This window comes from Streptomyces sp. NBC_00654 (assembly GCF_026341775.1).
Lineage (GTDB): Bacteria > Actinomycetota > Actinomycetes > Streptomycetales > Streptomycetaceae > Streptomyces.
Genome location: NZ_JAPEOB010000006.1, coordinates 1 through 56,492, shown reverse-complemented (window position 1 = coordinate 56,492; position 56,492 = coordinate 1). Strand labels below are relative to the sequence as shown.

The following is a 56,492-nucleotide window of genomic DNA, read 5'->3' as shown; positions in this document are numbered from 1 at the left end:
TTGGTGGCGTGGGTGCGGATGTAGGTGGCGAGGACGTTGGCGATGGTGGGCTGGTCGCGGTGGGAGTCCTGCATGATCCGTTGCAAGGCGTAGATGCCGCCCAGCCGCACGTCCATCTTGTCCTCACCGAGATTCCCTACCGCCGCCGTGTACCGGTCGGTGATCTGCCCCTCCTTCGCCAGCGCCCGGTCATCCCGCGCCTGGGTGGTCGCCTGGCGGGCCTGCTCATTGGCCTGCCTGGTCTGAACGTTCGAGTACCAGAGACCCACCACCGCCACGACAGCGGCGACCACGACAGTGAACAACTCGATCCGGCGCGCCCAGTCCAGGGCCTCCGGACGTTCCCCGGGAGCCGGAGCCGGAGCCGGAGCCGGAGCCGGAGCCGGAGCCGGAGCCGGGGCCGGGTCAGGGGCAGGGTCAGCGGGAGTGGGAGGGGGAGTGTCTGGTGGCCGGGTGGAGCCTGCTCCCAGGCCTACGGAGGTACGGGCAGTGAGACGGGTGGTACGGCGTAACCGCGGGCGCGGGCAGGCGTGGAAGGCATACCTGTATTCGATCCCAACACCCCACTCCGGCGCAGCAATTCGGGTCAATGAAGCCGAGGCCCCAGTGCGGCACACCAGTGGTGCGGCGGGTTTCCGGGAGCGGCGGCACTCCAGGGGTGCCGACCCGCTCCGGACTCGCCTTCCTGGCTGGATTGCTCACCTGAGGGGGGTGTCTGCCTCGTACGGTGAGGTGGTGGACGACACGATGACCGAGGTCGAGTTGTACGGCGGGCCGCTCGATGGGTGGGTGGTGCCGGTGGACACCGGTGATCCGGATCCCTGGACCGCGATCATCAGCGACTACGGAGAGCACCCCGGTGGCCGGTCCCTGTACGCACCCGATACGACGGGCCGGTGGCGCTGGGTCCGGGACCTTGGGCCGGAGGAGATCTGACGGAACGGCTGCCCGACCCGGAGCCGGGCGATACCGCACGCCTCGATCAGCTGGCGGCCCACTGGCGGGACGCACCGCCGGACATCCGTCAGGATGTTCTCACCGAGGCCGCAGCGGTCCAGGACGCCCCGGAGTCCGGCCGCGTCGCCCACCTGCTGGAAACACTCGGCCGCCTGAACCACCCGGACACCCCGGACGGCACCCCGTGATGTCGGCGGCGCCGACACAGCACGCGACCCCGGGCGATGGCGCCCGGGGTCTCGCGGTGCACTGTGACGTGTTCCGCCGGTTCAACGACCGACCATGGCCGGTGTCACGCCCATTCCACCCCGAGCCCGGCGAGGGCCTGGCTGCCGCCGATCTGTGGATCTGCGTAGAGAGCGGGTTTCTGAACTGGGGCTTCGTAGTATGACTGCCCGTGTTCGGGGTGGGGGTGCTCATCCGATCTGCGCAGCACGGGAACGACCGAGCTCGGTGGCCTTGGCTTTCCTGGTTGCTGCGGCAGGGTGCGCAGGTGGGTTGGGCGATGTGCAGTCTCACTTGTCCTCGGTATGTGGCCTGGTTGTGGGGCCTGCGGGGCTGGGCTGGTGTGGCTCCGGTCGTCGTTCCTGCAGGGGCAACAGCCACTCCCGTGCAGTGTTGCGGGATGGCAGGTAGCCAGTCCCGTTCGCGTACCGGTCCGCTCTGCGTCAAGGTCGGCGAGCTGGCTGGTCGGGGCCGGATTCGCGCTGCTCATGCGGCCCGGGCGGGAGGGGCCGTGTGCCGAGGTCCGATGGCCCGCCCCGGATCGGGCCATCGTCTGCTGGCGGTTTTGTGTTCTCGTGTTCGGACGGTGGGGGACGATGTCTCTGTGAACAACGGGGACATCTCCTTACGCCTGGCAGCCAGGCGCGACCGTCGTATTGCTCAGCTCGGTGACGCGGCCGCGAGGTGGGGCAGGGCGGTGCCGGAAGATCCGGGGATCGCCGAGCTGGCCGATCTCCTCGGAGCGGCCGCCGCTGATGCTCCCGCCCGGGCCGACGAGCCCGGGCACACAGCCAAGACTTTCCTGACGGGTGCGGTGGAGGACTTGAAGGCGGCTGCCCGGCTCGGCGGCCTGCTTCCCGCAGTGACCCTGTGGCACTTGCACCGCGCCATAGAACAGGAACGCGCCGCGCGCCTAGCCGGCGACTCAACGAACTGACCGCTACACCCCCCCGGGAGATACCACCGAAGGGCAGGATCCGACAAGGTCGCACGGGCCCACTTCGTCCTTTCACCCGAAGAACCCGCGCGGCCCTTGTCACGTCACGCCCCGAAGCGTGGGCGGGCCGACCGGGTCAGGAAAGCTCGTCCGCGAGCAGATCCATCAGCAGCCCGTCCTGCCAGGCCCCCGTCCGGTGGTCACCCGTACGCTCGCATGATGCCCACGGACTTGAACCCGACCTTCCCGTAGCAGCGGATCGCCGCGGTATTGGCTGCGGCGGGATCGATGGTCAGTCGGTGATGACCGCGTTCCTGCACCAGCCACCTGGCCAGCGTACGCACCGTGTCGGCACCGAGCCCCTTCCCGTGGTACATCGCCGTCATGAAGATATCGATGCTGGCGTGACGGAACTTGGGATCGAACTCTTCGTCGAACTGGACGGCACCGATGACCGCACCCTCGAAAACGACGGCCAGCATGCCCTCGTAGGAGTCCGGAGGCGACCACCACGCCGCGACTTCCGGCTCTCGTACGACCCTTGCGAGGATCTCGGAATCGCCATCGGTCGCTGGACGCAGCACGATCCTGTCCCCATGCAGTCTCATGCCCCCAAACTTCCCGGACGATGACGGCACCTTCAACCCAGGTGACCTCCCGCTGCGTGACGAGCCGATCCGCTCAATCGCCGGCCACGTCGTTAACCGACTGGTACCCGGACGTGCGCTGCGCGCATGCCGGGGCGGAATCATGCACACATGTCCGTCCAACCGACTGGGACGGCAGGTCAACGGCTGCGCCGGCAACGACGGGCCGTGGCTGGTGTTATGCCCACTCCATCCCGAGCTGTGCGAGGGCCTCACGCTGCTCCTGGGTGAGGCGTTCGCGTCGGCTCTTGGCGTTGCTGAGGAACACACCGAGTTTCACGACGTGCTCCTGGCCGTCGACCTCGGCCGGCTCTTCGTGTTTCCTCGGGACAGGACGCTCGTGCCCTTCGCGCTGAAGGTACTGCGCAAGGGCCGCAACCCCCCGCCGGAACGGCGCCGACAACCCACCCGCCCCCTTCGCCACGCGTGCTGTCACCGGGGCGGGTTCCGGCTCGTCGGGTGTCACACCGAGCCCGCCGAGCCGCTCCTGCTGCTCACCGCTCAGCTGCGCCCAGGTGTGCGCCTTCCGCTGCTGCGCCAGCCATTTCCCCAGATCGTCACCCTCGAACAGGACACCGGCCTGGATGTCGGGGAGGGTCCCGCCGGTCTCGGTGTCGGCGAGGTCGGCGAGGACCCGGTAGTGGCGTTGCCAGTCCAGCGGCCACGAACAGTTCCAGTCCTCGTCGATGGCGGCCAGCTGCTCGCCGCGTGTCCCGGCGCGCCCCGGGTCCTTGCCCAGGCCGTCCTTCCGGCGCAGGTTGGCCATGAGCTGCCCGATGGCTACCAGGTCGTCGTCCGCCTCGCCCCACACGGCGTCCTGCCGCGGCGCCAGATGCCCGTGGGCCCGGTGGAAGGATCGGAGCGCGGCGAGCTTCGTCTCCCATGCTTCGTCGCCGGGTTCCCAGACCATGCCCTCCTGGTCGAGGAGTTCCTTGCGGTGGGCGTCGAGCTCACCGGCCCGCTGCGCCCGCCGCTGCTGGTGCACCCACCGCCCCAGTGGAAACCGGGTGACGCCGACTTCGGTCTCGGTGTCGTAGGGCACGGCGTAGAGTCCGGTGATCTCATGCTCACCACGCCAGCGCCTTACTGATCGTTTCAGAATGAGATCGGTGTGTTGGCTTGGCAGTTGGGTGTTGTGTCGGCAGGATCTGCCGGGTGTCTGCTGATCTCGTGCCCGATGACCTGTGGGAACGCATAGCCCCGCTGCTGCCTCCTCGTCCGCCTCGGCGGCACCGGTATCCCGGGCGGCTGCCGGCCGATGACCGTGCTGCTCTGCGGGGCATCGTTTACGTGCTGCGCAAAAGTGTGAGCTGGCGGGACGTCCCTGCGGAGCAGGTGGGCTGCAGTGGGGTGACGGCCTGGCGGCGTCTGCGGGACTGGACCGAAGCCGGAGTCTGGCCCCGCCTCCACGAAGTCCTGCTGGCAGAACTGCGTAAAGAGGGCCTGCTGGAGATGGACGACGCTGCGATCGACGGCTCGCACGTCAGGGCCCTCAAGGGGGGGCTCACACCGGACCTTCGCCGGTCGACCGCGCACGCCCCGGCAGCAAACACCACATCATCGTCGACCGGCACGGAACCCCGCTCGCCGTTGCTCTGACCAGCGGCAACCGCCACGACGTCACCCAGCTCATGCCACTTCTGGACGCCATACCGCACATCCGCGGCCTGCGCGGCCGGCCCCGCCACCGGCCCCGGCGACTGTTCGCCGACCGTGGCTACGACTACGACAAGTACCGCCGCCTCGTCCGGGCTCGTGGGATCACACCGAAGATCGCCCGTCGCGGCACACCGCACGGCTCCGGCCTGGGCAGGACCCGCTGGGTCGTCGAGCGGACCTTCGCCTGGCTGCACCAGTTCAAACGCCTTCGGATCCGCTACGAGATACGCGCCGACCTCCATCTCGGTCTGCTCCAACTCGCCTGCAGCATCATCTGCTTGAGACGACTCCGAACCGCATTCTGAAACGATCAGTTAGGCCAGAAGTACACGCTTGCGTAACAGCGTGAAGACGGCGCGGCCGAACATCTGGCGCTTGAGCATCTTGATCCGGTTGACGTGCCCTTCGACGACGTCGGAGTTCCAGGGCAGGGTGAGGCCGGTCGCGACGGCATCACGGTCGCGGTCGATGCCTGCAGCCAGGGTGTGGTTGGGTGGCAAATCGTCTTGCCGGACAGCGTCGAGCCATTCGGGTAGACGTTCGCCTTTGCGCTCGGTGATCATCCGGGCGAAGGAGCGGACGTGCCCGGTGAGGGCGTCCAGCTCCGGGCACTGAGCCAGCACCGCCTTGAGCCGGAGTCGTTCGCTCTGTGCGAGGGTATCTGGGTGCCGCAGAATCCACCCGGAGACCGTCCGCGGGGTCGGCGGCCGGGCGGACACTGGTCCAGGCGATAGGCGCTTCTCCCGCAGGTAGGCGTGAACGCGCTGGTAGCTGCCTTTGTAACCGAGCGGTCTCCGGTGCTCACGGCGGTGGCTTTCCCGTGGTTGGTGACGGGTGGGTGCCGGGTCGACGGGTGTCGGCGTGGACGCGTGCCCGGATGTCGGGCTGTCCGGGAGTCCGCTGCCCGGTGGTGACGCCGGATGTCGCCCACTGTTTTTGCAGGGCGGTCATCACCGTGGTCAACTTGGTTTCGTCGGGGGCGGTGATGTCCAGGACCACCAGGCCGACTCACTCAGATGTTGCTAGTGGATCGGGTGCATGCCGTCACCGACGCCCCTGCCTGCTGGGGCAGTTCGGGGAAACGCGCGGTCCCACCCGGACGAGGGAAGGCGGAGAGCTGTTGCCTGCCCTGTCCACATGAGTCACACCCCGGCAGTTCATCGCCGTTGCCGGCCGCCGGGTGACCCGGTGCGGAAGGAGGCGGGGGAGTGTCAGTGCCGGACGCCAGGCACGACACGACGGTGGCTCTGATGGAGCGTGCGCGGGCCCGCCATCAGGGCGCCGATCCTCCCACCTGTCGGGTGGGAAGAGGCTCACTCCCACCGCTCGACGTTTCCCCAGATCAAGCCGCGAAGTACTGCTGGAGTACTGGGAACGTGTGTGCCGGGGAGTCAGAGGGTTGGCGCGCGTCGCTCATACGCCGTCACCCTACGGCCACGGACATGCTCGTCCGCGACCACTGTGAAGTACGTCGCCAGCACGGAGGACTTCAGTCTGTCCCGCTTGGCTGTGACCGGTCGTGCCACCTGAGACGCGTCTGATATCAGCAGGATCCTTTGCTGTGCGAGCATTGCGGTACGGATCCTCTCCGGTTCTGCTTCCACGCCTTTGAGCGTTCCGGACTTCCCTGGGCTCTGTGTCAGAGCGATGTCGCGCAGTCCCGCGAAGGCGTTGGGGGAGACGGACTTGGTGTCCCGCCGCGCCGAGGGGATGAAGAGCACTGCATTTCCGGGCTCTTTCATGCTTCGTACTTCTGATGCCGCCGCCAGGACGTCGTCCACCCGGCTTGCCGGAGAGCGTTTGGCCAGTGACTGCGGTAGCAGCGCGATCATCGCGAGGGCGACCACCGCAGGGAGGATCCACGTCGATGCCCTTGGGAACCTGGGGCTGGCTGCCTGTATTGCCGATCCGATGGATGAACCGATCAGCAGTGCGAGCCCCAGCAGGCTGAAGAGTATGTACCGGTCCAGGAAGAGTGGCTGGATCAGGGAAAGGCCTACGAGCCCGAGCTGTGGCAGAGCCAGCAGCGGCAGTCCGACGGCTGCTATGGACAGTTGGCGTGCCCGGGGCCGGTCCAGTGCGGCTCCGACGCCGCCGATCAGGAGAAGGATCGCCGGTCCGATCAGCATGTGCCAGGTCAACGGCGGGATCCATGAGACTTGTACGGACTGGCCGTGACTGAAGAGGACCAGTGGCAGTACGCACGTCGTGGCGGCTGCGGACGCGGTTCCCCAGCGTATGGACACCCGGTGTGTGGCTCGTGTCCAGAGCAGCGTGATCAGGTGCGCCGGCAGGATCATCAGCGAGAGCCAGTTCAGCAGCCCGCATGCCAGGACAGTGCCGCCGTAGGCGAACCAGTGCGGCAGCCGGGCGCGGCCTTGGAGCGCGGTCACGAGCAGCAGGGTCGAAACCCCAGCTCCGGCCGCGACCAGTGCGTATGGCCGGCCCTCCTGGAGATAGAACTGCACGGCCGGAAGAAGGCCGAACGCCAGCCCCCCCGCCAAGCCCACCCATATCCCTGCCAGTCGTTTGCCGATGACTGCCACACAAACCGCCGCCACTCCTGTGGCCAGCACCGAAGGCAGCCGCAGGGTAGTGGTGCTGGGTCCGAAATATTCGAATAAACCATGCATGAACAGGTAATAGCACCCATGCACGACGTCGACGTTCCCCAGCATGTTCCATATCTCGGGCGTGGAGCGTTGGGCCACCTGCCAGGTTGCCGCCTCGTCCCGCCACACACTGTCCTGTCGGGACAGCCCCCACATGCCGAGAGCAAGAGTCCACGACATCGGGAGCAGCCAGACGAGAACACGGTCACGCAGGGGGGCGGTTGGTGGCTTCATCAACGTGTTCAGAACCTCGGGTAGCGGTGCGACAAGTGGAATGTGCGGTTCCGGACGTGAAGGAGGGGCTGTGGAGGAGTTGTTGGGTGGCTCGGAGTGCGACGGAGGCACTGTCACGTTGACTGGCCGGGTGGGATGATCTTCTGGTTGGTCGTGCCGGGGAGGGATTTGTTCGTGTCGTCCGCGTCGCCGTCGTGCAAGGGCCACCGGTACCCGGTGGAGGTGATCTCCCACTGCGTGTGGCTGTACTTCCGCTTCCCGTTGTCCTTCCGCGAGGTCGAGGAGCTGATGCTCGAGCGCGGCGTCATCGTCTCCTGCGAGACCATCCGCCGCTGGTCCGCCAGGTTCGGTCAGGCCTGCGCGGACGGACTGCGCCGCCGTCGGCCACGGCCCGGGGACAAGTGACACCTGGACGAGGTCTTCGTGAAGATCGACGGAGAGTAGAAGTACCTGTGGCGGGCCGTCGACCAGGACGGCAACGTGCTCGGCATCCTCCTGCGGAGCCGCCGGGACAAGGCCGCGGCAGGACGCTTCTTCCGCCGCCTGATGAAGAAGACCCGTACGGTGCCGCGGGTGGTCGTCACCGACAAGCTCCGTTCCTGCGGAGCGGCGCACCGCGAGGTCATGCCCTCGGCGGAACACCGTTCCCACAAGGGCCTGAACAACCGGGCGGAGAACAGTCATCAGCCCACGCGGCAGCGCGAACGTGCCATGAAGGGATTCCGCTCCGTCGGCGGCCAGCGGTTCCTGTCCGCGTTCACGCCCACGATGCCCCCCAGCGACCCGATCGCGGGCAGCGCGCACCGAGGGTGCCGCGAAGTGACAACTTGGGCGGTCTACCGCCTACTCACCGACAGGACCAGGTTTTCCTGCGCCAGGGGGTGGCCGTAGCCGCGGCCGCTCCGACAGCCAAAGCGATCGTTGCGACTGCCCAGCTGAAGAGGTCCGTGGTTGAGTTGGACGTCCAGTCCCACCATTCCTGTGGGTACCAGATCAAGAGGAACGCCGATGCCAAGGGGAGGACCCAGCTGAGCTGATTGCCGAGCAGCCGCACCGATAGAAGCGCCAGACCGAACCAGATCAGGAGGGATCGAACGAAGACGGCTCCAGCCTCCACGCCGACTGCTAGGGCCTCAACACCGAAGGAGAAGATGCAAACCGTCAGGGTCAGAACCATGCAGTACTTGCCGCGGTAACGATGCATCGCTGAAGTACCCATTTCCTCGTGTGTCGACATCGCACCACCGAGCGCCGCCGCGAGAAAGACAGCCGACAGCACGGGGAGTTCACGGCGGAAGGGCACACCGGTGGTGACTCCTCCGCTGCCGATGGAGGGTAGCGAGATTTGAACACCGCCGAAGAAGGCTGACAGGAGGGCAACAGCGCCGGTACCGGCCAGGATGGCCACGGCCCGGTGGACTCGTGCATAGCGGAAAAGGTCAGCGCGAGTCATCAGGCTTGCACCAGGAGGGGTCTTGGAGAATGTGGCCGCGTTCCTGGTAGAGCCATTTGCGCTGTTCGGCCTCAGGCGCCTGCGAAATTTGGGCGGCTACGCGCTGGGCGGAGGCAACACCCTGCATGTGAAGTCCTCCGTCCGCGACAGCCGGGTCTTGACCCATGGAACGGTATTCAAGCCAGAGGTGGATGTTATCTATGGCCTGCCAGGCTCGCTTCTCCTTGTGAGGGAGCATGCATCGTCCTAGCGCCTCGGTGAGTACCTGGTCGGCCATGGCGATCGCCGCAGTGCGCACGTGTCCTTCGGCGATATCGAACCCGCGGTCACCCATGTCGCTCCGCTGCAGTCCGAACTCGTGAAACGTATCCGGCGCCTTCAGCCAGGGCTGGGGATGATCCAAGCGCTGGGCCATGCGAATCAATTCTGGCAGGTACTTGCGGTGCTCGGGCCACACGCACACACGTGGGCTGTTCTCCTCGGCGCGCTCGCACACCGGTTCTGTCGCCGTTGCGGGGCGATCAACGCGCATCTCGCCAGCGGCAGGGATGGCAGCTAGCGCAATCAAGGAAAGGACAGCTGACCCGGCGGCGACACGGCGGATGTGCAGGGGCGTCCTGTGCCGTGACATCTCGCGCTTGGCCTTCCTGCGCAGCGGCGGAGCCGTTACTGCCACGGCTGCGAGAGTGAGTGCGAACAGCAGCCGCAGGGCGACAGGAAGGGGCCGAAGGTGCTGGTCTGGAGGCCCTGCCAGGACGTTAAGCTTGAAAGGCAGCGCCAACATGCTGACGAAGCAGCCCAGCGCACACATAGCTGGGGTGAATGCGGCGGAAGGCCACCACCGGCCGGCTAGATGGCCCACAGACGCGAAGATCACCAGAGTGGAGGCGCCGAGCAGGAGGTAGGACGGCCACAAGAAGCCAGGGCCTGCCTCGCCGAAGGAGATTGCCGCGGCCGTCAAGCATCCAATCGCGTACGCGAGGAATCCGAGGGTGAGGGTCGCGGCCAGCCGTGCAGACTCGATTCGCCAGCCTGGTCGGGCTGCGGCGAGTACGGCCTCGGGCATTCCTGCGCGGGAGGAGCGCCCCGCCTGCCAGGCTGAGACACCAGCGAGAGCGGGTCCGAGGAAGAGCGTGACGACCTGGGCCGCGACGCTCGCCTCAGGCCACACACCAATCCAGTAGCGGGTGCGACCGAAGAGAACCACCAGGTCGACGACGATCATCACGGGCAGCGCCGTCAGGAGTGGTGAGCGGCGCAGTTCGATGCGATACGCGTTCACGCTGCGTCCCCCTCGTCCGACCACTGGCCGCCGAGTACCGTCATGTAGCCGCGTTCCAGGGGGTTGTCGCCGGGAGCCATGGGCGTGGCCAGCTCTGCTAGCTGCTGGGGTGCGCTGCTGTGGCGCACCTGGCCGTCGTGCAGGACAAGGACTGTGTCGCAGGCGGCGCCCACGTCTTCGACCAAGTGGGTACTGAGGACTACGGCTGTTCCCGCGCGGGCGAGGTAGCGGATGAGCTCGCGGAAGTCGAGGCGTTGCGCTGGGTCGAGACCGACGGTCGGCTCGTCCAGCAGGAGCAGGTCGGGCGAGCCAACGATGGCCGCGGCGATCCCAGCCCTGCGGAGCATGCCGCCGGACAGAGACTTCATACGGTCCTGGGCCCGATCAGCTAGGCCAACAGCCCCCAACGCCTCTCTGGTCATCGAGTCGGCCTTCTTGGAAGGCACCTCCCGCAACCATGCGCAGTAGCGGACGAAATCAGTTATCGAGAACGCCGGGTAATAGCCGAAATCCTGCGGGAGGTAGCCGATGTTACGGCGAGCTCGCCGCGCCTGCCGTTCGTTACTGATGGATTCACCGAACAGCTCTAGCTGCCCGCTCAACGGCGGTGCAATCGTAGCCAGGGTACGGAAGAGGGTGGTCTTGCCCGCCCCATTGGGGCCCAACAGGCCCGTGACGCCGGTCTGGATGGAAAGATCGAGATCCTCGATAATTCTTCGACCACCGTACCCCTGCGTGAGGGACGTCAATTGAGCGATAGGTCCTGTCGGCATTGGTGAATTCTCCGAAAAGATGGTGGGCCCGCCGTAATGGTGGGCCCACCATCGAGGCATTCTTGGAACTACACGTATACGTCTGTATTGTTGATCTTGAACGTGCATTCATGGGTGTCGAACTTGCCCGAGAAACCACTCTTCAGCCACTCGATGTTCGTCGTGTCGATCTCGTTATTGCAGTTGTACTTCGTCTTGTATGGGTGCATTGTCATAGTCGCGCTCGAGCAGTGGCCGTGGCCAGAAGTCGTGTACCAGTACCCACGGCACCCGTAATCCCAGCTGGACTCATTGGAGGCGCTCGACAGTGGCGCAGCCAGACCGATAGCCGCAACTGCCATGGCTCCTACCATGACCCCTTTGGTAATCCTTGAGCCAGCTATACGTGATGTCAGTGAATTCATAATGCCCCCCCTGGGAATAGAAATATCACCACATGATCCCCCCACGTGCAAGTCGAGACGTTACCATATGGCGATGTCGACCGGGCCTGTATTGCCTCCACCTATCGCGTCCTTCTTGAAAGAGAATGCCTGGCAATAGGAGGCTTAGACGCCTAACTGTCCGATATGTTCCGAGGATTTTCGGCCATAAATTCCCGCACAGGAAGAAGAACGCGCCCTTTTGGTTGCCGACCATCATGTCTATCTCAATGAACCGTAACGGTGGCAAGCTTGGGCTGCCCCGGCTGCTCAGCTCCCGCCCCGGGTACTCCATATTGATCCGAAACGCTTTGGGTTCTGGCTTGTTGACGGCGTGTGAGCGATTTGGTGGGGGATGCGCGGACGGGCCTTGACCCCGGAGCTTGAACACATCTATGCGGCTCGGGTCAGGGTAGTTGATAGTGGGTGGAAGGTGGTCTCGTAGGCGATCGGGGAGCGTTGTCCGAGGCGGGAATGCCGGCGTCGGGTGTTGTATCGGGTCAGCCATCGGAAGGCGTCGAGCCGGGCCTCACGCTCGCTTGGCCAGCCCCTTTGCCCCTTCAGCGTCTCTCTTTGAAGGTCGCGTTGAACGACTCCGCCAGTGCGTTGTCCGCGCTGGACCCGACCGCGCTCATGCTCTGACGGACCCCTGCTGACCTGCAGGCTTCGGCGAATTCTCGGCTCGTGTATTGCGAGCCGTGGTCGGTGTGCATCACCGCCCCGGCCAGGCTCCCGCGGGTCCGCTCGGCGGCGGCCAGGGCGTCGGTAACGAGTTCGGTCCGCATGTGATCGGCGACTGCCCACCCCGCCAGGCGTCTCGAGCAGAGGTCGATGACGGTCGCGAGATAGCAGAACTTCCCGCCACCGATCCTCAGGTAGGTGATGTCGCCGACGTACTTCGTGTTCGGGGCCGTGGCGGTGAAGTCACGCCCGATCAGGTCCGGCGCCTTCGGCGCGGCCGGGTCCGCGACGGTGGTGCGCTGCCGGCGCCGCAGCCGGACGCCCTCGAGCCCGATCGTCCGCATGATCCTCGCAACCCGCTTGTGGTTGACCGCCTGGCCGCCGTCGTCGCGGAGCTCAGCGGTGATTCTCGGGGCGCCGTAGGTGCCGTCGGAGTCCTCGTGGACCTTGCGTATCCGGGCGGCGAGCTGGGCGTCAGCGGCCTGCCGGGCCACCCTGGCAGGGGCGGTCCGGCGCCAGTAGTAGAAGCTCGAGCGGGAGATCCCGAGAATGTCACAGAGCCGCTTGACGCCGAACCGGCGCTGATGATCTTCAACGAACTGGCAGCGGGTCACCAGCGCGTCTCCGTCGCGAAATACCGGGCCGCCTTGCGGAGGATGTCGCGTTCTTCCTCCAGCTCGCGGATCCTCTTGCGCGCGGCGGCCAGCTCCGCCTGAACCAGCTCGCCGCCAGGCTGCGGCGCAGCCGCAGGCGCGGAGTGGGCACCGGCACGGCGTCCGTCGGCGGCCCGGATCCAGTTCCGCAGCGTCTCGGTGTTCACCCCGAGATCGGTGGCAACCGACTTGATCGTCGCTCCCGGACGCGACCGGTAGAGCGCCACCGCGTCCGCCTTGAACTCGGTGGGATAGTGCTTCATCCCCACAGGGACTCCGTTCTCCTGGACCATCAAGATCCAAGTCTCTCCGGTGTCCAAACTCCGGGGTCAGGGCCCCTGGAACGTGTAGCCCAGGACCTCCACACCGAGGCGACCTCCGAGAACCCCGAGCCGGGCCGCCTGCGCCAGTTCGCTACGCAGGTTAAGGACAAGCTCCTTGAGGCTGGCACCACCATCGCGGCCACGATGGGCGTACAGATGGCCGACCAGGCCCTTGCCGCGCTGACGCAGTAGCTCTTTCAGTAACACCACGGGCCCCGGCGATCAGCCAAGACGCCCCGGGGGCGTTGTCACGTTGTCGGGGGTATAGGTGTCTGGCGGTGTGTCAGGGCGTGGTCGAGGCGGTTGTTGGCTGTCGGTCAGGCCGTGGCGGGCGGGCCGGCGTCGTCGGTGATCTGGTCCCAGTTCGTGAGGCGGACGGTCATCTCGAGGCGGTGGTCGGGTGCGGTTCGGTGGTAGCGGCCGGGTCGGAAGTGGGGCGGGATGCCGCTGAACGCGGCCAGGAATCCTTGGGCGCCACCGACGCTGCGGAGGCCCTTCGTCGCGCGCTCGCGCTGCCTGGTGGGCTGGTGCGAGTTCTCCGCCCGGTTGTTCAGTCCTTTGTGGGAGCGGTGCTCGACCGAGGGCATCGCCTCGCGGTGGGCGGCGCTGCAGGAGCGGGTGCTTGTCGGTGACGACCAGCCGCGGCACCGTGCCGGTCTCTTTGAGGAGTCTGCGGAAGAAACGCCTGGCCGCGGCCTTGTCGCGGCGGTTCTGGATCAGGATGTCGAGCACGTTGCCGCCGACGTCGACGGCCCGCCACAGGTACTTCACCTCGCCGTTGACCTTGATGAGGACCTCGTCCAGGTGCCACTTGTCCCCCGGCCGGGGCTGCCGGCGGCGCAGTACGTTGGCGTAGGCCTGCCCGAACTTGGCGCACCAGCGGCGGACCGTCTCGTAGGAGACGAACACACCGCGCTCGAGCATCAGCTCCTCGACCTCGCGGAAGCTGAGCGGGAACCGGAAGTACAGCCACACACAGTGGGAGATGATCTCCACCGGGTACCGGTGCCCCTTGTGCGACGGCAACGTACCGCCCACGGACACCCCCCTCCACCATGACCAACTCGAAGATCATCCCACCCGGTCAGCCAACGTGACAGCGCCGCCTGGGCCGCTTGCTGCCCCACACCACCCAGCAGCCGAGTTCCTCGTAGTAGCGGACTGTGGGAACGGCTGAGACGGCGGAAGTACTGTTGGCGGTCGTCACGTTCTGTCCATCTCTGGGATGTTGGCGGGCCGGTAGCTGGTGGGGAGGTCGCGTTGCTGTCGCATCGGGCCGAAGGCCAGGACGAGCCAGCAGGGGGCCAGGAGTCCGGTCATGATCCACATGGCGGTACGCGGCCCGAGGGCGTCGCCGAGGAGGCCGCCGAGCAGCGAGCCGAGGGGGATGGTGCTGTGGTTGAGGACCATGGTGGTGGCCACGACTCGTCCCAGTAGCCGGGGCGGGCAGAACGTCTGGCGGAAGCTGCCGAGGACGACGTTGCACGCGGTGACGCCGACGCCGACCACGAACGCCCCGGCCGCGTAGAAGGCCAGACCGGCCCCCTCGGAGGCCAGGGGCATCAGCAGCGCGAAGGGGCTGGTGAGGAGCTGCATCAGCAGCATGCCGCGGCCCGTGCCGAAGCGGCGTCCCACCGCTTCGGCGAGGACCGCTCCGATGATGCCACCGAGGCTGCCCGACATCAGCAGCAGTCCGACCGTGGCGGAGTTGACGCCCACCGTGCGCACCAGGAACACCACCTGGACCGCCTGGTAGCCCATCAGGGCCAGGTTGACGAAGGCGCCGTAGACGACCATGGGCCGTAGGTAGCGGTCGCGGAGGACGAACCGCAGGCCTTCGCGGATCCGGGTCCGCAGGCTTTCCGCCGGGGCGTCTGGCGCCGGGGGCTGCTCCTTCGCGCGGATCGAGGTGAGGCAGAGCGTGGAGACCAGGAAGGTGGCCGCGTCCAGGAGCAGTCCGGCGACCGCGCCGATGAACTGGGTGATCAGGCCGGCGAGGCCGGGGCCCGCCACGTTGGTCGCCGACTCGCTCGCCTGGAGCTTGGAGTTGCCTTCGAGCAGCTTCTCTCCGGCCAGGACGGTGGGCAGGTAGGCATGGTTCGCGGTATTGAAGAACACGGCGCTGGTGCCCAGAGCCAGCGCGACGATCAGCAGGTGGGCGAAGGTCAGGGCGTCCAGCCAAGCGGCGAGCGGAACGCTCACGCAGAGCGCCGCGGACACCATGTTGCAGACGATCATCAAGGGGCGTCGGCGCATGCGGTCCACCCAGGCGCCGGCCGGCAAGCCGATCAGCAGCCAGGGCAGCCAGACCGCCGCCGCCAGGACACCCACCGCCGTGGCCCCCGTTTCCAGCACGGTCACCGCGATCAGCGGCAAGGTCACGGAGGTCACGCTGTTCCCGAGGGTCCTGGCGGTCTCGCCGAACCACAGCAGCCGGTAGTCCCGTTGTCGCAGCACCGAGCCACGCAATGTTGTGTTCATGAAATGTCCTCGCTACGGACGGATCACCACGGCCGGAAAGGCGGGGGTCTCGTTGATCCGGTCGATCAGGGGAATGTCGCGGATGTCGCCATGCCCGAGCACCCACATCAGGAAGCGCTCCACGCCCATACCGAACCCGGCAGTGCGCATGGGGAACTCCTCGCGCAAACGCACGTACCAGGCGTACTCCCGCTCGTTGACGTCGTGCATGACCGTGGACTTCCGAAAGGCACCCCCGATACAAGGACGGGCCGATTCCGCCGCAGTACCTCAGAACCCGGTCATGGACTTGTCGAGCGCACCGCCCACCGCGCCGTAGACGCTGCAGCGAACGGAGTGTCCGGCCCTGCGGCGGAGCCTGAACCCCACGATGAACGACACGGCGAAGAGCCCACCGAGGACCACCGCCACGACTGGGCCGTAGACGAAGTACACGAAGCACGCGACGCCGGACCAGACCAGGAGTGGCAGGAGAGAACCACGCAACACCTTCCAGAACGTGACCTGTTCCGGAGCTGCCGGCAGGGCACGTGCACGCCACACCTCTATGTGGTTCCTGGTCACACAGTTCTCACGTCGCATGAAGCCATCACACCACTGGCGCTCACTGGTCCTTAACCTTTCGGTGTTTGTGCTGGCTGGGTTCTTGCGCGGGTGGGTTTCACTGTCATGAGCCGGTATACGGGGACCGATGCGGGCGAAGCACAGCACCGGGCGTCCGAAGCGGAGGCGAAGAAGAACCGCCGCCTGTTCGGACGCCGCCGTTAGAGGGCCCGCTCTGACTCCGCAGGGGCCGGGACAGAGTGCACGTTGCCATCCGGCCCGGTTGCGTACGGCGGCCGTCTCCGTCATAGGCACCTACGGCGTGTACAGCACGCCGGGCAATCTGCGGGTCGGTGACATGTACAGCGTCCAGGCCCTGATGGCTGCCGATGAAGTGGAGTGGCGGAGGGCGAGGATCGCTTACGACCTTGGGTGAAATTGGGGTCGGGGCGTGTTGGCCTGGTGGTTCGGCTGGTGGGTGATCAGCAGACGGTGTTGCGGGCGAGGACGAGTTCGGTGTTCGTCCGGCGGCGGGTCGGGCGTCGTGCGGAGCGGTCGGAGACCAGCGAGGCGATCGCGAGGTGGGTCTCGGCGTAGGTCTCGCGTCGGCCGGTGTACCGCTGGAGGGGGCGCCACTGCTTGTACTCGGCGTTGGTGTGCTCCACGCAGATCCGCGCCGGGGACTGGCGGCGGCGCATCTCGCGCCAGGCCCGCTTGTCCCCGTCGCAGGCGTCCTCGGCCGGCTTCTTCGGAGGGGCGCTGACCTGGCTGGGGAACTCCTTGGCCAGGCCCTGGTATCCCGAGTCGACCTCGGCCTTCACCCCCGGGTGCCGGCGGAGCTGGTCCGCGATGCCCTCGGTGCGCAGGGCGGTCTGGTCGTGCATCCGGCCCGGGCGGACGACACCGGAGAACAGCGTGCGGCCCTGCTGGTCGCTGAAGGTGGTGGTCTTGATCGTGTTCTGCTTCTTCTTGCCGGACACGAAGGCCTTGCGCCCCGGCCGTCCGGCGCGGGGGCGTCGGACCTGAACCTCGGTGCCGTCGATCCGCAGGTCCACGCCTTCAAGATCGGCGTAGGCGAACGCATCTTCCAAGGTCCGCAGCCTGACGCCGGGGCGGTCGGGCACGGCGAAGCCGCGGGCAGCGAGCAGGGGCCTGACCTGGCGGATCGCGGCGGAGACCGTGGAGCGGTCCACCCGGTACAGCTCGGCCAGAGCGGCGTGAGGCAGGCCGAGCCGCAGGTGGACGAGGGTGACCAGCAGCCGGTCGACGAACTCCAGCTTCGGCTTGCGCCCGGCCCCCTCCGCCCGGCGCTGTTTGTAGCCCCGCTGCCGGTCGAGCGCCGACTCACGCCGGGCCCACCAACGCGGCGACAACTCTTCGAGCAACTCGCCGAGATGTGCGCGAGAGACCCCGGACAGGGCAGGATGGGAGCAGGCCGCACGGGCCCAGGTAAGCGTCACAACTCACCCAACCCGTGCGGCCCTTCTCATGTCACGGCCCCACCAACACCGGGGCTATTCATCCCCAGGCCGTAAGCGACCTCGCAGCCCGCGTCGCGGGCGACGGTCAGCGGCAGGGCACCGATGGACGCGGGCTGGTCCACGATCACCAGCACAGTGCCGAACTTGGCTTTGAGCTTGTCGAAGACGGCCCGCAGCTTGGGTTCGCTGTTGGGCATCGGCTTGTCGAAGACCTTCTTCCCGGCTGGGGTGAGCCCGTGACCGTGATGGGCGGTCTTGCCGACGTCCATCCCGAGGAAGACGCCCACGCCTTCGGTGTCGAACATCGCACCCTCTCCAGGTCGTTGACCGTGCCGGCCTCGGCAGTGAGCCTTTTCCAACCTCATGTTGAGGCGTGGTGGAGGACGAGGACTGCCTTCACGATGTCGGTGATCCGGTTGGTGCTGCAGCGGAGCTTCCGTAGGAGGTGCCAACCTTTCAGCACGGCCATGGCCTGCTCGCCGACGCAGCGGATCTTGGCGTGACTGCTGTTGTGCCGTCGCTTCCAGCGCTTGAGCCGTCGGCCCCGGAAGGGGACTCGAATGTGCCGGCCGGCGCCTTGGTAGGCCTTGTCCGCCCAGCACTTCAGTCCTGCGGCCGCGAGCGCGTCGACGATGCCATGGCTTCGGGCCGCGGTCAGGTCGTGAGTGGCTCCAGGCAGAGCCGGGGAAGCCCAGAGCAGTCGGCCGAATGGGTCGGTGAGGACCTGGACGTTCATGCCGTGCCGCTTGTGTTTTCCCGAGTGGTAGGGGGTGTCGGCGGCGATCCGGTCGATCGGCAGCAGAGTGCCGTCCAGGATCACGAACGCTTTCGTCCGGGCCGTCTCCATCGCCTGGGCCAGGGTCGGAGCGCGAACGGCCAGGACTTCGATGGCCCCGTGTATGTACCGGTGGACGGTAGCGATGCCGATTCCGAAGCCGGCGGCAAGCTGGGCGTAGGTGTCGCCGCACCGCAGGTGGGCCAGGGCGAGCAGGGCCTGGCGGCCGGCGGGCAGGCGTCGCCACCGGGTACCGATCTCCCGTCGCCGGACTGCAAGCTGCTCGGCCAGGTGCTGCAAGGTACTGCTGGAAAGATCGATCGACGACGGGTAGGCAAGCACGCGAAGCTCCTGGCGGACACGGGTGATCTTGGTCGAGAACCCGTCTACCAGGAGCTTCGTCGTTCCGTACAGCCCGCACCAACCAACACCACAGCCCCACGGTCAGGTTGAAAAGGACTCAGTGCTCCGACGAGCTCCGGCAGCCCTCTCTGCTGCCGGGCGACCCGGTGGACAAGGACGAGCCGGCCGCCAAGTGCGGTGAGTTCTTCGAGACCGGGGACGGAAAGCAGTGGCTGGACGGCCAGTTCGAGCAGGTCGGCGGGGAGCTGGAGGAGCTGCTTGACCGCATCGGCTACTTCGCCCCCGACGCGAAGCGCGTCCTGGTCGGCTACCCCCGGCTCGTGCCCGAGGACACCACCAAGTGCCTGACCGCGGCGCCCGGTCAGACGCAGCTGCCGTTCGCCGACATCCCCCAGGACGCCCTGCCGGTCCTGGACCAGATCCAGAAGCGACTGAACGACGCCATGAAGAAGGCCGCCGCCGACGCCGAAGGCGGCGCCGACTTCGTCGACCTCTACGCCAGCACCGGCGCCAACACGGCGTTCGACGGCGCCGACCGCGGCATCGGCGGCCTGCTGGAGAACTCCAAGCTCGAACTCCTCAACACCAAGATCCCCTGGTACGGACACCCCAACGAGAAGGGCCGCGACATCCAGGCCAGGCAGATGGCCGACAAGATCGAAGAAGTCTTTAGACGTCATCTCATTTGGTGAGTCTGCGGTAGCAGATGAGGGTGCAGGCGATGCTCGTGAACGCGAGGAAGTGGGCGGCCTTGCGTTCGTAGCGGCGGTGCAGTCGGCGGCAGCCGGCGAGCCAGGCCATGGTGCGTTCGATGGTCCAGCGGTGTCGGCCGAGTCGCTGCGAGGTCTCGATTCCCTTGCGGGCGATGCGGTGCCGGATGCCCCGCTGGGACAACCACTCCCGCAGGTGGCGATAGTCGTATCCCTTGTCGGCGTGGAGCTTGGCGGGCCTGCGTCGACGGGGGCCGCGGCGGGAACGGATAGGCGGTATGCCCTTCACGAGCGGGATCAGGGCCTGGCTGTCGTGGACGTTGGCTCCGGAGATTCCGACAGACAGGGGCAGACCGGTCCGCTCGGTGATCAGGTGGATCTTCGACCCGTACTTGCCCCGGTCGACAGGATTCGGACCCGTCAGGTCCCCCTTTTCAGGGCCCGCATGTTCACCGAGTCGATCGCGCAACGAGACCAGTCCAGCTCGCCGCGGGCACCGAGCTCGTCGAGGACCACACGGTGGAGCTTGGCCCACACCCGGGCCTTCGACCACTCCGAGAAGCGCCGATGGGCGGTCGCTCCCGACGGGCCGAACGACGCGGAAGGCAACTGCTGCCACGTGCAGCCTGACGTGGCCACGAACACGATTGCGGCCAGCACTTCCCGGTCGCCGTGCCGACGCCGACCGCCACCCTGAGGCCGCGACGGTGCCTCCGGCACCACCCGCTGGAACAACTCCCACAACTCGTCCGGCACCAGACGCTCAACGATCCCCACCATGACCAACAGACTACCGAATCAGCCAAATGAGATGACCTCTTAACCGCTGACCGGCCACACAACCGCTTTCCGCGCATGAACGCATGAACGAAGCCCCAGGACCCGCCATCGGCCTGGGGCTTCACAGCACACCGGATTCCAGGAAGGTCGGCAAGGAGTGGGTGAAGCTGGACGGCAGCCTGTTCACGCCGAAGGGCGAGCGGCCCGAGGGCCCGGCCTGGTACGCGACGCCCACCATCGCGTACGCGGTGGAGCTCGGCTACGAGGTGCGCCCGGCCGAGGCGTGGGTGCGGCGCGAGCACGGCCGCTACCTGGACGGCTGGTACACGCGGCTGCGCGACGCCTACCTCGCCACGATGGCCGACCTCGGCGTTGACGCCGACCTGCCGCCGGCCGACTTCCTGGCGGCGATGGACGGCTACAAGGGCCGCGACCCGGAGAGGGCGATCGTCGTGGGCGCGGTCAAGGCTACGGTGAAGGGCGGGCTGGGGAAGCTGCGCGAGCGGCTCCGCGGCGAGGGCTGGACGTCCGGGGAGCGGTGGCGGGCCTGGAGCGCCCGACATGGCGGCCCGACATCCGCGCGGCGGTCATCTCCCGCACCCGCATCAACCTCCACAGGAAGATGATCAAGCACGCGGCGTTCACCGGGCAGTACCCCATCGCGATCCTGTCCGACTGCGTCGTCTACGCCGCGAACGGGTCCTCGCCGCTGGACTTCCTGCCCTGCCGGGAGGGCAAGCCGCTGCCCGGTGGGTTCAGGCTCGGCATCAACCCCGGCCTGGTCAAGCACGAGGGCACCCAGTCCGTCCTGTGGGGCGAGGAGGTCCGGGAGCGGTTCGACGCCCCGGAGCTCAACCTCGCCCGGTCCATCAAGGACGGCACCGTCACCGACATCGACAACGGCGAGTAGGGGAGAGAGCAGGCGATGAGCATGTTCGGGGACGGCCTGGACAAGGCGGTGCAGAAGGCGTTCACCCGCCCGGCACCCAAGAACGCGGGCCCGCAGGTGCGGTACATGGTCAAGCAGCTCGGCGGCACGAAGGCGGTCGCCGAACTGCTCGGCTTGTCCCAGCGGCAGGTGGAGCGGTACGTGGCGGGCACGGCCAAGAGGCCGCGCGCCGACCTCGCCGCCCGCCTGGAGCGCGAGGTGACCAAGCGGTGGCAGCCGCAGATCCGGGCCAAGGCCCGCGAGAAGGCGGCGACGACCGGCGGCATCGTCATCGACGCCCGTGCCCGCATGGGCTACACCGCCCCGATCGGGTCGACGGACCAGGACCGCATCCGGCACCTGACCATCGCCCTGCCCCCGGTCTACGCCGCACGCCTCTTCGACGCCCAGGCGGCCGGCGGCAGCGACACCGAACTCCAGGAGATCGCGGCCGAAGCCCTCAAGGAGGTCTACTTCCAGGACGGCGGCCGCCGCGCCGGAAGCCTGGAAGAGGTGCGCTTCACCGACGTGGAACACCTGGAGTTCGATCTGTAGATCACCCAGCAGTAAGGGCCCGAACCGCCTCATAGGTTCGGGCCCTTACTGCTGCTCCTGGCTTTGCCGAGCCGGTGGGACAGGAGATGTGCGACTGAGCGTTTCAGCTGGCCAGTGAGCGTTGTGCTTGGCCAGTTGAGCGTGTCGGCTTGTGTGCCAGGGTGGCGGTAGAGAACTCGCGGGTGCGTACTCACATCCGGACCTGAGAACGTTGGGGAGTCGTGACGGTGGCAATGCGGGCATTTCCGCTGGTGGGCGGGCCGGTGGAGTTACGAGGTGCGCTGGACTTGGAGCGGACGCGGGCGGGGGTGATGCCTCGCCGGTTGCCCGCGTGGACCAAGGAGCAGTACCAGGACCCGTCGGTCTACGGAGTGACGGTGATGCCTTCAGGGGTACGGCTGGTGTTCCGTACCGATGCGCGTGAGCTTGAGTTCGAGGTACTCACCTCCACAGGACAGCTCGACACCGACCCCCGACCTCGCCCGACCGGGATGCTGGAACTGCTGGTGGACGGTGCCCCTGCCGGGCGCCGACAAGCACCGATGGGCAATGTGGTGCGGATGGCGGGCCCCGGGACCGCGCAGCGACTGGTCCCAGGGGAGCCGGGGACCGTGCGGTTCGCCGGGCTGCCGATGGGCATGAAGAACGTCGAGCTGTGGCTGCCCCAGCAGACCCCCACGGAACTGGTGGCACTGCGTGCTGATGGCGAGGTGCTGGCACCGTTGCCGGACGGTCGGCGCCGCTGGGTGCACCACGGCAGTTCCATCAGCCACTGCCTCGAAGCCGACGGCCCGACCGGTACCTGGCCGGTGGTGGCGGCTTCGCTCGGGGGAGTGGAGGTGATCAACCTCAGCCAGGCTGGCAACGCCATGCTGGACCCCTATGTCGCCCGGACGATCCGCGACATGCCCGCCGACCTGATCAGCCTCAAGGTGGGCGTCAACATCGTGGGCCTGGCCACATTCCGGCTGCGGACGTTCGGCCCGGCGGTGCACGGATTCCTGGACACGATCCGGGACGGCCACCCGGACACCCCGCTGCTGCTGATGTCCCCGGTGAGCTGTCCGGCACTCGACACGACCCCCGGCCCGACCGCGATGGGTCCTGACGGGAAGATCACAGCCCTGGGCGACCCGGCCGATGTGGCCCGCGGGGCGTTGTCGCTGACGGTGGTCCGTGACGAACTGGCCCGAATCGTGGCGGACCGGCGAGCACGCGATCCCCACCTGCACTATCTCGACGGACGCGAACTGCTCGGCCCGCACGAGGTGGATGACCTTGCCGACGGCCTGCACCCCACCGCCGCCGCCTACCGCCGGATGGGTAAACGCTTCGCCGCGCACGCCTTCGCCGACGACGGGCCGTTTCGCTGAGTAACCGGGGCTCCGCACCTGCATCAAGTGGGTGAGCCGGGACAAGATAGTCGGAACCAACGTGGTGTGGTGACCTGGAGGGTTTGACCTTGCGGGACACGTTTGTTGGAACCATCGGGTCACGCTTCCTGCAACCTGCGGTGGATTGCCATTCATGTTGGCACCAGTTCCGAGCAATCCCGGGATCGCGGCGTCCGTGACCGCTCTCCTGCGGATCTCGGGCCCTGACCCCGGAGTTTGGACACCGGAGAGACTTGGATCTTGATGGTCCAGGAGAACGGAGTCCCTGTGGGGATGAAGCACTATCCCACCGAGTTCAAGGCGGACGCGGTGGCGCTCTACCGGTCGCGTCCGGGAGCGACGATCAAGTCGGTTGCCACCGATCTCGGGGTGAACACCGAGACGCTGCGGAACTGGATCCGGGCCGCCGACGGACGCCGTGCCGGTGCCCACTCCGCGCCTGCGGCTGCGCCGCAGCCTGGCGGCGAGCTGGTTCAGGCGGAGCTGGCCGCCGCGCGCAAGAGGATCCGCGAGCTGGAGGAAGAACGCGACATCCTCCGCAAGGCGGCCCGGTATTTCGCGACGGAGACGCGCTGGTGACCCGCTGCCAGTTCGTTGAAGATCATCAGCGCCGGTTCGGCGTCAAGCGGCTCTGTGACATTCTCGGGATCTCCCGCTCGAGCTTCTACTACTGGCGCCGGACCGCCCCTGCCAGGGTGGCCCGGCAGGCCGCTGACGCCCAGCTCGCCGCCCGGATACGCAAGGTCCACGAGGACTCCGACGGCACCTACGGCGCCCCGAGAATCACCGCTGAGCTCCGCGACGACGGCGGCCAGGTGGTCAACCACAAGCGGGTTGCGAGGATCATGCGGACGATCGGGCTCGAGGGCGTCCGGCTGCGGCGCCGGCAGCGCACCACCGTCGCGGACCCGGCCGCGCCGAAGGCGCCGGACCTGATCGGGCGTGACTTCACCGCCACGGCCCCGAACACGAAGTACGTCGGCGACATCACCTACCTGAGGATCGGTGGCGGGAAGTTCTGCTATCTCGCGACCGTCATCGACCTCTGCTCGAGACGCCTGGCGGGGTGGGCAGTCGCCGATCACATGCGGACCGAACTCGTTACCGACGCCCTGGCCGCCGCCGAGCGGACCCGCGGGAGCCTGGCCGGGGCGGTGATGCACACCGACCACGGCTCGCAATACACGAGCCGAGAATTCGCCGAAGCCTGCAGGTCAGCAGGGGTCCGTCAGAGCATGAGCGCGGTCGGGTCCAGCGCGGACAACGCACTGGCGGAGTCGTTCAACGCGACCTTCAAAAGAGAGACGCTGAAGGGGCAAAGGGGCTGGCCAAGCGAGCGTGAGGCCCGGCTCGACGCCTTCCGATGGCTGACCCGATACAACACCCGACGCCGGCATTCCCGCCTCGGACAACGCTCCCCGATCGCCTACGAGACCACCTTCCACCCACTATCAACTACCCTGACCCGAGCCGCATAGATGTGTTCAAGCTCCGGGGTCAAGGCCCGATGAAGCTTCCCCTTGATCGTGGACACCTGGAGACTGGGATCTTGAGGTTCCAGAGGAAGTAGCACCAGGTGGGAAGCAAATACACGAAGCGGTACACCGAGGAGTTCAAGCGGGACGCGATCGCGCTCGTCGACTCCTCGGGCAAGACGGTCACCGCCGTCGCCCGGGAGCTGGGCATCAGCTCCGAGTCCCTGCGCGGCTGGTACCGCCGGGCCAAAGCCGACCGGGGTGAGGGCGCCCCGGGCGAGCTGACCAGCGCCGAACGCGACGAACTTCGCCGGCTGCGCAAGGAGAACCGCGAGCAGCAGCAGACGATCGAGATCCTGAACAAGCGACGGCCTTCTTCGTGAAGGAGAGCGACCGGTGACCGCGTTGTACCGGTTGATCCACGCGGAGAAGGCGAACTGTCCGGTCACGATGCTGTGCCGGGTGCTGCACGTGACCCGCTCCTCCTACTACGCCTGGCGCGAGGGCGAGGCCGCCAGCCAGGCCCGCCAGGCGGCCGACGACGCGCTCGCGCACGAGATCACCGTGCTGCATATCGCTTCCCGCAAGACGTACGGCGTCCCGCGCATCCACGCCGAGCTGCGGCGTCTGGGGCGGCGAGTGAACCGCAAGCGCATCGCCCGCGTCATGCGTGAGCGCGACATCCGCGGCGTCACCCGCCGTAAGCGGCGCTCGCTGACCCAGCCGGATGCGAAGGCGAAGCCGGCCCCGGACCTGGTCGGCCGCGACTTCCATGCCGAGCACCCCGGCACCAAGCTGGTCGGCGACATCACCTACCTCCCGACGGCCGAGGGTTGGCTCTACCTCGCCTGCTGGCTGGACCTGGCCACGCGCGAGGTCGTCGGCTAGGACTTGTCCGGGCGATCAAGGTGCTGGCGGTTGAGGCATGGCGGGATTGCGGACGGGGCCTCGGTTTGAGAACTCCTAACGAAATGATCTTCAAGGTGGTTGGATCACTCCAAGGCCGTTGATTTAGGGGTGCGCAGTGGCTCGGCGGAAGCCGTGGGATGTCGATGACGAGCTGTGGGCGGTGATCGAGCCGCTGCTGCCGATGGTTGAGCGTCGGTACCGGCATCCGGGGCGGAAGCGGCATCCGGACCGGCAGGTGTTTCAGGGCATCTTGTTCGTGCTGCACACCGGGATCGCCTGGGAACACCTGCCGCAGGAGCTCGGCTTCGGTTCGGGCATGACGTGCTGGCGCCGCCTGGCCGAGTGGACCGAGGCCGGCGTGTGGCCCCGGCTCCATGAAGCACTCTTGGCCAAACTCCGGAGCGCGGACGCCCTGGACTTCTCGCGGGCGGCCGTCGACGGCTCCCACATCCGGGCGTTAAAGGGGGCTCCAAGACGGGACGAAGCCCTGTTGACCGGGGCAAGACGGGCAGCAAGCACCATCTGATCACGGACGCCACTGGCATCCCGCTCGCCGTCACCCTGACCGGCGGCAACCGCAACGACGTCACCCAGCTCATCCCACTGCTCCAGGCAGTGCCGCACGTACGGGGCAAGCGCGGCAGACCTCGACACCGCCCCGACGTCGTGCTCGGTGACCGCGGATACGACCACGACAAATACCGTCGCCTCGTCCGCGCGCTCGGTGTGAAGCCACTGATCGCAAGACGCGGCATCGAGCACGGCTCCGGACTCGGAACCCAACGCTGGGTCGTAGAGCGCGCCTTCGCCCACCTGCACTGGTTCCGCCGCCTGCGGATCCGCTGGGAGATCCGCGACGACATCCACGAAGCCTTCCTCACTCTCGGGTGCGCACTCATCTGCTGGCGACGCCTGTCACAGGCGGCCCGGGCCCTCACCCTCCCGCAGTAGCCATTCCCGCACCGAAGGAGCACGGTCAAGGAGCCGCCTGACCTGCATGCCCTCTTCGCGTGAGGTCACTTTCGGCAGCGGGGCGAAGTCGTCGGGGATCACATCCAGCAGGCTCAGCACACGGTCTCCCGTACGCAGAGTGATCAGCAGTTCCCACCGCACGTGACGTGGTACGTCCGGGCGGTGGGACAAGGTGTGCCACAGGGCCGGCCATAGATAGTGGGTGCCGTCAGGCGCCGCATTCGCGCGCACCCACGCCGGGTCCAACCGTTGACTCAGACCGAGGTCACACGCCCGCTCCTCCAGCCTGAACAGCGAGGCCGAATCGACAGCCTTCAGCTCGCGAGGCAACGGCTGTTCGAAGTCCATCGCCCCATGCTGCCCGACGGCATCCCACGACGAGGAGCCGACCCCAAAGTGTCATTCCGTTAGGAGTTCTAAGTCCGATCTTCCTCGGTTCGTGATCGCTCCTTCGTGGTACTGATCGCGGTACGGATCAGGATCTCGGCATGTCCATGCCGAGATGCAGGCCATGGAGTGAGAGCTGTATCCGAGCGATTTAGCGGACGAGCAGTGGGCGTTGATCGAGCCGATGATCACGGCCTGGAAGCAGGAACGGGTGGCACGGTCGGCGACCGGTGACCCCGGGGCCTGCGACCTGAGGGAAGTCGTGAACGCGATCTTCTATCAGAACCGGACGGGCTGCCAGTGGCGCTATCTGCCCCACGACTTGCCTGCCTGGTCGGCGGTTTTCTACTACTTCACGCTGTGGCGCGAGGGCGGGCTCGACCAGCGGATCCAGGAACTCCTGCGCTGCCAAGTACGGGAGAGAGCCCGGCGATTAGAGGACCCGTCCCTCGTGATCATCGACGCCCAGTCCGTCCGCGCGGCCGCGGGTGTCCCGAAGACCACGACGGGACTGGACGCCAACAAGAAGGTGTCGGGCCGCAAGCGGGGACTGGCCGTGGACGTTCTGGGGCTGGTCATCGGCGTCGTCGTGCTGGCCGCATCCGCCCACGACAACGCCGCCGGCACCGCCCTGCTCGACCAGGCCGCCGAGAGGTGCGGGATGCGCCTGAAGAAGGCCCTCGTGGACCAAGGCTTCAAGGACCAGGTCATCATCCGCGGCGCCCTGGCCGGCATCGACGTCGAGGTCGTCCGCCGCAACCCCGAAGACCAGGGCAAAGGCTTCGTTCCACAGCCGAAAAGGTGGATCGTGGAGCGGGTCAACGGCACGTTGATGTTGCACCGCCGCCTGGCCCGCGAGTACGACCACCGGCCAGATACCTCCACCTCGCGCGTCTACTGGGCCTCCATCGCGAACATGACCCGCCGCCTCACCACACCCGCCCTGGCCCGGCGCGACACTCTCGGGCTTGCCGCGTGAACATCCTGGCAGACCTCCAAGCCCAGCACGACGAGACCACCGCCCGGGCCGGTGAACTACGCAACCAAATTGCCCACTTGACCGCCGCCTTGGCCGAAACCGAAGCGCGACTCGCGGACCTGGCCACCACCCAGAAGGTCATCGCCGAACTCGCACCGGCCGGGACCGAGCCCGAACCGCCCGAGACGCAGACCGCCTACCAGACCATCGTGAACGTCTTCAACCAGCACCCCGACCAGGAGTTCCGAGCCAGCGAGCTGCACGAACTCCTCGGCATGCCCACCCACGAGGAATCAGTCAACGTCACCCGCGCTCGTCTCGGACGCCTCACCCGCCAAGGCTTCCCCACTACAACCCGGACGAGGCCGCTACCAGAAACGGACTTAACGTCCACTCAGTCGTCCCGATCCCGAGCTTGGACGCGACCGCCTTCATCGGGGCCCACTCCGTGTCGTAGTCGGGCCGCACCTCGGCGACCATGCGGACCGCACGCTTGCGCAGCTCAGGGGGTAAGGGGAGGGGCGTGCCATGACTCAATCCTCTCAGAGAATCGAGCCTCCATTCGACCCGGAACGGTTCACATGGCCGGGGGCGAGTTTGATGGAGAGACAGGATGTACGACAGATGCTCCCGCATATCCAATGTGCGTCTGCGTATCGCCGTCTGCAACTCGAGGTGTGCGGTGCACAGTTGATTGGTCAACCGAGCCCGCTATTTCAGCGCCCAGTTGCGCGGGCGCGCCAAGAGTGATGCCCTGGAGAAGGCGAGAAGGCCCTGAGTGTTCTACCTCTTACGGCACTTACCCGCCTGAAATGAGATTCCGCGAGATGTCTGACGCGGTACCAAGGCTTGCAAATATCGGCGCGCCACGACCCTTGTTGTGGCTGCGCCCTAAGACATCGATGAAGTGCATTCCCGCGGCAAGTCGGCACCTACGCATGCTGTGTCGAGACTTCTCGGGAGAAGGAGCTTCGTCATTCGAAGCAATGAGCCTGCTCGCTATCGCCTTGAAGCGAACAGAGGCTGATGGGAAAACGATCGGAGGATGGTCATGAGCGTCGTCAAGGGTGACTCGAATCAGCCGGGAGAGGCCGGGGTAACTGGTACGAGCGGACAGTGGAACGGCGTGTATGGCGAAGCCCAGGCAGCTGGCCAAGCGGGCATAGCCGGTGTCAACGAGAACGGCGGGAACGGTGTTTACGGCCGGGGCTCCACCGGGGTGCACGGACACGGCACGGGCGAAGGCGGTTCTGGCGTCGCCGGTGCGAGTGATGCATGGAACGGCGTTTTCGGAGTTACGCAGACAGCCGGGCACGCCGGTGTGGCTGGCGTCAACGAGAACGGCGGGAACGGACTGTACGGCCGGGGCTTCACCGGGGTCGCCGGACACGGCACGGGCGAAGGCGGTTCTGGCGTCGTGGGGACGAGTGATACGTGGAACGGCGTATTTGGAGTGACCCAAACATCCGGACATTCCGGTGTGGCCGGTGTAAGTGACCACGGCGGGAACGGAATCTATGGCCGGGGCCGTAACGGGGTGTTCGGCGTAAGCAATATGGAAGGAGGGAAAGCGGCGTTCTTTCAGGGCGACGTGGTGGTTACCGGGGATCTCGAGCTCCCGGGGGCCGATTACGCCGAAGCGCTGACCGTTGCGGAACCGGCGGTCACCGCTGGGATGGTCGTGGTGCTTGACGATGCGGGGCGGATCCGGCCTTGCACCGAAGAATACGACCCGCGCGTCGCCGGCATCGTCTCCGGTGCAGGCGGAGTGCGACCGGCACTGGTGCTCGACCGGCACGACGGAGGCGCCCCTGTCGCCCTTATGGGCAAGCTGTGGGCGCTGGCCGACGCATCGGAAGCGCCAATCCGCTGTGGGGATCTGCTCACCACGTCATCGACCCCCGGACACGCCCGCAAGATCGCTGAGCGGGAGCGCGGCTTTGGTGCTGTCGTTGGGAAAGCTCTGACAGACCTGGCGTCAGGGCACGGAATGATCCGTGTTCTGGTAACCGCGAGTTGAGGTGATCGGCGTGTCACGCATACGCATGGCAGTGGAGATTCAGAACGAGTCGTCCGTGCCTCTGGTATGGGACCGGGATCAGATGGACTCCGGCGACTGGACCGATCCGTGGTACCCGTCCCGAGCGGCCACCATCGCCCCCGGCGCTACCGCGGAGTGGCGGGCCGAGGGGGGTCTCTTCGGCGTATCGACGACAGGCACAGAGGGCCGCGTCTGGTACAGCATCGATGGTGATCCAGGGCGGCAGTTGTACGTGCACTTCAACAGTCCGCTCGTGGAGTCCCAGTACGGCAATACGTTCCACGTCTGGGCACCGCCGGGTTTCGAGGCTGCGTACAGCGGCGGCCAGGGCCACCATGCCCGGCTCCGTATTCGTCTACGGGAGACCTCGCGTCGCCAGGTTCGCGGGTTCACTCCGTCGGTCAATGGATTTCAGTTCTCGAACTCGTGGAGTCCGGAACTTCCTGCGATGGCTGTCGGCTTCCTCTGGAATCGGCTCCTCGACGAGCTTGGCGGGGAGGCCGCCGGGGCCCTGGGTATCGCCCGGGTCGACGACGGGTGGCTGCCCATCACCCAGGCCAGCGCGGGAATGTGCGGCGGAATGGCCCTCGCGGCAATGGACTACTTCGCCGCCGGCAAGCTCCCACCCGCCGAGACAACCTCGCCAACCTCCACCGCGGATCCACTCTTCCAATTCATCCGCGACCGGCTGCTCGACAGCTTCGACATCGGGGGTTCCGGGCACCGGTGGCTGGGCTACTCTTCGCCGCACTACCCCAACGGGGATGAAGGGTTCATTCAGGTGGCAGGGCTGGCGAGAGGCCGCGCTTGGGTGACCTGCCGGGATGAGTGGCCGCGTATCCGGGACGACATTGACGGCGGTCGACTGTCACCCCTCGGACTGATTCAGACCGACTCGTTGGACATCGGTCAGAACCACCAAGTGCTCGCTTACGCGTACCAGCAGAGCGGTCAGGTCGTCCAGCTGTGGGTGTACGACAACAACTACCCTGGAAAGGACGATCTGTACCTCCAGTTCGACATCACGGATACCACACGTGGCGTCGGCATCACCCGCTTCGGCTCCTATCGACCTAGCGAACCGCGGATCTTCTGCATCTTCCGATCCAACGGCTACAACCCACACACCCCACCGGGTGGGCGCCAGTTGTCGGTACGTCAAGCGATGGAGCGTGTCACCGGGCGCAGGTTCGGCCGCCTGCCTGACGACGTCGGGCTCCCTCGACCGGCTTCGCTCCGCCGCTGGCTGAGCAGCGTCTGACCCGGCCGGGCCGCGGTTCCCTCCAGGCGCCACCCTCCTGCGGCATCGGTGCGGCACGGCTTGCACGATCTGTCCCCGGCGTTCGCGGCCCGAGCGAGCGGCGCCCACAGTTCGCCGTAGACGGCCCCGGCGAGGGTCGGCCGGTGCTCCGTGCGAAGGGTTCTTCGCCAGCGTCGCCTGGCAGGGCTGCAGCGCGCATGGCAGGCGGCGATGAGCCGGGCGGCAAGTTCGGTGTCGAGTTCCCGGCCGGGCGCGTACGGGAGTTCATCGAGGGCCGCCATGTCCGGCAGCAGGGTGTGCGCGAAGCGATAGCGTCGGGTAGCGGGGACGCATTGCTGCGTCCCCGCCCCCTCAGAGGTCGTTTTCGTCCGATGTTTCATCCCGAGATGACATCTTCTGCGGCCGCCTTCGGGTCGCGCCAGGAGATGGTGTTCTCGCTGGTGAGGCGGCGGGCCATGAGATCGGTCATGGCAATGTGGATCACGGCTTCGGAGCGGGTGGGCAGGGTTTCGTAGTCGCGGGCCAGGCGGCGGTGGAGCATGAGCCGGCCGTAGGTCCGCTCGACCGCCCACCGCTTCGGGATCGGGGTGAATCCCCTGCTCCCGGGCTTGCGTGCGGTGATCTCCATGTCGATACCGAGCGTGGCGGCATGCTCGACGAGGTGCTGGCGGTATCCGCCGTCGACCCATATCTTGCGGATGCCTGGATGGTCGGCGGCGACCTGGTCGGGCAGTGCGGTGCTGGCAACGGAGTCCTGCACGCCGGCCGCGGTCACCAGCACGGCGAGGAGAAGGCCGAGCGTGTCGGTGACGATGCTCCGCTTCCTTCCGACGATCTTCTTGGCAGCGTCGATTCCCTGGCCGGTGGCGGGAACGCTGGTGGAGGTCTTGACGCTCTGGGCGTCGATCACGCAGGCCGCCGGTTCGGCGTCCCGGCCTTCCCTCTCTCGTAGGAGCTGCCGGAGCAGGCCGTTGAGCTGGGCGAACACGCCCTCGTCGGCCCATTGGTGAAGTAGCCGCAGACGGTGTTCCAGTGCGGGAAGCCGTGTGGAAGGTACCGCCACTGGACCCCGGTGCGGTCCACGCACAAGATCGCGTCCATGATGTCGCGCAGGTCGTGCTCGGGCGGCTGGCCGAAAGCCAGGGCCCTGCCACGGCGCTCGAAGCGCCACGCGGCCAGGACCGACCCGATCAACTCCCATCGGGCATCGAACAGATCACTCGGATACGGACGTCGCTTCGGCATGCCTCCGGCGTACCGCGCCGGACCGAATGCGCCCAGGCGCACAACGATGACGACAGAAGCACACACCCGCGAGGACCGGACATCCTGGGATGAGACAGAAGTACGCAGCCTCCCGCCCCATCCACAACCCCACCCGCCCCGCAGGCATCGAGCACCTCCACCAACTCTCCTGCACCGTAACCGAACACTCCGATAACCAACCGATAAGCGGGCAATTTAGGTGAAAACGACCTCTCGGTCGGTTTTTCCGAACTCTGCCCGCCAAATCTGCTCTTCGTGGCATGCAAAGTCGATATCGCACTGCTCTGGTGTCGTGTCAGACTTCCGCGCATGTCAGTTCGATATCCGCGCCCCCTGCGTCCTGGTAACCGCATCGGCATCACCTCTCCTTCGAGCGGGGTTCCGAAAGAGCTGCGCAGACGCCTTGACGTGGCGATTCACGATGTAGACGCCCGGGGATACGAGGTAGTTGTTGGCCGCTGCATGGACGGTGCCGGCCATGTCAGCGCCCCTGCGGCCGATCGCGCGAGAGAGCTGATGTCGATGCTGACGGATCCCGACATCAGAGCCGTGGTGCCGCCGTGGGGTGGGGAGACGGCGATCGACCTGCTGCCGCTGCTGGACTGGGCCCGGCTGCGTGATGCCGAGCCGACTTGGCTTGTCGGGTTCTCCGACATGTCGACCATTATCACGCCGCTCACCATTCTCACCGGGATTGCGACAGTGCACGGCAACAATCTCATGGACACGCCTTACCGGGCGCCGGAAGGACTGTTGTCATGGCTCGATATTGCCGCTGCCCCGCAGGGGCATCGGTACACGCAGACCCCGCCGAACCGCTACCGGGCCACGGGCTGGGACGACTACCGTGCTCACCCGGAGGTGCGCGAGTACACGCTTGATACGCCCGGCGGGTGGACCCGGCTGGACGGCGAGGGGGATGTGGAAGTCGAGGGGCGTCTGATCGGGGGCTGTATCGAGATGCTGTGCAACCTCACGGGAACGGCCTACCTCGATGTCTCAGCCTTTGCACGGGCCGAGTCTCCGGAAGGTCTCCTCGTGTACGTCGAGGCAGGAGGCGACGACGCCTTCGCCATCTGCAGGAACTTGCATGGGATGAGGCTGGCCGGCTTCTTCGACATGGCGAACGCGGTCCTTGTCGGCCGGACGTCGGCACCCGGCGCCGACTCGCTCACCCAGCACCAAGCCGTGCTCGACGCACTCGGCCCCTTGAACGTTCCGATCATCGCTGATGTTGAATGCGGCCACGTCCCGCCGTACCTACCCATCGTCAACGGAGCACGCGGCCGGGTCGTACACACCTCAACGCGCAGCGAATTGATCCAGACACTGGACTGATGCCTCATGTCAGCCCGTAGATGACTTCGATGCTGACTGCATGGGTTTCCTCGGCGCCTCTGGTTGTTCTGTTCTGGGGAGCCGGGGTGTTCGTCTGTTCTTTAGGCTCCTCTGAGTTGTCGGTTACGACCATGTTGGGGGGAGAGACTCATGGATATTCTGGAGCACTGGAGCGTCGACTTCTACGACTTCACCGTCCCACATCAACTCGGTGACGATCCTGATGTCCTGAGGTTCGGGTGTCTGCACGAGAGGGCTGCTCGCAACGGCGCACGGCATGGCACTCCCGTGATCCTCTCGCCGACTGGCCGGCCGGACCACCGGGTCAACCTCTTCTTCAGGGAGGGGAAGATGGCGGCCTCCGAGCCAGGGACCTGTAGGCGGTATGCGTACACGTTGATCGTGTGGTTCGACTTCCTGGACGCCATCGGCCGCTCGTGGGACGACGCGACGGTGCGGGACGTTGAGGCGTTCAAGGACCGACTTGAAGGAGAAGCTCGCAGCTGTCACAAATGAGCTCACCAAGGAGCGAGCCCGCACCGCGACGCTCCGGCGGATCATCGCGGAGCGCGACCTGGAGCTACAGCAAGCCCGAGAAGAAGGCGAGCAGGCCGGCAACGTCAGTCGCCTGCCTGCCCCACGCAGGCGAGCGTCCCGCCGGTGAGTGCTCCTTAGTTATTTATTGGAGCGCTGTTATATTAGCGCTGTGACATCTTCGGACCCCACAGCGGTACCCGACCCCTGGCACTCCCTGCACGAGCTGCTGGCAGCCATGGACGCCGAGATCGAGCAGGTCTACGTCGAGCGCGGAATCGAGGGGGTGCGGCCTCGGTTCGCTTATCCGCTGATCCGGCTCGCCCACACCGGACCGCTGACCATTCGCGAGCTGGCGAAGTCCCTGGGCCGCTCGCACTCCGCGATTAGCCAGACCGTCGCCGCTATGCGTAAGGAGGGCCTGGTCACCTCCGAGCCGGGGCCTGACGCTCGCACCCGGCGGATTGACCTGACCGAGCGCGGACGGTCACTGGTGCCGTTCCTCGAGGCGGAGTGGCGCGCTACTCACGAGACAGTCGCCGAGCTGGACAGCGAGATCCCGTACGCGATGACCACCGTCGTCGAGGAAGTGCGGCGGGCGCTGGGCCACCGGTCGATGCGCCAGCGGATCCTTGATCACCTCGTCGAGCCGCCGCGATGAGCGGGCGTGGCAGCGTCCGCTTCCTCGACACCCGCCCACTGCGCGGCAGCCGACCGTTTCGTGACCTGTGGATCGGTACCTGCACCTCTCAACTCGGCGGCCAGATAGCCACCGTGGCGGTGCTGGCCCAGGTCTGGGACCTGACCGGCAGCCCGGTGGGCACCGGTGCCATCGGGCTCGCCACCGGCCTGCCGATGGTGCTGTTCGGGCTGCTCGGCGGGACATTGGCCGACACCTTCGACCGTCGCACGGTGGTGCGGTCTACCGCCGTGGGCAGTCTGCTGGCCGCCGCAGGGCTGTGCGCCCAGGCCCTGTCGGGCAACCGCAGCGTGGTCCTCTTGCTCGCCCTGGTCGCCGTGGGGACGAGCTGCAGCGCTCTCGGCGCTCCCGCGCGGCGCACGTTCCCCGTCCGGCTGTTGCCGAGCGACCAGGTCGCGGCCGGCCTCGCGCTGATGAACGTCTCCTTCCAGGCGGCGATGCTTGCCGGACCCGCGCTGGCCGGGCTGATCATCGCCCGCTGGGATATAGCTGCCGCATACGCCGCCCAGGCCGTGACCATGACCATCGCGGCACTCTCGCTGATCCGCCTGCCCGCCATGCCACCTGATGGCGCCGCAGCGGCCGGGGGCAAGCGCCGTCCGGAGCGTGGCAGTTGGCGGATCCTGCGCCGCCCGACGCTGTGGGGCTCGATGGCCACCGACCTGTCCGCGACGCTCCTCGCCATGCCCATCGCGCTCTTCCCGCTGGTGAACGACATCCGCTTCGGCGGAAACCCGCAAACCCTCGGCCTGTTCCTCACGGCCGTCGCAGTCGGGGGAATCACGGCGGGACTACTCTCCGGCACGGTCACACGGTGGAGCCGTGGCGGCCTGGTCCAGCTGTCAGCAGCCGCCGTCTGGGGCCTGGCGCTGGCCTGTTTCGGCCTGGCGGGGCCGTTGTGGCTGGCGCTCGCGTGCCTGGCCGTTGCGGGCGCTGCCGACACCGTGTCCGTCATCACCCGAGGCGCCCTGGTCCAGTTGGAGACACCAGACGCGTACCGGGGACGGATCTCTTCGGTAGAACACGTCATCGGAGTCGCGGGCCCCGAACTCGGCAACTTTCGCGGCGGCCTATTGGCCTCGGCCACCTCAGCATCCTTCTCGTTCGTCTTCGGCGGACTGTCTGCCATCCTGGCGATCGCCGCCGTGGCCGCGACCAACGGCCCCCTGCGCGCCTACCGCACACCGGCTCCTACCGAGAAGCCGACTGCCCCTGAGGTCGCCAAAGCAGCAGCTGGATAGGAGGCTGATGGCGCGCATGGCAAGAGGGCGTCAGCAGCGCAGGCTCTGACGACCCCTTGCTCACGCCTTTCCTCGACAGCGCGACCCTGATCTATTGGTCCTTGGTCGTCATCGCCTCCCGACAGACTCAATTCCGACAGGCGACTTGCCTAATGAACACCCGGGGTGGCCGAAGCCCGCCGGCACCTCTGGAAACCTTGCGCGGGCACGAGTTCCCACGCGGCCTGGACGACTACATCGCTGGCCGCGCCCTGGCCGACCACACCCGCCAGACCACCGCTTCCCAGCCAGGCCGACCGACTCCGGCTGTCGACCAGGTCTTCTACACCGCCGACTTCACCGAACCGGGCAGATGGCGGATCGCCAGTACTGACGGCAAGCCGCCCCGGGAGTCGTCGCGGTACGAGCGGGCCCGGGTCGCCAGCCTCGCCGTCCAGAACGCGATCCGCGCCGCCCGCCCCGCGCCCGCCGGCGCACAAGACGACGCCCCGGCCGCGACGACGTCGGCTGCCGCGCACACCGACGACCATCATCACGACCAGACGTCAGATCCACCGCACGCGGTCGATCACCCAGGCCGGGACGTCACGCTCACCCCGGCGCAGCGGGCCGCCGCCGTCCAGGCACACCAGCAGGCAGCGATGCCCGAGGAGTACCTGGAGGGCCGGACGACCGACCCGGCGACGTGGCTGCGCACACCGGAGAACCTGGACCGGCTCGCCGCCTTCACCCGCGTGGCCAACGCCCGCCGCGCCATGTAGGGCCAAGAGGCCCCGGCCGAGCCGGCTGGCCCGGCCGACCAGCGAGGCCAGGAGCACGAGCATCCCGGCCAAGACCAAGACCAAGACCAAGACCAAGACAGCCTCCAGAGCTGTCTCGGAGAGCCGGTCGGCGCGCAGGACCTTGTGGTTGCGCAGCCAGGCTTCGAGCCGCTTCTTGCCTGTCCGGCGGAGGGAGGCCGGGGTCTGGTATCCGGTCAGCAGTATGAGTGGGCCGGTGTTGGTCAGGTCCAGTGCCCGCTCCAGGCCGGGGAAGATATTGGTGAGCTGGGCTCGGAGCCGAGACCTCAACCTTCAGCACGGCGCCGGTAGGTGTTGATCAATACGCCGGACGGTGTCGGCTGCGTGGCGGTAAGGGTCAGGCGGCGAGGGCTCTCGCCATCAGCGAAGAGCTGCTTCCCCCTACCCAGGATGAGAGGAAAGACCAGCAGCCGGTACTCGTCGACGAGGTCGTACTCGATCAGGGTTCCGAGCAGCCCTCCGCTGCCCAGAACCACCGTCTCGCTCTCGGATGCGGCCTTGAGACCGCTGACCTCTTCCGCCAGATCAGCGCCGAGAAGGATGGAGTTCGCCCAACGCAGATCCCTGACCGAGTTGGAAGCCACGTATTTGGGCACCGCGTTCATCGCGGCCACCGCGGGGTCGTTCATGTCGGCGTGCGGCCATGTGGCGGCGAAGATCTCGTACGTTCTGCGGCCCAGGAGCAGGGCTCCGGCACCAGCCGTGGCCTCGCTCATGAATCGCTCCACCGCCTCGTCGACATAGGGCAGCACCCAGCCGCCTTGATCGAACCCACCATCCCGGTCCTCGTCGGCCGAGAGGACCGACTGCATAACGCCGTCCAACGAGACGAAGTTGACCACGGCCAGCTGTCCCACGTGCTGCTCCCATCTGTGTGCTTGCATCATCGAGGTTGACTCCACACAGGAACAGGACTCATCGGTCGCGGCGGCATCCTCATCTTGGGCAAGTTGATCCCGAAGAAACAGTCCCTAGAAGACTGATGAAGATCTTGTTGAGGGGCTGTCCGGCCGGAGGCCGGGCAGCCCCTCGTGGTCATGTGCCGGCTGGGGCGAGGTGCCAGGTGCCGTTCGTGTGGGTGAGTCCGAGGTTGATCAGTCGGCGGAGGTTGAGAGCGGCTGCTCGGGTGTGGAGCCAGGTGTCGTTCTTGATGGTGCCGATGTAGCGGAGTCTGCGGTTGCCTCGGCGGACGATCCAGGCGACAGCCCGTTCGACCGGTGGTCGCCAGCGACGGTAGGCGGCTTGCCAATGGGGGTCGGTGGCGGCCTGGTGGCGGGCGGCCGCCTGCTGGTCGTGGTGGGGGCGGAGGGTCAGGATCCTGCCCGCTTTGGCTCTGGTGCACTTCTCACGCAGGGGGCAGCCGGTGCACAGGTCTTTGAAAGCCGCTTTGCGCTGGTGGTGCTGCCCGCCCGGGTCCGACAGAGGGACGGTGTGTCCTTGGGGACAGGTCACGGTGGCCGCGGCGGTGTCGATGGCGAAGTCGTCGAGAGTGAAACCGCCGGGAACGGCCGCCCGCAGCGGGGCGGGTTTGAGGAACAGCCGGTGTCCGGTCTGCTCCAGCACCTGGCGGGCGTCACCGGTGGAGTAGGCGGTGTCGCCGAAGGCGTGAACCGGCTCGTCCTCCTCGGCGAGCAGGTCCAGGCCGACGGCGGCTTCGTGGTGCTCCGGCCCGGTTCCGGGAGTGAGGGCGACGGCGGTGAACAGGCCGGTCTCGGGCTCGACGGCGAGGTGGGCCTTGTATCCGTCCTGCTTGTGGGAGCGGGTCTTGTGGACGTGCCGGGCTTCGGGATCGACGGTGGAGACCATGCGGCCAGGGGCGGTGCCCTGGGTGATGCGCCAGCGCCCGTCGCGGCCGTCGGAGTCCTCGGCCGGTTCGACATCCTGCCCGGCGACCAGGGCCAGGATGCCCACCGCGTTCGCGGCCTTCTCGCCGAGCTGCTGCTCGGGCAGGTGCCCCAGCAGCCGCAGTGCATCCGTGACCAGGGCGTCGACCAGCGCGGCGCGGGCCCGGGCGTCGTTCCAGGCGATGCGGGGCTTGCCCGGGTCGGTGTAGTCGTGCGCGGTGCACTGCACGGCCGCGGCCGGGCCAGCTCCCGGGACTTCCCGGATGACCGCCCGGACAGCGGCGATGATCTGGGTGACGGTGTCCTGGGTGGCGACCGCGTCGTCCAGGACGGTGGAGTCCAGTGCCCGGCGGCGCCTGCCCCTCAGGACGCCGGTGGCCTTGACGACCTCGCGGACCGCTTCGAAGACCCGGTTCGGGCGCGTGGAGCGGGCCAGCCGTCGACGGAAGTAGGCCAGCAGGGACGGGTCGAAGGCCATGTCGTGCAGACCGAGCCCGCAGGCGGCTTTCCACCGCAGGTCACAGCGTAATTCCTGGACCGTCTCGAAGTCCGACAGGCCGTGCAAGGCCTGCACCGTGATCGCGGCGGCCAGGATCTGCGGCGGCATCGAGGGCCGCCCGTTCGCCGACGGATACATGTCGGCGAACATCTCCGCGGGAAACAGCCGGCCACGGTGCTCGGCCAGGAACGCGAACACACTCCCAGCCGGAATCAACTCCCGGCACGTCACCCACACATCGGGCCCGACCGTCTCCCCGACCCACTCCCCTTGAACCACAACAACGAGTCTGGCCCCGCCGCTGACGCGGCGGGGCCAGAACCCAACATCTTCATCAGTCTTCTAGTCCCGGAGGAGTTCGGCGCAGCTGCACGATTCCGGGTTGCTGAGGGTCGGGTACATGCAGTCCTCGTGGTGGTCCTGGCCGTCGTACACGATCTCGATCACGCGGGTCCGCTGGTGGGTGAAGGTGCGGTACTCCCGTACACCGCCCCGGTTCCCGAAGGCGGCGGATCCGGGCGGAGGACACCAGAGTTGAGGCTGGTGTGACCAGGGGGGGTGGTGCCGGTTGGATTCCCTGGCGGCCGGGGCAGGTGGTGCGGCCGCCAGGGCGTGACACCGCGGGTCCCGTTCGGGTGGCTGGCCGGGACCCGCAGCGTGGCCAAGCTATGTCTTGGGAGCCGGGCTCTCTGGCGTCTTCGAGTACCGCTCCCACGATCGGGTGACCGGGGCCGCGGAAGACGAGCGGCCGGCAGGCGAGGGCGGCATTCCCGCTCGGATGCCCCGGCTTGCCGTCCTGGTCTGGAGCGGGTGTGTGGGGGTTGCATAGGGTTGCAGTCGGGGGAGACCCATCCGGTGGGGGTGGCGGCGGCGATTGAGCATCAGGTGGCGGCCGGCTGCCGGAGACTTCGTGAAACCCCTGGGGTGAGGCCTGATGAAACTGAACACGCACACTGTTCTCCATTACCCGCGCGGGTTGTTCGGTGCCCGGTTGCCCCTGGATCGCGCCCCCTACGAGTGTTTGGTCGCCGCGGTCCTGTCCTGGGCCGACCGGGTCGCCCTCACCCCGCACGATTTCGAGCAGATCGCCCTGCAGCTGACCGGTCACGCCCGTGCCGTCGCCACCGACGTCCGCCACCACACCGATCTCCTGGACGAGGACACCGGCCCCCGAGCCCTGGCCGAGATCCTCCTCGCCGAAGCCCAACGCCGCCTGAGCACACCTCACCAGGGCACCCTGCACTGCGTGCAGAACCGGGCCCGCCTCATCCGCGCCCTCTACGAACGCCTCGACCGCCTCCAGACCGCCCCGGGCAACGCGACCACCTGAACCGCCACCGGCCACCGCAGCCGACAGCACGAGACCCCGGGTGACACCACCCCGGGGTCTCTGCGCGGCATGACGTGACGTCTCTCCGGCGGGTTCAGCGACCGGCTACGGCCGGCGTCACGCCCATTCCACCCCGAGCCCGGCGAGGACCTCGCGGTGTTCCTGGGTGAGCCGGTCGCGTCGGCTCCTGGTGTTGCTGATGAACACACCGAGCTTCACGACGTGCTCCTGGCCGTCGACGGGCTCCTCATGCTTCCCGGGGACCGGCCTTTCGTGCCCTTCGCACTGGAGGTACGGGCGAGCGCCGCGACCCCGCCGAAACGGCGCCGACAACCCACCCGCCCCCTTCGCCGCGCGTGCCTTCACCGGGGCGGCACAGGCTTGTCGGGTGTCACGCCGAGCCCGCCGAGCCGCTCCTGCTGTACGGCGCTCAGCTGCGCCCAGGTGTGTGCCTTCCGCTGCCGTGCCAACCACTTCTCAGATCGTCCCTCGAAGAGCACGCCGGGTTGGATGTCGGGGAGGGATCCGCCGGCCTCGGTGTCGGCGAGATCGGCGAGGACCCAGTGGTGCCGTTGCCAGTCCAGCGGCCATGGCAGTCCAGTCCTCATCGATGGCACCACACCATCCCCTCCTGGTCGAGGAGGGGGGAGGTTGTCTTCGTTTCGGGCTCGCGAAAATCTATGTTGGTCAGGGTAGACATTGGGTGGTGGTGTGGTTATGGTTTCTCTCGTAGCCGAGATCGAGCAGGGCCCGGCAGAAACGAACTGCCGGGCTGCAGTACCCGTAGTTGCAGTTCGCAGGGCGGTGCGGTGGTGGAGTTCCGGAGCCAGGTTTGTTGCAGGAAGGCGACGGGACTGACGACCGGACCGGGTGGCCCGCAGTAGTCAGGGGCCGCCGTGAGCAGCACCGCAGTATCCGCAGTAGCAGTACCCGTAAGTGCAGTTCGCGGTACCCAGCAGTGAAGTCAAGTGAGCGGTTCCTCGGTGAAGGCGTCGGCTGCGGGCGCGCGTGCCGGGAGGTTCGGCAGTGGGGTTCCAAGCCAGAGCAGACGCAGGACGGGCGACGGGGCTGGCTGCCGAAGAGTGGCGCTACCGCAGGCCACTGAGCGGTTCGCATCACCATTCGCATCACCAGCAGTACGCAACAGAGCAGTACCGGCAGTAGGTAAGTGATTGATCCCAGAGGGAAGAACGGAGGGGCCAGTCGCCATCAGGATCGCCCGGGCGGAGTGTTGAGCCCGGGTACCGCAGGACATCGATAGTGAGGTGGTCTCCGGTCAAGCAACCGCGATCCCCGCACACGCCCTCATCCCCCGTGGGCCGGTGCGGAACAAGAAGGCCGGGCCAACAACAGGGCCGGCTGATGGTGTAGCAGTTCCTTCGGGGCCCGGGTGCCACATGGCACCCGGGCCCCTCCACGCGTTCCATGAGAGGTGCAAGTGACAGCAGACGACTCGTTCGGCCGACTCGACGACGACGACTACCCCGCCTACACCATGGGCCGGGCCGCCGAAATACTCGGCACCACCCACGGCTTCCTCCGAGCCATCGGCGAAGCCCGCCTCATCACCCCACTCCGCTCCGCAGGCGGCCACCGCCGCTACTCCCGCTACCAGCTGCGCATCGCGGCCCGTGCCCGGGAGCTCGTCGACCAGGGCACCCCGATCGAGTCGGCCTGCCGCATCGTCATCCTCGAGGACCAGCTCGAGGAAGCCCAGCGGATCAACGCCGAATACCGCCGCGGTACCTCGAAGCCGTAGCCATCGGCAGTGCCTTGAGAACCGCGGCCCCACCGGCAGGCACCGGCAGAGTGCGGGCGTTGCCCTGCCGGTATTGGCGTGGGGCTGCTGTCAGATACTGGAATCCTGCCCAGCAGACCGCCCGGCAGGCGGTAAACCCTGTCGTCCCGCGTCGCGCCAGGCGGCCGAGAGGGAAAGGGGCTGGGCGTTCCGTTCGACGATCGGGTGCTGGTGCCGGGGGCTCCCGGGACGGGCGGCGTGACGGCGTCGTCCCGGGAGCCTCCAGGGGCTGACGCCAAACAGGGACTGGAACCCGGACGCAGCCCGCCCGTCCTCTGGTCCCCGGCGCGGGGGCGGGGCAGTGACGCGCGGAAGGACGGAAAGGGCATCACCTCATCGGCCCGCGTCCGCAGGGCCCGACCCGGTGACCCCGAACGGTGACGCATGGTGTTCCGGTGAGCGGGTTCCGCTGCCCGTGCGACTGCGGCCTGGAGCCCTGCGGAGGGATCGTCCGGTGGAAGCCCGGCGTACTTGGCTCTCCAGCTGCCGCGACTGACGCGACCGGACCCGGCTCCGGGGACGATGCGACGGACATGGACGGGATCTGACCGTGTACACGGTCGCGCCAACGGTCGCGCCCAGGCGGATGGTGGCGGCGGGTGTCATCTCTTCCTTCACCCGTAGTTGAGGTAGGTCCAGGCGGTGCGGACCAGCTTTCGTCCGTCGGCCGGCTGCCACTTCTGGCCGGGCCCGAACAGCGGCTTGATCCCGTTGGGTTCCACCAGCGACTTCGGCTCCATGAGCCAGGGATGGAGACTGCGCTGGAGGTGCTGCAGCGCCCCGCGAACGGCGTCGTCGAACGAGCCCGCTGTCAGCACGTGGTCCGGCACGTTGTAGACGAGGCACTCGGAGAAGTACGACGGCAGCGGATCGATCACCTTCTGCTCGGCGAGGTCGTTCCCGACCGACTTGAGCACGCGGACGACGAACTTGTAGCGGTGGTTGGTGCGCTCGTTCTTGGCCTTCCCGTCACCAGCTGCTGACGGGGCCAGTTGACGATCTCCGTCCCATCACGGCAGTAGACGATGCTCCCCTCGATGCTCTGGCTCAAGGAATCGTCGGTGAACTGCACGTACTTGAAGCAGGGCACGATGCCGGCGCCCGGCCGGCTGCCGGGCACCTCGGGGATGCGGAAAGCGACGTTGTGGCTGTTGTCGACCGTGCCGAACGCGTTCTCCAAGGCCGCGTGCAGCTCCTGCCGTAGCACGCGAGGCTTCCACGGCCCGTCATACCGGTGCATCCAGCGCCCACCGAACCAGAACCTCTGCGGGGCGATCTGTGCGTGGGAAGGGTCGTTGATCTGCACCTTGATGTCGACGTCGCTGTCATTACGCACGTTCGTCCTGTTCGGGTACGACCCCTTCGCCTCCACCGTGATGTCGAGGTTCGCGAAGGCACCGTGGGCGGCCACTGCCTCCCTGACCATCCGCTCGGCACGTTGCTGCCGCTCGGACTCAGCTGACGGTCCATTCGTGCCCCCTCAATACCGGACTACGCCCGAACGGAGTCCCTCAGACCGCATTCACCAGGGCATGCCCTTTCGCACGAGCTTGGGTCTGCAGCGTGAAGCGGCAGCGGGGTCGGCGATCGGGTCAGCGGCGGGGCGTGTCCGCCCCGCCCCCGCCCCCGCCCCGCCCCGCCCCGGCCGGGGTGGTACGGAGCAGGAGGTGGCGATGGCGTGGTCGATCACCGCGGTGAGGGTGGGCAGATCTCGGGTGTAGTCGCCGTTGGTGTGGAGATCGACCGCCAGCCGTACCGCGCCCACCACGGTGAAGACGCGCATCGCCTGGCCCGGCGTCAGCGGTCAGCGCGGCGTGCTCCTGGGTTGGTCTGGTCGGCGGAGAGCCGCTGCACCGAGTCCGGCACGCGCCGCCCGCCGGGCTCGTTGGAGCACCGGCTCTGCGGGGGCGCTGTGTCGCCCGTGGGCGCCGTAACAGCGGTGCGGGACCTCTGCCCCCGGACCCCGCACCAATCGTAGGGCCAGAGAGTGCTTGTCAGGCGTTCTCGTCCTCCCGGTCCGCTAGGGCCTGTTGGGAAAGCCAAGCGACTGCTTCCCTCACGGCTACTGGTACTCGTCATCGGGGCAGTCAGTTCGCTGAAGGTGACCGTCTGCGGACCGGCGGGCCGTTCGCGGCATGGGCACTTCGAGCCAGCGACCGTCGAGGAGCATCCACATTCCGAACACGGCATCGTTCTCGTTGTGCAGCAGCAGTTGGACCGAGTGGGGGCACTTCCAGGGCAATGTCTGGAGTGTGCTGCGGAGCTTTCCGGTGTTGAGGTGATTGAACGTGCCTGAGAGGACATGGCATTCAGCGCCCCCGGGGGTGCCTCCCCAGTGCCCGAGCTGCTGGTCCCCGCTGACCCGCTTGAAGCCGCCGGGGTGCAGGCCGGCGTCAAGGGGATCAAGGCTGATGATGTGCTGAAGCACCGAGTCTTCCAGGTAGCTGAACAGCAATATGACGTCGGTGAAGTCGCTCATCAGTTATCTCTTCCACGTTAGCGGCCAGGGCCTGAGGTGCTGCCACGCACCATCGATCACCGCTCGTCATTCTGCAGCCTGCTCCGCGTTGATCAGGGCATGAAGCGTGGAGATCCGTCTGACGTGCAGTGGGACCGAATGGAGCCGCTGCTGCCGACTGGTCGGAAACCTGGCAGGCCGAGAAAGTGGTCGCGGCGGCGGCTGTTGGACGGAATCCGGTGGAGGACACGGACCGGTGCTCCCTGGCGCGACATGCCGAAACCAACGGCCCGCTCTGGACCGGACCATCGTCTGCTGACGGTTTTGTGTTCTCGTGTTCGGGTGGTGGGGGACGATGTCTCTGTGATCAATGGGGTTGTTTCCTTACGTCTGGCGGCGAGGCGTGGCCGTCGCATTGCCCAGCTCGGTGACGCGGCGGCGGGGTGGGGTGGGGAGGTGCCGGAGGATCCGGGTATCGCCGAGTTGGCCGATCTCCTCGAAGTGGCCGCTGCTGATGTTCCCGCCCGGGCCGGCGAGACCGGGCACACGGCCAGGACCCTTCTGACCGGTGCGGTCGAGGATTTGAGGGCGGCCGCCCGGCTCGGCGGCCTGCTTCCCGCGGTGACCCTGTGGCACCTGCACCGCGCCATGGAACAGGAACACGCCGCGCACCAACACCTGCACCCCCGGACGCCGACAGGATGAACAGAAGGTGCGCAGCCTGGTGGCCGGTCCCTGTACGCACCCGATACGACGGGCCGGTGGCGCTGGGTCCGCGACCTTGGGCCGGAGGTGATGTGATGGGAGAACAGCCCGTCCCGGAGCCTGGTGATACCGCACGCCTCGATCAGCTGGCGGCCCACTGGAGAGCGGCACCGTCGGAGATCCGGCAGGACATCCTCACCGCGGCCGCAGAGGTCCAGAATGCCCCGGAGCCCGGCCGCGTCGCCCACCTGCTGGAAACACTCGGCTGCCTGGAGCTTCCGGACACCCCGGACGGCGCCCCGTGATGCAGGCGGCGCCGACAGCACGAGACCCCGGGCGATGATGCCCGGGGTCTCTCTGTGCAGTGCCGTTCCACCAGTTCAACGACCGATCGCGGCCAATGTCACGTCCACTCCACCCCAAGCTGTACGAGGGTCTCGCGCTGCTCGGGGGGTGAGCCGGTCGCGTCTGCTCTTGGTGTTGCTGATGAACACGCCGAGTTTCACCATGTGCTCCTGGCCATCGACCTCGACGGGTTTCTCGTGCTCCCTCGGGACCGGCCGCTCGTGCCCTTCCCTCTGGAGGTGCTGGGCGAGCGCGGCGACTCCCGCCGGAAGGGCGCCGACAGCCCGCCCGCCCCCTGCACCGCGCGTGCAGGTTCTTGAACCCTCTGCGGACGCGGGCGGGTGTGAGCCTGTTTGCCTCGGTCGGCTTCTCCCAGGGCCTGCGGAGGTCGGCGGCCAGCGGCCGGGCGAGCTGGATCTGGGCGCAGGCGGCGATCACCAGCCAGGCCCACCAGTCGGCCGCTTCCGAGCTGTGGAGCCGGGGCCTGGTCCGCCCGAGGGCCGTGCTCGATGTCGAAGTGGCGGAGAAAGGACTGCCAGCAGACATCGACATCTGCTTCTGTGGCGCCGGTGAGCAGCGTGACGTTGGCACAGGGGCCTTTCTCTCGAATCAACCCGGAGTGTGCTCCGCGATGAGCCGACGGCACTGCCGTGCACGGTTGGCCAGTTCGTCACCCAAAGCGGAGAGCTCATCCAGGTAGCGCAGCAGGTCTGCGGTGGCGTCGTGGTTCGGGCCACCAGCGAGAAGCAATCGGGTTGCTTCCACCACGCTGCTTTCCGGTTCGAGGAGTAGCACCTGGAACAGTCCGAAGAACCTGGTGGCGTCCTCTTCTGGCGTACTCACCGGAGAGGCGAGCAGCTGGTGCCAACGCTCCGCACACCCTTCGAGCCCCGACTCCACTGTGTCAAGCATGAGTTTCTCGAACGCGTAACCGCGATGCCCAACATTGGCTTCGACAGCACGTTCTAGATCCTCCCGGGCTTGGCCGTAGTGGCCTGCTTGCCGGTGTGCCTGTCCGCGAGATGTGAGTACCGAGGCGAGTGTGGGGTTGAGTTCGAGTGCGGTGGTGAGGTCGGTGATGGCCTGGTCGTAGCGGCCTGCTTGCCGGTGAGCCTCTCCTTGAGAGGCGAGTGCCCAGCCGTAGGTGGGGTTGAGTTCGAGTGCGGCGGTGAGGTCGGTGATGGCCTGGTCGTACCAGCCTGCTTGCCGGTGAGCCTCTCCTCGAGACGCGAGTACCCAATCGAGGGTGGGGTTGAGTTCGAGTGCGGCGGTGAAGTCTGCGACGGCCTGGTCGTACCGGTCGGCCTGCCGGTGTGTTTGGCCGCGGTAGCCCAGTGCCCAGGCATCGGTGGGGTTGAGTTCGAGTGCGGCGGTGAGGTCGGTGATGGCCTGGTCGTACCGGCCTAGCTGCCGGTGTGTCTCTCCTCGAGAGGCGAGTGCCCAGCCGTAGGTGGGGTTGAGTTCGAGTGCGGCGGTGAGGTCGGTGATGGCCTGGTTGTACCAGCCAAACTGACTGTGTGTTTGGCCGCGGCGGCCCAGTGCCCAGGCATCGGTGGGGTTGAGTTCGAGTGCGGCGGTGAGGTCGGTGATGGCCTGGTCGTACCGGCCTAGCTGCCGGTGTATCTCCCCACGAGACGCGAGTACCCAGGTGAGTGTGGGGTTGAGTTCGAGTGCGGCGGTGAAGTCTGCGACGGCCTGGTCGTACCGGCCGGTTTCCCCGTGTGTTTGGCCGCGGCTGCCCAGCGCCCAGGCGTAGGTGGGGTCGAGTTCGAGTGCGGCGGTGAGGTCGGTGATGGCCTGGTCGTAGCGGCCGAGCCATCGATGGGTTTCCCCGCGACGAGCCCAGGCACGGGAGTTGCGGGCGTTGTGCTCGATGGCCCGGTCGAACTCGGCGAGCGCATCGTTCTCCCGGTCGCAGAAGTCGAGGCGGATGCCCCGATACGTGGAGGCCCAGCTTCTGCTTTCAGCACTCAGATGGCTGTGGGACAGCAGGGCTCGAAGACACACGAGACCGGGTTCGTCGCCGGTGAGCGCGTCCCGAAGGCGCTCCGCCCAGGAGAGCAGGGCCGTGTCGGTGGTGTCCTGCGCGGCCTGTTCCAGGGTCTCGATCCACTGCCGCAGCACGGTGGCGTCCTGACCCGCAGCGTGCACGAGATCTTCCAGAGCGGCCGTCAGGTACGCAACCGGGTGGGCGCACAGCCGGTGGTACGTCTCGTCGAGGCGGTGCCGGCGCCATCCAGCGTCTCTCCAGCGCTTGGCTTCGGGGAGCCGTTCCTCGGCCGCGGCACGCCAGGCGGCATGAGTGTCAGCGAGCCGCAGATGCGCCGAAGCCCAGCCCTGCGGGGAGTGGATACGCTGCTGGCCTACCATGCTGGCGCGGACTACCGCATGGTAGTGCTTGTAGTCGCCACGGCCACTGACGAACGGCTGCCCACACAGCCACTCCCACAGCCCCTCTGCGCCTGGGCCTGCCGCGGCGGCGAAGATGTCCTCGTTCAGCTGCAACGGCAGCGCGCATGCCCGCACCGCCTCACGCTTCTCCGGGTCCGTGATCCACTGGACGAAGCGCTCGACGGCCACATCGGCGAGGTCTCCGCCCGCGTCGACGTCCTCGACCGTGTGCGGCCGGGCCAGAGCAAGGAGCTCGACGAGCAGCGGAAGCCCCATCGACAGCTGCAGCACCGCTTCCACCACCCCCGGATCGGTCACCTCCCGCGCAGTCAGCAGCGAGCGTGTCTCCGCCTCGGTGAAGACTTCCAACGGCACGTCCGCGACCTGATCCCGCAGCGGCGCCCACTCCCGCTCCGTCAGCTCGTCACGGCCCGCCATCACGACGATGACGTTCGCCGGCACCGGACCAAACTCCTCGTCCAGCAGACTCAGCAGCCACCCGTCCAAGTACTGCGCGGTCTGCTCCCACGTGTCGAAGAACAGCACCACCCACCGCTGCCGACGACACAACCGCTCCAGCTCGCCGACGAAAGCACGGCTCAACCCCGTCTCGTCACCCCGGCTACCGCGCCGCTGGGCACGGGTCCGTGACGCCGACCTAAGCCGGTCCAGCCCCTGGGCCGCAACGTCCGGATTCGCCATCGCCGTCACGACGCCGGCCCCCGGGATCAACGACGCCGCTCCCAACGCGACCTGTGTCACCGCCCGGCTCGATACCGACGCTTCACCCTCCACAGGCGTCGGCTCAGCCTGAACCGCCTGCTCCCGCCTGAACTGCTCGACCGCCTTGTCGAACTCCTTGCACGGCCCCGCCTGCTCCGTCAGCTGTCGGGCCAGCTCGACCAAGGCCTGCTGCACCCCATGGACGTCGTTCTCGTCTACCACTGCCGTCACCGCGTCCGCACGCCTGGCCGCCTCCTGCCACTGCCGCAGCAGCGTGGACTTCCCCACACCACCTACACCGCGCACATGGAACAGAAAGTCCGCCGGAGCCTCCTCGGAGAAAGGGTCCTTCGACAAATTCTCCGTGAACAGCGCCAACTGCGCCCGCCGACCCACGAACCGCGCTTTCGCACGCTGCCGGATCAACGCCCCCCGCGACAGACCCCGCATACCCGACCCCGACATCCCGCCACCCCCGCCACTCGCCTACCTCACCCGGAGGATCACATCACGTCCGCCCACACTTGCTGCGTCAGACGCAGACCATCAGTGTCCAATCCAGAGCTCCCGTCTGTCAGCCAAGCGCAACGAGCGCCAGCATTCAAAAATCTTGCGGTCAGAGCGAACTCGGTGCTCTACGCCGCCCATTGCACCCCGAGCTCGGTGAGGGCCTGGCGTTGTTCGGGGGTGAGCCGGTTGCGTCGGCTCTTGGTGTTGCTGATGAATACGCCGAGTTTCACGACGTGCTCCTGGCCGTCGATGTCGACGGGTTCTTCGTGTTTCCTCGGGACGGGCCGTTCGTGCCCTTCGCGTTGGAGGTACTGCGCAAGGGCTGCGACGCCCCGTCGGAACGGCGCCGACAACCCCCGTCCGCCCCTTTCGTCGCGCGTGCTGTCACCGGGGCGGGGGCAGCTTCGTCGGGTGTCACACCGAGTCCGCCGAGCCGCTCCCGCTGTACGGCGTTCAGCTGCGCCCAGGTGTGTGCCCGGCGTTGCTGCGCGAGCCATTTCCCGAGGTCGTCGTCTTCGAAGAGGACACCGGGCCGGATGTGGGGGAGGGTTCCGCCGGTTTCGGTGTCGGCGAGGATCCGGTGGTGGCGTTGCCAGCCGAGTGGCCAGGGGCAGTTCCAGTCCTGATCGACGGACCAGGTGGTGGAGTTCGTGCGCCAGGCGGTGGAGCTGCCGGGGAGCGCGTTGCCGGCGTACGTGTCGGGTCGGACGGCCGAGCAGTACCGGTCGTGGGTGCGTGAGCGGTACCAGGTCCGCTACGGCGGCCCGGGCTCTGGCCGAGGAGACGATGTGTGTCGAGGCGGCGGCGAAGAACAATTCGGCGGAGTTGATCAACAGCCCGTCTCGCGATCCGAACGCGCCGATCCCGGAGGACGAGGAAGATAGCGGCAGCGCACTTTGAGCTGGGCTGTCCACTCGCGCTGGCGAGGCCCGCGCCTCTTCCGCTCCCTCGGACGAGGGGCCTGCGGCCGATCCGTCCCCGCTCGGCTCGTGTGGTTGCCTGCCCGTCATGGTGATGACACCCCGGCGCAGATCCCGGGCGGCGTGCTGAATCTCGGATTGTCGTACCCGACAGGTTCAATGGAACCGACGAGACGACCGACGGGAGCACCGCGCATGGAGCCAATCTTCTTCTCAAGTCCTGAGGAGTTCCGGGACTGGCTGGAGGAGCACCACGCGACTGCCTCCGAATGCCGGGTGGGCATGTGGAAGAAGGGAACGGGCAAGCCCACGCTGAGCTGGTCGGAGGCGGTTGACCAGGCCCTGTGCTACGGCTGGATCGACGGCCGGCAGAGCCCGATCGACGACTTCTCCTGGACGATCCGTTTCACTCCGCGCAGGCCGCGCAGTAACTGGAGCCTGGTCAACCTCCGTAAGCTCGAGGAGCTGACCGCGCAGGGGCTCATGCGGCCGGCCGGCATCGCGGTGTTCGAAGCCCGTGACCGGGATCGCGAGGAGAAGCCGGTCTTGGAGTTCGAGGCGGCGCAGCTGGCTCGCTTCCAGGCGGAACCGCGGGCGTGGGAGTGGTTCAGCGGGCAGGCGCCGTCCTACCGCAAGCAGGCCGTCCACCATGTCACCAGTGCCAAGCTGGACGAGACTCGCGAGCGGCGGTTGGACCAGCTGATCGCCGACAGCCTGGAGGGGGTGCGGCTCAAACCGTTCCGGCGGCCTGGAAGCTGAGGGTCCGCTGGAGCAGGCCGAGTGCGATCGTGTAGCCCTCCAGTTCGGCCGTTCAGCGCGGGACCTGCCGCTCCAGGCACCCGTCGGGCTTGCCCTTTAGGTGCCCAAGCCCACGGCCGACGATCGACACCGCCGCCCACGAGGCGCCAGCCGCCACTACAGCCTGCACCGCCCGTCGCGACCTCGACCCGGAAGCTTGCCGAGTGCGTGGCGATGCTGGCCCGGCACGAGACGGTCCATCCGCAGCGAGCCAGGCCGGCGGACCCGCCGACTCGTGACCGGGCGTCTGCGGGAAAGGACAAACCCACGCTATTGGGCGGAACTGTTCTCGAAGCCCTGCCTCGTCCGCTTCAAGAAGGGTGGAGGTCTCCGCTGGTGCGCGGCCGGCCGTATCGTTCGACGAGGGCGTTGCCGATCGAGGCCAGGTGGTCTCGGACACCCGGAGGGCCGGTCACCTCGACCCATTCGACCAGCCCGGAGAGCTCGCCGGCGAGCATGTACTCATTGGGGCCGCGGATCACGACCTCGATGCGGCCATCGGTCGTGGAACCTCCCACGTCGAGCCGGTCGCCGAGCGCCATCCGGAGTATGCCTATCCCGTCGGGTGTGCATACCGCCTGGACCTCCAGCGGCGTTCGTTTGCGATCGACCTCTTTGGCGATCTCATTCCAGCTCTCGGCAAGGTCGAAGTCCCCGGGTCGGTGCACAGGGTCGCCGGTCGGGTCGGCGGACGACACGCGGTCGATCCGGAAGACCCGTCGGCCGGTCTCGGTGTTGGAGACGAGGTACCACACAGGACCTTTGGCGACGATGCCCAGCGGGTGGACGGTTCTCCGGGTTTCGGCGCCTTTGCTGTCGACGTAGCCGAGCGACACTTGGACGCCGCTGATCACCGCGTCCTGGAGTTCGTCGAGGAAGCGAGGCGGCCGGTGCTCGATCCGGCTCGCCCCCCATCGCTGCGGGTCTACGACCAGCGACGCCGCCGCTGTCTCGGCCTGCACCTGGAAGGGCTTCGGTAGCGCATGGACGAGCTTGCGCAGAGCTGCTTTCATCGCCGGCGTTGCATCCGAGGCCGGACCGAGAGCCAGGAACAGGGCGCGTGCCTCGCTGGCGGTCAACCCGGACAGGTCGGTACGAGCACCGCCCACCAGGCGCCAGCCGCCGCCTCGGCCCTGCACGGAGTACACGGGCACCCCGGCCATGGCCAGGGCGTCGAGGTCACGGCGGGCGGTGCGCTCGGAGACGTCCAGCTCTCGGGAGACCTCCGCGGCTGTCACCTGCTCGCGCCGTTGGAGCAAGAGGAGTATGGCCACCAGCCGATCGGATCGCATGCAGACAAAACTCTCATAAAAACCGGTCACACGGTGACCGGTTTGGGTAGCAAGCTGGCGACATGACCTCATCGAGGAGGTCGACCACCGGCGAACGCCCCCAGAGAGGAAATGCAGTGATCGATCAAGCAGAATTTCCCGAGCCCACCCTCATCCAGGTCAACGGTGTGGAGCTGGAAGTCTTCGAAGCAGGCCGGGAAAACAAGGGAAAGCCCATCGTGCTCTGCCACGGCTGGCCGGAGCACGCCATCACCTGGCGTCGCCAGATGCCCGTCCTCGCCGCAGCCGGCTACCACGTCATCGCTCCGAACCAGCGGGGATATGGCAACTCATCCCGCCCGGCCGAGGTGACGGACTACGACATCGAACACCTGACGGGCGACCTCGTCGCGCTCCTGGACCACTATGGCTACGAGGACGCCACCTTCGTCGGCCACGACTGGGGTGCGTTCGTCGTCTGGAGCCTGGCCCAGTTGCACCCCGACCGGGTGAACAAGCTGATCAACCTGAGCCTGCCGTACATGGAACGCGGAGAAACGCCGTGGATCGAGGTCATGGAAACCTTCCTCGGCGGTGACTTCTACTTCGTCCACTTCAACCGGCAGCCGGGCGTCGCGGACGCCGTGTTCGATGCCAACCCCTCCCAGTTCATCCGCAACCTCTACCGGAAGAACGTGCCCCCCGCGCCCCCTGAGCCGGGCATGGCATTCATCAATCTCGCCAAGGCGGAAACACCACTCGGTGAACCCGCTATGACCGAGAGTGACCTGGCCGTCATCGTCTCCGCGTTCGAGACGTCGGGATTCACCGGCGGCATCAACTGGTACAGGAACCTCGACCGCAACTGGCACCAGCTGGCGGACGCGGACCCGATCATCAAGCAGCCCACCCTCATGATCTACGGCGACCGGGACTTCGCGGTCCCGAGGTTCGAAAGACTGGCAGAGTTCGTGCCCAACGTGGAAGTGGTCGGCCTGGACTGCGGTCACTGGATCCAGGGGGAAATGCCCGAAGAAACCAACCGCGTGATTTCAGAATGGCTGGACCGGCAGGGCTAGTGTCTCGTGATCCGGTTCGTGTCACCAGTCCCGGCACGCACCCCGCAGCCGTGACGAGAGCCAGCCGGACGCGAAGAACGCGTCCTCTCCCGTTCAGCCGGGGAGGATTTCCCCTCCGGCCAGCTGGACCGGAGGAGACACGGGCGATCGCGTTGGTCTGACTGTAACCACGGACTTCGACCTGCCATTGCCCATGATCAGGAATGCCGGGTTACGTCTTTTCCCGACCGCTTATGACCATGCGTCATGCCCTCTGCCGGACACGGTGCCGACAGCACGAGACCCCGGGCGATGATGCCCGGGGTCTCTCTGTGCAGTGCCGTTCGTCCGGTTCAGCGGCGGGCTGCGGCTGGTGTCACGTCCATTGCACCCCGAGCTCCGCGAGGGCTTGGCGTTGTTCGGGGGTGAGTCGGTGGCGTCGGGTTTTGGTGTTGCTGATGAATACGCCGAGTTTCACCAGGTGCTTCTGGCCGTCGATGTCGACGGGTTCTTCGTGCTTCCTCGGGACCGGCCGTTCGTGTCCTTCCCTCTGGAGGTACTGCGCGAGCGCCGTGACGCCTCGCCGGAAGGGTGCGGACAGCCCGCCCGCCCCTTTCGCCGCGTGCGCCTTCACCGGGGCAGGGGCAGCTTCGTCGGGTGTTACACCGAGCCCGGTCAGCCGTTCCTGCTGCTCACCGCTCAGCTGTGCCCAGGTGTGTGCCTTCCGCTGCTGTGCCAGCCATTTCCCCAGGTCGTCACCCTCGAAGAGGACACCGGGCTGGATGTCGGGGAGGGGCCCGCCGGTCTCGGTGTCGGCAAGGTCCGCGAGGACCCGGTAGTGGCGTTGCCAGTCCAGCGGCCACGAACAGTTCCAGTCCTCATCAATGGTAGCCAGCTGCTCGGCCCGCGTCCCGGCCCGTTCCGGGTCTTTGCTCAGGCCGTCCTTCCTGCGCAGGTTGGCCATGAGCTGCCCGATTGCCACCAGGTCGTCGTCCGCCTCACCCCACACGGCGTCCTGCCGCGGCGCCAGATGCCCATGGGCCCGGCGGAAGGACCGCAGCGCGGCAAGCTTCGCCTCCCATGCTTCGTCCCCTGGTTCCCACACCATCCCCTCCTCATCGAGGAGTTCTTTGCGATGGTCATCGAGCTCACCGGCCCGCTGCGCCCGCCGTTGCTGGTGGACCCACCGCCCCAGCGGGAACCGGGTGACGCCGACTTCGGTCTCGGTGTCGTACGGCACGGCGTAGAGTCCGGTGATCTCATGCTCACCACGCCAGCGTCGCAGGGCTTGGTAGCCGTCGAGCCAGACCAGTGACTCCGGCCGGAATACCCGGGTCCGGAGGAACGCCGCGATCGTCGCGGGATCGCGTGGCGTGGAGAAGTGCAGCAGCGCGGACTCCACCACGGCCTCCGTCCCGTCCTCCAGGGCGACGGCCTCACCCTCCCCTTCGGCCGGGATGATCCGCCCGTCCTCATCCCGTGTCACGTGCACCGGCCGCTCCCGGCTGCTCCGTGTCAGGGCACGCGAAGCCAGCTGCTCGACCAGACGCTCATCATGAGAGCGGAGCCCCTGAAGGAGAGCGACAAGGGGTGCATACGAGGCTGAGGCGATCATGTCGGTGGGGTCCTCGCCGGGGTGCAGCAAGACCGGCACGATGATGCGGGCGGTCTTCGTCGTCCCGTCCGGGTTCGGGCGCAGCGCCCGTCCGATGTTCTGGACGATCTCGACCTGGGAGCCGCGGGTGTCGGCGAAGCAGACGGCTTCGACGCCGCGTTCGCCGACGATGTCGACGCCTTCGCCGAGGATGCGTACGGAGGCGAGGAATGCCCGGTGCACGCGGCGGTCCTCCGGATCAGTCCCGTTGGCGAACTGGCGGAGTACCTCGCGCCGCTCGCTGACGAGGTGGTCGCCGCACAGCCAGTCTGCCCAGACCCGGTCCGGTGGGACGTGCCGGTAGGGCTCCAGCTCGTAGCGCTTGGCCTTGATTGAGGATGCCGGCAGTTTGGCGGCGTCTTTGAGGAACCGGTCGGATGCCTCGGTGGCGTAGAGCTCGGCTGCGGTCTCGGGAAGCTTCTCCGCGAACGCACGCGCCTCCTCGACCCGCTGGTGAAAGGTGAGGACGGTGCGCAGGTTGTGGGCGGCCGCGTGTTCCAGGAGGGCGGTCTGGAGGAGGGCGAGGCGCCGGCCGCGCAGCGCTTCCTCGGACATGCCCGGGACTGGTTCGGGGTCGCGGATCTCGATGACGTCGATCTCGAAGCCCGCGAGGACGCCCCGTTCGATGCTCTCGGAGAGCCCCAGCTCGAAGACCCATTCGCCGTAGGGGCCTGCCGGGTCGGAGGTCATGCTCGCGATCTCCAGCTCCTTGCCGTCCTTGCCCTTCTGCGGCCGAGGCGAGGCAAGGATCCGGGGCGTGGCAGTCAGATACAGGCGGAAGTCAGCCGGGATGCGGGCGTTGTCGTGGATCGCTGCCCACGGACGGCCAAGGTCACCGGCTGTGGAGTGAGCCTCGTCAATGATGGCGAGGTCGAAGCCGCTCATGGACTGCCCGTACAGCCGCTCCCCACCCGCGAGAGCAGCCTCCAGCGGCCCCCGTACCTTCTCCTCGCCCAAGGGGGCGTTGACGTCTTCGCGGTCCACGAGGGAGGCGTACGTGGCGAACACGACCACCGGCCCGCGCCCGGCCCACAACGCCAACTGGATCGGGTTCGTGGTCGTGTTCACCCCGAGCGCCTCCAGGACGTCGTCCTTCTCCAGCGAGCACACCGCCACCATCGGCTCGTTGTGGCCGACCCTGCGCCACACCAGAGTGGTCTGCACGAGGAGATCCAGCGTGGGAACCATGACGAGGATCCGCCCGTCCCTAAAGTTGTCCAGCGCGGCCCAGGCAGCCGTGATGGTCTTGCCGGACCCGGTCGCCGACACAACGGTGGCGCGAGCACCCCTCTCCGGCACAGCGGTTCTTGCAGGGAACCCCACCCACTTCCGGATACGCGCATTCGCATCCACCTGATGTTCCCGCAGCTGAATAGCAGACATTCCCTGGTCCCTTTCTAGGAATTGACCGGCGTGA

The 56,492-nt window shown here is 67.3% G+C and carries 51 protein-coding genes and 13 pseudogenes (1 of these 64 running past the window's edge); 28 read left to right on the top strand and 36 right to left on the bottom strand.

The window, feature by feature from the left end; translation table 11 throughout:
* On the bottom strand, nt 1-305 hold the 5' portion of the coding sequence (locus OHA98_RS40710) for a pentapeptide repeat-containing protein (protein WP_266933329.1). The gene continues 247 nt to the left of window position 1, outside the view; 305 of the gene's 552 nt are visible here — the first part of the coding sequence; it begins with the start codon at nt 303-305; its stop codon lies beyond the left edge, outside the window.
* Nucleotides 306-735: 430 nt separating this feature from the next.
* Between OHA98_RS40710 and OHA98_RS40705 the strand changes: the two genes are divergently transcribed.
* The 3 genes from OHA98_RS40705 (at nt 736) to OHA98_RS40695 (ending at nt 2,119) form a co-directional block, all read left to right on the top strand.
* The gene (locus OHA98_RS40705; RefSeq protein WP_266933327.1) at nt 736-936 is read left to right on the top strand and encodes a hypothetical protein; all 201 of its coding nucleotides are present in this window, start codon (nt 736-738) and stop codon (nt 934-936) included.
* Nucleotides 897-1,145, top strand: coding sequence for a hypothetical protein (locus OHA98_RS40700; RefSeq protein WP_266933326.1), 249 nt, complete (start codon nt 897-899; stop codon nt 1,143-1,145). Before OHA98_RS40705 ends, OHA98_RS40700 begins: the two co-directional genes overlap by 40 nt.
* 641 nt (nt 1,146-1,786) lie before the next feature.
* Nucleotides 1,787-2,119, top strand: a complete 333-nt coding sequence (locus tag OHA98_RS40695) for a hypothetical protein (RefSeq protein ID WP_266933324.1) — start codon at nt 1,787-1,789, stop codon at nt 2,117-2,119.
* A 136-nt stretch (nt 2,120-2,255) separates the two neighbouring features.
* Here the strand turns inward: OHA98_RS40695 and aac(6') are convergent.
* Both aac(6') and OHA98_RS40685 read right to left on the bottom strand, forming a co-directional pair.
* Nucleotides 2,256-2,727 (bottom strand): annotated as a pseudogene (gene aac(6') / locus OHA98_RS40690) (aminoglycoside 6'-N-acetyltransferase).
* Between the two features lie 217 nt (nt 2,728-2,944).
* Nucleotides 2,945-3,859, bottom strand: a pseudogene (locus OHA98_RS40685) (helicase associated domain-containing protein); the annotation flags it as partial.
* A 62-nt stretch (nt 3,860-3,921) separates the two neighbouring features.
* On the opposite strand from OHA98_RS40685, the gene OHA98_RS40680 reads away from it, so the two are divergent.
* Nucleotides 3,922-4,730, top strand: a protein-coding gene (locus OHA98_RS40680; RefSeq protein ID WP_266927470.1) for an IS5 family transposase whose coding sequence is annotated in 2 segments (ribosomal slippage) — nt 3,922-4,270 and nt 4,270-4,730 — 810 coding nt in all. Because the reading frame shifts where the segments join, the coding sequence is not laid out codon by codon here.
* A gap of 9 nt (nt 4,731-4,739) precedes the next feature.
* Here OHA98_RS40680 and OHA98_RS40675 read toward each other — a convergent pair.
* From OHA98_RS40675 to OHA98_RS40665, 3 genes and pseudogenes are all read right to left on the bottom strand, one after another.
* Nucleotides 4,740-5,216 (bottom strand): annotated as a pseudogene (locus tag OHA98_RS40675) (transposase); the annotation flags it as partial.
* A gap of 10 nt (nt 5,217-5,226) precedes the next feature.
* Nucleotides 5,227-5,376 (bottom strand): DUF6207 family protein, encoded by a 150-nt coding sequence (locus OHA98_RS40670; protein ID WP_266933381.1) that lies wholly within the window; start codon nt 5,374-5,376, stop codon nt 5,227-5,229.
* A gap of 440 nt (nt 5,377-5,816) precedes the next feature.
* Nucleotides 5,817-7,271, bottom strand: a complete 1,455-nt coding sequence (locus OHA98_RS40665) for a glycosyltransferase family 39 protein (protein WP_266933322.1) — start codon at nt 7,269-7,271, stop codon at nt 5,817-5,819.
* A gap of 174 nt (nt 7,272-7,445) precedes the next feature.
* Between OHA98_RS40665 and OHA98_RS40660 the strand changes: the two are divergent.
* A pseudogene (locus OHA98_RS40660) lies at nt 7,446-8,033 on the top strand (IS6 family transposase); the annotation flags it as partial.
* Nucleotides 8,034-8,118: 85 nt separating this feature from the next.
* Here OHA98_RS40660 and OHA98_RS40655 read toward each other — a convergent pair.
* The 12 genes and pseudogenes from OHA98_RS40655 to OHA98_RS40600 all read right to left on the bottom strand — a co-directional run bounded on the left by OHA98_RS40655 (nt 8,119) and on the right by OHA98_RS40600 (nt 18,480).
* On the bottom strand, nt 8,119-8,679 hold the full coding sequence (locus tag OHA98_RS40655; RefSeq protein ID WP_266933320.1) for a hypothetical protein: 561 nt from the start codon (nt 8,677-8,679) through the stop codon (nt 8,119-8,121).
* A 31-nt stretch (nt 8,680-8,710) separates the two neighbouring features.
* A complete protein-coding gene (locus OHA98_RS40650; RefSeq protein ID WP_266933318.1) occupies nt 8,711-10,006 on the bottom strand; it encodes an ABC transporter permease in 1,296 nt (431 codons plus the stop codon).
* On the bottom strand, nt 10,003-10,755 hold the full coding sequence (locus OHA98_RS40645) for an ATP-binding cassette domain-containing protein (RefSeq protein WP_266933316.1): 753 nt from the start codon (nt 10,753-10,755) through the stop codon (nt 10,003-10,005). Before OHA98_RS40645 ends, OHA98_RS40650 begins: the two co-directional genes overlap by 4 nt.
* An 839-nt stretch (nt 10,756-11,594) precedes the next feature.
* Nucleotides 11,595-12,804, bottom strand: a pseudogene (locus OHA98_RS40640) (IS3 family transposase).
* A 60-nt stretch (nt 12,805-12,864) separates the two neighbouring features.
* Nucleotides 12,865-13,065: a hypothetical protein gene (locus tag OHA98_RS40635; protein WP_266933315.1), complete on the bottom strand. Its 201-nt coding sequence runs from the start codon at nt 13,063-13,065 to the stop codon at nt 12,865-12,867.
* 110 nt (nt 13,066-13,175) lie between these two features.
* Nucleotides 13,176-13,902: pseudogene (locus OHA98_RS40630) on the bottom strand (IS6 family transposase).
* 159 nt (nt 13,903-14,061) lie between these two features.
* Nucleotides 14,062-15,339, bottom strand: coding sequence for an MFS transporter (locus OHA98_RS40625; protein ID WP_266933313.1), 1,278 nt, complete (start codon nt 15,337-15,339; stop codon nt 14,062-14,064).
* A gap of 12 nt (nt 15,340-15,351) precedes the next feature.
* Nucleotides 15,352-15,549, bottom strand: a complete 198-nt coding sequence (locus tag OHA98_RS40620; RefSeq protein WP_266933312.1) for an amino acid--tRNA ligase-related protein — start codon at nt 15,547-15,549, stop codon at nt 15,352-15,354.
* A 60-nt stretch (nt 15,550-15,609) separates the two neighbouring features.
* Nucleotides 15,610-15,828 (bottom strand): hypothetical protein, encoded by a 219-nt coding sequence (locus tag OHA98_RS40615; RefSeq protein WP_266933310.1) that lies wholly within the window; start codon nt 15,826-15,828, stop codon nt 15,610-15,612.
* A gap of 536 nt (nt 15,829-16,364) precedes the next feature.
* Nucleotides 16,365-17,267 carry a transposase gene (locus OHA98_RS40610; protein ID WP_266933308.1) on the bottom strand — a complete coding sequence of 301 codons (903 nt, stop codon included), beginning with the start codon at nt 17,265-17,267 and terminating at the stop codon, nt 16,365-16,367.
* A 146-nt stretch (nt 17,268-17,413) separates the two neighbouring features.
* Nucleotides 17,414-17,668 (bottom strand): annotated as a pseudogene (locus tag OHA98_RS40605) (transposase); the annotation flags it as partial.
* 56 nt (nt 17,669-17,724) lie between these two features.
* The gene (locus OHA98_RS40600; protein ID WP_266933306.1) at nt 17,725-18,480 is read right to left on the bottom strand and encodes a transposase family protein; all 756 of its coding nucleotides are present in this window, start codon (nt 18,478-18,480) and stop codon (nt 17,725-17,727) included.
* A 107-nt stretch (nt 18,481-18,587) separates the two neighbouring features.
* Here OHA98_RS40600 and OHA98_RS40595 point away from each other — a divergent pair, with 107 nt between their 5' ends.
* A complete protein-coding gene (locus OHA98_RS40595) occupies nt 18,588-19,193 on the top strand; it encodes a hypothetical protein (protein WP_266933305.1) in 606 nt (201 codons plus the stop codon).
* On the opposite strand, the gene OHA98_RS40590 is transcribed toward OHA98_RS40595, so the two are convergent.
* Nucleotides 19,183-19,991 (bottom strand): IS5 family transposase gene (locus OHA98_RS40590; RefSeq protein WP_266922359.1). Its coding sequence is split into 2 segments (ribosomal slippage): nt 19,183-19,644 and nt 19,647-19,991, totalling 807 coding nucleotides; the frame shifts between segments, so codons are not numbered across the junction. The genes OHA98_RS40595 and OHA98_RS40590 overlap by 11 nt on opposite strands.
* Before the next feature lie 143 nt (nt 19,992-20,134).
* Between OHA98_RS40590 and OHA98_RS40585 the strand changes: the two are divergent.
* From OHA98_RS40585 to OHA98_RS40555, 7 genes and pseudogenes are all read left to right on the top strand, one after another.
* Nucleotides 20,135-20,901 (top strand): annotated as a pseudogene (locus OHA98_RS40585) (transcriptional regulator); the annotation flags it as partial.
* A 15-nt stretch (nt 20,902-20,916) separates the two neighbouring features.
* Nucleotides 20,917-21,474: an XRE family transcriptional regulator gene (locus tag OHA98_RS40580; protein ID WP_266933304.1), complete on the top strand. Its 558-nt coding sequence runs from the start codon at nt 20,917-20,919 to the stop codon at nt 21,472-21,474.
* A gap of 233 nt (nt 21,475-21,707) precedes the next feature.
* Nucleotides 21,708-22,847: a GDSL-type esterase/lipase family protein gene (locus OHA98_RS40575; protein ID WP_266933380.1), complete on the top strand. Its 1,140-nt coding sequence runs from the start codon at nt 21,708-21,710 to the stop codon at nt 22,845-22,847.
* Between the two features lie 288 nt (nt 22,848-23,135).
* A protein-coding gene (locus tag OHA98_RS40570) for an IS3 family transposase (protein ID WP_266933303.1) occupies nt 23,136-24,346 on the top strand; the annotation gives its coding sequence in 2 pieces (ribosomal slippage) (nt 23,136-23,427 and nt 23,427-24,346; 1,212 coding nt in all).
* A 98-nt stretch (nt 24,347-24,444) separates the two neighbouring features.
* Nucleotides 24,445-24,726 (top strand): transposase, encoded by a 282-nt coding sequence (locus OHA98_RS40565; protein ID WP_266933302.1) that lies wholly within the window; start codon nt 24,445-24,447, stop codon nt 24,724-24,726.
* A 13-nt stretch (nt 24,727-24,739) separates the two neighbouring features.
* Nucleotides 24,740-25,231, top strand: coding sequence for an IS3 family transposase (locus OHA98_RS40560; RefSeq protein WP_266933300.1), 492 nt, complete (start codon nt 24,740-24,742; stop codon nt 25,229-25,231).
* A gap of 202 nt (nt 25,232-25,433) precedes the next feature.
* A protein-coding gene (locus OHA98_RS40555) for an IS5 family transposase (RefSeq protein ID WP_266933379.1) occupies nt 25,434-26,203 on the top strand; the annotation gives its coding sequence in 2 pieces (ribosomal slippage) (nt 25,434-25,713 and nt 25,713-26,203; 771 coding nt in all).
* Here the strand turns inward: OHA98_RS40555 and OHA98_RS40550 are convergent.
* Complete coding sequence (locus OHA98_RS40550; RefSeq protein ID WP_266933299.1) at nt 26,168-26,572, bottom strand: hypothetical protein; 405 nt, start codon at nt 26,570-26,572, stop codon at nt 26,168-26,170. The genes OHA98_RS40555 and OHA98_RS40550 overlap by 36 nt on opposite strands.
* A gap of 175 nt (nt 26,573-26,747) precedes the next feature.
* On the opposite strand from OHA98_RS40550, the gene OHA98_RS40545 reads away from it, so the two are divergent.
* From OHA98_RS40545 to OHA98_RS40535, 3 genes are all read left to right on the top strand, one after another.
* Complete coding sequence (locus tag OHA98_RS40545; protein WP_266933378.1) at nt 26,748-27,590, top strand: IS5 family transposase; 843 nt, start codon at nt 26,748-26,750, stop codon at nt 27,588-27,590.
* A 1,051-nt stretch (nt 27,591-28,641) separates the two neighbouring features.
* Nucleotides 28,642-29,610 carry a hypothetical protein gene (locus OHA98_RS40540; RefSeq protein ID WP_266933297.1) on the top strand — a complete coding sequence of 323 codons (969 nt, stop codon included), beginning with the start codon at nt 28,642-28,644 and terminating at the stop codon, nt 29,608-29,610.
* Nucleotides 29,611-29,620: 10 nt separating this feature from the next.
* Nucleotides 29,621-30,892, top strand: coding sequence for a hypothetical protein (locus OHA98_RS40535; RefSeq protein ID WP_266933295.1), 1,272 nt, complete (start codon nt 29,621-29,623; stop codon nt 30,890-30,892).
* A gap of 376 nt (nt 30,893-31,268) precedes the next feature.
* Here OHA98_RS40535 and OHA98_RS40530 read toward each other — a convergent pair.
* Nucleotides 31,269-32,137 (bottom strand): annotated as a pseudogene (locus OHA98_RS40530) (IS5 family transposase).
* A gap of 330 nt (nt 32,138-32,467) precedes the next feature.
* On the opposite strand from OHA98_RS40530, the gene OHA98_RS40525 reads away from it, so the two are divergent.
* From OHA98_RS40525 to OHA98_RS40505, 5 genes are all read left to right on the top strand, one after another.
* The gene (locus OHA98_RS40525; protein WP_266933293.1) at nt 32,468-33,496 is read left to right on the top strand and encodes a S66 peptidase family protein; all 1,029 of its coding nucleotides are present in this window, start codon (nt 32,468-32,470) and stop codon (nt 33,494-33,496) included.
* Nucleotides 33,497-33,646: 150 nt separating this feature from the next.
* Entirely contained in the window at nt 33,647-34,012 is a 366-nt protein-coding gene (locus OHA98_RS40520) for a hypothetical protein (RefSeq protein WP_266933291.1), read from the top strand.
* 190 nt (nt 34,013-34,202) lie between these two features.
* Complete coding sequence (locus OHA98_RS40515) at nt 34,203-34,691, top strand: MarR family winged helix-turn-helix transcriptional regulator (protein ID WP_266933289.1); 489 nt, start codon at nt 34,203-34,205, stop codon at nt 34,689-34,691.
* Nucleotides 34,688-35,971: an MFS transporter gene (locus OHA98_RS40510; protein ID WP_266933288.1), complete on the top strand. Its 1,284-nt coding sequence runs from the start codon at nt 34,688-34,690 to the stop codon at nt 35,969-35,971. Before OHA98_RS40515 ends, OHA98_RS40510 begins: the two co-directional genes overlap by 4 nt.
* A gap of 197 nt (nt 35,972-36,168) precedes the next feature.
* Nucleotides 36,169-36,732, top strand: coding sequence for a hypothetical protein (locus OHA98_RS40505; protein WP_266933384.1), 564 nt, complete (start codon nt 36,169-36,171; stop codon nt 36,730-36,732).
* 99 nt (nt 36,733-36,831) lie between these two features.
* Here the strand turns inward: OHA98_RS40505 and OHA98_RS40500 are convergent.
* The 3 genes and pseudogenes from OHA98_RS40500 to OHA98_RS40490 form a co-directional block, all read right to left on the bottom strand.
* Nucleotides 36,832-37,035, bottom strand: a pseudogene (locus OHA98_RS40500) (IS110 family transposase); the annotation flags it as partial.
* Nucleotides 37,036-37,037: 2 nt separating this feature from the next.
* Entirely contained in the window at nt 37,038-37,628 is a 591-nt protein-coding gene (locus tag OHA98_RS40495) for a dihydrofolate reductase family protein (RefSeq protein WP_266933287.1), read from the bottom strand.
* 178 nt (nt 37,629-37,806) lie between these two features.
* Nucleotides 37,807-39,351 (bottom strand): IS1182 family transposase, encoded by a 1,545-nt coding sequence (locus tag OHA98_RS40490; protein WP_266927959.1) that lies wholly within the window; start codon nt 39,349-39,351, stop codon nt 37,807-37,809.
* A gap of 754 nt (nt 39,352-40,105) precedes the next feature.
* Here OHA98_RS40490 and OHA98_RS40485 point away from each other — a divergent pair.
* Nucleotides 40,106-40,444, top strand: a complete 339-nt coding sequence (locus tag OHA98_RS40485) for a DUF6415 family natural product biosynthesis protein (RefSeq protein ID WP_323179721.1) — start codon at nt 40,106-40,108, stop codon at nt 40,442-40,444.
* A 117-nt stretch (nt 40,445-40,561) separates the two neighbouring features.
* Here OHA98_RS40485 and OHA98_RS40480 read toward each other — a convergent pair whose 3' ends face one another.
* Both OHA98_RS40480 and OHA98_RS40475 read right to left on the bottom strand, forming a co-directional pair.
* Nucleotides 40,562-40,663: a helicase gene (locus OHA98_RS40480; protein ID WP_266933285.1), complete on the bottom strand. Its 102-nt coding sequence runs from the start codon at nt 40,661-40,663 to the stop codon at nt 40,562-40,564.
* Nucleotides 40,664-40,806: 143 nt separating this feature from the next.
* Nucleotides 40,807-41,052, bottom strand: a complete 246-nt coding sequence (locus tag OHA98_RS40475) for a helicase associated domain-containing protein (protein WP_266933284.1) — start codon at nt 41,050-41,052, stop codon at nt 40,807-40,809.
* 830 nt (nt 41,053-41,882) lie between these two features.
* On the opposite strand from OHA98_RS40475, the gene OHA98_RS40470 reads away from it, so the two are divergent.
* Complete coding sequence (locus tag OHA98_RS40470; protein ID WP_266933282.1) at nt 41,883-42,203, top strand: MerR family transcriptional regulator; 321 nt, start codon at nt 41,883-41,885, stop codon at nt 42,201-42,203.
* Between the two features lie 653 nt (nt 42,204-42,856).
* On the opposite strand, the gene OHA98_RS40465 is transcribed toward OHA98_RS40470, so the two are convergent.
* From OHA98_RS40465 to OHA98_RS40450, 4 genes are all read right to left on the bottom strand, one after another.
* Complete coding sequence (locus OHA98_RS40465; RefSeq protein ID WP_266933280.1) at nt 42,857-43,159, bottom strand: hypothetical protein; 303 nt, start codon at nt 43,157-43,159, stop codon at nt 42,857-42,859.
* A complete protein-coding gene (locus OHA98_RS40460) occupies nt 43,117-43,653 on the bottom strand; it encodes a hypothetical protein (RefSeq protein WP_266933279.1) in 537 nt (178 codons plus the stop codon). The genes OHA98_RS40465 and OHA98_RS40460 overlap by 43 nt, the downstream gene beginning before the upstream one ends.
* Before the next feature lie 111 nt (nt 43,654-43,764).
* Nucleotides 43,765-44,025 (bottom strand): hypothetical protein, encoded by a 261-nt coding sequence (locus tag OHA98_RS40455; protein ID WP_266933277.1) that lies wholly within the window; start codon nt 44,023-44,025, stop codon nt 43,765-43,767.
* A gap of 279 nt (nt 44,026-44,304) precedes the next feature.
* Complete coding sequence (locus OHA98_RS40450; RefSeq protein WP_266933275.1) at nt 44,305-44,721, bottom strand: hypothetical protein; 417 nt, start codon at nt 44,719-44,721, stop codon at nt 44,305-44,307.
* 99 nt (nt 44,722-44,820) lie between these two features.
* Here OHA98_RS40450 and OHA98_RS40445 point away from each other — a divergent pair.
* The 3 genes and pseudogenes from OHA98_RS40445 to OHA98_RS40435 all read left to right on the top strand — a co-directional run.
* Nucleotides 44,821-44,970, top strand: a pseudogene (locus OHA98_RS40445) (transposase); the annotation flags it as partial.
* A gap of 186 nt (nt 44,971-45,156) precedes the next feature.
* The gene (locus OHA98_RS40440; RefSeq protein WP_266933383.1) at nt 45,157-45,405 is read left to right on the top strand and encodes a hypothetical protein; all 249 of its coding nucleotides are present in this window, start codon (nt 45,157-45,159) and stop codon (nt 45,403-45,405) included.
* Nucleotides 45,406-45,500: 95 nt separating this feature from the next.
* Entirely contained in the window at nt 45,501-45,710 is a 210-nt protein-coding gene (locus tag OHA98_RS40435) for a hypothetical protein (RefSeq protein ID WP_266933274.1), read from the top strand.
* A gap of 349 nt (nt 45,711-46,059) precedes the next feature.
* Here OHA98_RS40435 and OHA98_RS40425 read toward each other — a convergent pair.
* From OHA98_RS40425 to OHA98_RS42825, 4 genes and pseudogenes are all read right to left on the bottom strand, one after another.
* Nucleotides 46,060-46,321 (bottom strand): annotated as a pseudogene (locus OHA98_RS40425) (transposase); the annotation flags it as partial.
* Nucleotides 46,322-46,359: 38 nt separating this feature from the next.
* The gene (locus tag OHA98_RS40420) at nt 46,360-49,242 is read right to left on the bottom strand and encodes a tetratricopeptide repeat protein (RefSeq protein WP_323179720.1); all 2,883 of its coding nucleotides are present in this window, start codon (nt 49,240-49,242) and stop codon (nt 46,360-46,362) included.
* A gap of 257 nt (nt 49,243-49,499) precedes the next feature.
* A complete protein-coding gene (locus tag OHA98_RS40415; protein ID WP_266933271.1) occupies nt 49,500-49,871 on the bottom strand; it encodes a helicase associated domain-containing protein in 372 nt (123 codons plus the stop codon).
* Nucleotides 49,850-49,912, bottom strand: a pseudogene (locus OHA98_RS42825) (hypothetical protein); the annotation flags it as partial. The gene OHA98_RS40415 and the pseudogene OHA98_RS42825, both read right to left, overlap by 22 nt.
* 577 nt (nt 49,913-50,489) lie before the next feature.
* On the opposite strand from OHA98_RS42825, the gene OHA98_RS40410 reads away from it, so the two are divergent.
* On the top strand, nt 50,490-51,053 hold the full coding sequence (locus tag OHA98_RS40410; protein WP_266933269.1) for a YdeI family protein: 564 nt from the start codon (nt 50,490-50,492) through the stop codon (nt 51,051-51,053).
* A gap of 350 nt (nt 51,054-51,403) precedes the next feature.
* Here the strand turns inward: OHA98_RS40410 and OHA98_RS40405 are convergent, their stop codons facing one another.
* Nucleotides 51,404-52,384, bottom strand: coding sequence for a YafY family protein (locus OHA98_RS40405; RefSeq protein ID WP_266933267.1), 981 nt, complete (start codon nt 52,382-52,384; stop codon nt 51,404-51,406).
* A gap of 116 nt (nt 52,385-52,500) precedes the next feature.
* Between OHA98_RS40405 and OHA98_RS40400 the strand changes: the two genes are divergently transcribed.
* Nucleotides 52,501-53,442, top strand: coding sequence for an alpha/beta fold hydrolase (locus OHA98_RS40400; protein ID WP_266933377.1), 942 nt, complete (start codon nt 52,501-52,503; stop codon nt 53,440-53,442).
* A gap of 355 nt (nt 53,443-53,797) precedes the next feature.
* Here the strand turns inward: OHA98_RS40400 and OHA98_RS40395 are convergent, their stop codons facing one another.
* On the bottom strand, nt 53,798-56,458 hold the full coding sequence (locus OHA98_RS40395; RefSeq protein WP_266933265.1) for a DEAD/DEAH box helicase: 2,661 nt from the start codon (nt 56,456-56,458) through the stop codon (nt 53,798-53,800).
* Nucleotides 56,459-56,492 lie beyond the last annotated feature (34 nt).

What these genes read in the sequence shown, in the direction of transcription:
- OHA98_RS40670 (WP_266933381.1), bottom strand. Translation starts at nt 5,376, where the DNA reads ATGACCGCCCTGCAAAAACAGTGGGCGACATCCGGCGTCACCACCGGG.
- OHA98_RS40665 (WP_266933322.1), bottom strand. Translation starts at nt 7,271, where the DNA reads ATGAAGCCACCAACCGCCCCCCTGCGTGACCGTGTTCTCGTCTGGCTG.
- OHA98_RS40625 (WP_266933313.1), bottom strand. Translation starts at nt 15,339, where the DNA reads ATGAACACAACATTGCGTGGCTCGGTGCTGCGACAACGGGACTACCGG.
- OHA98_RS40620 (WP_266933312.1), bottom strand. Translation starts at nt 15,549, where the DNA reads ATGCACGACGTCAACGAGCGGGAGTACGCCTGGTACGTGCGTTTGCGC.
- OHA98_RS40580 (WP_266933304.1), top strand. Translation starts at nt 20,917, where the DNA reads ATGAGCATGTTCGGGGACGGCCTGGACAAGGCGGTGCAGAAGGCGTTC.
- OHA98_RS40575 (WP_266933380.1), top strand. Translation starts at nt 21,708, where the DNA reads ATGCGGGCATTTCCGCTGGTGGGCGGGCCGGTGGAGTTACGAGGTGCG.
- OHA98_RS40550 (WP_266933299.1), bottom strand. Translation starts at nt 26,572, where the DNA reads ATGGACTTCGAACAGCCGTTGCCTCGCGAGCTGAAGGCTGTCGATTCG.
- OHA98_RS40540 (WP_266933297.1), top strand. Translation starts at nt 28,642, where the DNA reads ATGAGCGTCGTCAAGGGTGACTCGAATCAGCCGGGAGAGGCCGGGGTA.
- OHA98_RS40525 (WP_266933293.1), top strand. Translation starts at nt 32,468, where the DNA reads ATGTCAGTTCGATATCCGCGCCCCCTGCGTCCTGGTAACCGCATCGGC.
- OHA98_RS40520 (WP_266933291.1), top strand. Translation starts at nt 33,647, where the DNA reads ATGGATATTCTGGAGCACTGGAGCGTCGACTTCTACGACTTCACCGTC.
- OHA98_RS40510 (WP_266933288.1), top strand. Translation starts at nt 34,688, where the DNA reads ATGAGCGGGCGTGGCAGCGTCCGCTTCCTCGACACCCGCCCACTGCGC.
- OHA98_RS40475 (WP_266933284.1), bottom strand. Translation starts at nt 41,052, where the DNA reads ATGAGGACTGGACTGCCATGGCCGCTGGACTGGCAACGGCACCACTGG.
- OHA98_RS40455 (WP_266933277.1), bottom strand. Translation starts at nt 44,025, where the DNA reads ATGCGCGTCTTCACCGTGGTGGGCGCGGTACGGCTGGCGGTCGATCTC.
- OHA98_RS40450 (WP_266933275.1), bottom strand. Translation starts at nt 44,721, where the DNA reads ATGAGCGACTTCACCGACGTCATATTGCTGTTCAGCTACCTGGAAGAC.
- OHA98_RS40435 (WP_266933274.1), top strand. Translation starts at nt 45,501, where the DNA reads ATGGGAGAACAGCCCGTCCCGGAGCCTGGTGATACCGCACGCCTCGAT.
- OHA98_RS40415 (WP_266933271.1), bottom strand. Translation starts at nt 49,871, where the DNA reads ATGGCTCGCGCAGCAACGCCGGGCACACACCTGGGCGCAGCTGAACGC.
- OHA98_RS40410 (WP_266933269.1), top strand. Translation starts at nt 50,490, where the DNA reads ATGGAGCCAATCTTCTTCTCAAGTCCTGAGGAGTTCCGGGACTGGCTG.
- OHA98_RS40405 (WP_266933267.1), bottom strand. Translation starts at nt 52,384, where the DNA reads ATGCGATCCGATCGGCTGGTGGCCATACTCCTCTTGCTCCAACGGCGC.
- OHA98_RS40395 (WP_266933265.1), bottom strand. Translation starts at nt 56,458, where the DNA reads ATGTCTGCTATTCAGCTGCGGGAACATCAGGTGGATGCGAATGCGCGT.